Annotated in this window: 49 protein-coding genes (1 of these 49 running past the window's edge); 26 read left to right on the top strand and 23 right to left on the bottom strand. The window is 72.4% G+C overall.

Annotated features, from left to right (window positions below):
- The 3 genes in view from treS to glgB are tightly spaced (at most 46 nt apart) and all read left to right on the top strand, a layout consistent with a single transcriptional unit that may run on beyond the window.
- A protein-coding gene (gene treS / locus HHX31_RS09825) for a maltose alpha-D-glucosyltransferase (protein WP_169947424.1) crosses the window boundary here: on the top strand, positions 1–829 show its 3' end. 908 nt of this gene lie to the left of the window's left edge; only the last 829 of its 1,737 coding nucleotides appear in the window; its start codon lies off the left edge, out of view; it ends in the stop codon at positions 827–829.
- A complete protein-coding gene (locus HHX31_RS09820) occupies positions 826–2,175 on the top strand; it encodes a maltokinase N-terminal cap-like domain-containing protein (protein WP_169947422.1) in 1,350 nt (449 codons plus the stop codon). The genes treS and HHX31_RS09820 overlap by 4 nt, the downstream gene beginning before the upstream one ends.
- A gap of 46 nt (positions 2,176–2,221) precedes the next feature.
- Positions 2,222–4,468 carry a 1,4-alpha-glucan branching protein GlgB gene (gene glgB / locus HHX31_RS09815; protein ID WP_169947420.1) on the top strand — a complete coding sequence of 749 codons (2,247 nt, stop codon included), beginning with the start codon at positions 2,222–2,224 and terminating at the stop codon, positions 4,466–4,468.
- 45 nt (positions 4,469–4,513) lie between these two features.
- On the opposite strand, the gene HHX31_RS09810 is transcribed toward glgB, so the two are convergent.
- Positions 4,514–5,497 (bottom strand): NAD(P)-dependent alcohol dehydrogenase, encoded by a 984-nt coding sequence (locus HHX31_RS09810; RefSeq protein WP_169947418.1) that lies wholly within the window; start codon positions 5,495–5,497, stop codon positions 4,514–4,516.
- 162 nt (positions 5,498–5,659) lie between these two features.
- Between HHX31_RS09810 and HHX31_RS09805 the strand changes: the two genes are divergently transcribed.
- Positions 5,660–6,331, top strand: coding sequence for a DUF2306 domain-containing protein (locus HHX31_RS09805; RefSeq protein WP_211589543.1), 672 nt, complete (start codon positions 5,660–5,662; stop codon positions 6,329–6,331).
- Positions 6,332–6,348: 17 nt separating this feature from the next.
- On the opposite strand, the gene HHX31_RS09800 is transcribed toward HHX31_RS09805, so the two are convergent.
- On the bottom strand, positions 6,349–7,617 hold the full coding sequence (locus HHX31_RS09800; RefSeq protein ID WP_169947416.1) for an MFS transporter: 1,269 nt from the start codon (positions 7,615–7,617) through the stop codon (positions 6,349–6,351).
- Between the two features lie 134 nt (positions 7,618–7,751).
- Between HHX31_RS09800 and HHX31_RS09795 the strand changes: the two genes are divergently transcribed.
- The gene (locus HHX31_RS09795) at positions 7,752–8,687 is read left to right on the top strand and encodes a LysR family transcriptional regulator (RefSeq protein WP_169947414.1); all 936 of its coding nucleotides are present in this window, start codon (positions 7,752–7,754) and stop codon (positions 8,685–8,687) included.
- 20 nt (positions 8,688–8,707) lie between these two features.
- On the opposite strand, the gene HHX31_RS09790 is transcribed toward HHX31_RS09795, so the two are convergent.
- Both HHX31_RS09790 and HHX31_RS09785 read right to left on the bottom strand, forming a co-directional pair.
- Positions 8,708–9,364 carry a response regulator transcription factor gene (locus tag HHX31_RS09790; protein ID WP_169947412.1) on the bottom strand — a complete coding sequence of 219 codons (657 nt, stop codon included), beginning with the start codon at positions 9,362–9,364 and terminating at the stop codon, positions 8,708–8,710.
- Positions 9,365–9,428: 64 nt separating this feature from the next.
- Entirely contained in the window at positions 9,429–10,571 is a 1,143-nt protein-coding gene (locus tag HHX31_RS09785) for a sensor histidine kinase (RefSeq protein ID WP_169947410.1), read from the bottom strand.
- Positions 10,572–10,785: 214 nt separating this feature from the next.
- Here HHX31_RS09785 and HHX31_RS09780 point away from each other — a divergent pair, with 214 nt between their 5' ends.
- Complete coding sequence (locus HHX31_RS09780) at positions 10,786–12,309, top strand: glycosyl hydrolase family 18 protein (protein WP_169947408.1); 1,524 nt, start codon at positions 10,786–10,788, stop codon at positions 12,307–12,309.
- A gap of 112 nt (positions 12,310–12,421) precedes the next feature.
- The gene (gene sppA, locus HHX31_RS09775; protein WP_169947406.1) at positions 12,422–14,113 is read left to right on the top strand and encodes a signal peptide peptidase SppA; all 1,692 of its coding nucleotides are present in this window, start codon (positions 12,422–12,424) and stop codon (positions 14,111–14,113) included.
- Here sppA and HHX31_RS09770 read toward each other — a convergent pair.
- The 5 genes from HHX31_RS09770 to HHX31_RS09750 form a co-directional block, all read right to left on the bottom strand.
- The gene (locus tag HHX31_RS09770; RefSeq protein WP_169948278.1) at positions 14,095–14,553 is read right to left on the bottom strand and encodes a flavin reductase family protein; all 459 of its coding nucleotides are present in this window, start codon (positions 14,551–14,553) and stop codon (positions 14,095–14,097) included. The genes sppA and HHX31_RS09770 overlap by 19 nt on opposite strands.
- A 262-nt stretch (positions 14,554–14,815) precedes the next feature.
- On the bottom strand, positions 14,816–15,736 hold the full coding sequence (locus HHX31_RS09765) for an ABC transporter substrate-binding protein (protein WP_169947404.1): 921 nt from the start codon (positions 15,734–15,736) through the stop codon (positions 14,816–14,818).
- 38 nt (positions 15,737–15,774) lie between these two features.
- A complete protein-coding gene (locus tag HHX31_RS09760; RefSeq protein ID WP_169947402.1) occupies positions 15,775–16,437 on the bottom strand; it encodes an ABC transporter permease in 663 nt (220 codons plus the stop codon).
- Positions 16,434–17,108, bottom strand: coding sequence for an ABC transporter permease (locus tag HHX31_RS09755; protein WP_311931713.1), 675 nt, complete (start codon positions 17,106–17,108; stop codon positions 16,434–16,436). Before HHX31_RS09755 ends, HHX31_RS09760 begins: the two co-directional genes overlap by 4 nt.
- Positions 17,105–18,184 carry an ABC transporter ATP-binding protein gene (locus HHX31_RS09750; RefSeq protein ID WP_169947400.1) on the bottom strand — a complete coding sequence of 360 codons (1,080 nt, stop codon included), beginning with the start codon at positions 18,182–18,184 and terminating at the stop codon, positions 17,105–17,107. Before HHX31_RS09750 ends, HHX31_RS09755 begins: the two co-directional genes overlap by 4 nt.
- A gap of 283 nt (positions 18,185–18,467) precedes the next feature.
- Between HHX31_RS09750 and HHX31_RS35045 the strand changes: the two genes are divergently transcribed.
- The 4 genes from HHX31_RS35045 (at position 18,468) to HHX31_RS09730 (ending at position 22,869) form a co-directional block, all read left to right on the top strand.
- Complete coding sequence (locus HHX31_RS35045; protein WP_169947398.1) at positions 18,468–20,405, top strand: hypothetical protein; 1,938 nt, start codon at positions 18,468–18,470, stop codon at positions 20,403–20,405.
- Positions 20,406–20,890: 485 nt separating this feature from the next.
- The gene (locus tag HHX31_RS09740; protein ID WP_169947397.1) at positions 20,891–21,547 is read left to right on the top strand and encodes a TetR family transcriptional regulator; all 657 of its coding nucleotides are present in this window, start codon (positions 20,891–20,893) and stop codon (positions 21,545–21,547) included.
- A gap of 178 nt (positions 21,548–21,725) precedes the next feature.
- The gene (locus HHX31_RS09735; RefSeq protein WP_169947395.1) at positions 21,726–22,574 is read left to right on the top strand and encodes a hypothetical protein; all 849 of its coding nucleotides are present in this window, start codon (positions 21,726–21,728) and stop codon (positions 22,572–22,574) included.
- Positions 22,575–22,698: 124 nt separating this feature from the next.
- Positions 22,699–22,869 carry a hypothetical protein gene (locus HHX31_RS09730; protein WP_169947393.1) on the top strand — a complete coding sequence of 57 codons (171 nt, stop codon included), beginning with the start codon at positions 22,699–22,701 and terminating at the stop codon, positions 22,867–22,869.
- Here HHX31_RS09730 and HHX31_RS09725 read toward each other — a convergent pair.
- The 4 genes from HHX31_RS09725 to HHX31_RS09710 are packed head-to-tail and all read right to left on the bottom strand — an operon-like array spanning position 22,829 to position 26,484.
- Positions 22,829–23,572 carry a VOC family protein gene (locus HHX31_RS09725; RefSeq protein ID WP_169947391.1) on the bottom strand — a complete coding sequence of 248 codons (744 nt, stop codon included), beginning with the start codon at positions 23,570–23,572 and terminating at the stop codon, positions 22,829–22,831. The two genes, HHX31_RS09730 and HHX31_RS09725, sit on opposite strands and share 41 nt — an antisense overlap.
- Positions 23,559–24,344 carry an alpha/beta fold hydrolase gene (locus tag HHX31_RS09720; RefSeq protein WP_169947389.1) on the bottom strand — a complete coding sequence of 262 codons (786 nt, stop codon included), beginning with the start codon at positions 24,342–24,344 and terminating at the stop codon, positions 23,559–23,561. The genes HHX31_RS09725 and HHX31_RS09720 overlap by 14 nt, the downstream gene beginning before the upstream one ends.
- Positions 24,344–25,294 carry a Rieske 2Fe-2S domain-containing protein gene (locus HHX31_RS09715; protein WP_169947388.1) on the bottom strand — a complete coding sequence of 317 codons (951 nt, stop codon included), beginning with the start codon at positions 25,292–25,294 and terminating at the stop codon, positions 24,344–24,346. The genes HHX31_RS09720 and HHX31_RS09715 overlap by 1 nt, the downstream gene beginning before the upstream one ends.
- A complete protein-coding gene (locus HHX31_RS09710; protein ID WP_169947386.1) occupies positions 25,291–26,484 on the bottom strand; it encodes an FAD-dependent oxidoreductase in 1,194 nt (397 codons plus the stop codon). The genes HHX31_RS09715 and HHX31_RS09710 overlap by 4 nt, the downstream gene beginning before the upstream one ends.
- A 117-nt stretch (positions 26,485–26,601) precedes the next feature.
- On the opposite strand from HHX31_RS09710, the gene HHX31_RS09705 reads away from it, so the two are divergent.
- Positions 26,602–27,774: a cytochrome P450 gene (locus HHX31_RS09705; RefSeq protein ID WP_169947384.1), complete on the top strand. Its 1,173-nt coding sequence runs from the start codon at positions 26,602–26,604 to the stop codon at positions 27,772–27,774.
- Between the two features lie 12 nt (positions 27,775–27,786).
- Here HHX31_RS09705 and HHX31_RS09700 read toward each other — a convergent pair whose 3' ends face one another.
- Genes HHX31_RS09700 through HHX31_RS09690 form a run of 3 tightly spaced genes read right to left on the bottom strand, consistent with a single transcriptional unit; the run spans position 27,787 to position 30,011 of the window.
- Positions 27,787–28,644 (bottom strand): ABC transporter permease, encoded by an 858-nt coding sequence (locus HHX31_RS09700; protein ID WP_169947382.1) that lies wholly within the window; start codon positions 28,642–28,644, stop codon positions 27,787–27,789.
- Entirely contained in the window at positions 28,644–29,588 is a 945-nt protein-coding gene (locus tag HHX31_RS09695; protein WP_169947380.1) for an ABC transporter ATP-binding protein, read from the bottom strand. Before HHX31_RS09695 ends, HHX31_RS09700 begins: the two co-directional genes overlap by 1 nt.
- Before the next feature lie 30 nt (positions 29,589–29,618).
- On the bottom strand, positions 29,619–30,011 hold the full coding sequence (locus HHX31_RS09690) for a hypothetical protein (RefSeq protein WP_211589541.1): 393 nt from the start codon (positions 30,009–30,011) through the stop codon (positions 29,619–29,621).
- 299 nt (positions 30,012–30,310) lie between these two features.
- On the opposite strand from HHX31_RS09690, the gene HHX31_RS09685 reads away from it, so the two are divergent.
- Genes HHX31_RS09685 through HHX31_RS09675 form a run of 3 tightly spaced genes read left to right on the top strand, consistent with a single transcriptional unit; the run spans position 30,311 to position 32,594 of the window.
- The gene (locus tag HHX31_RS09685) at positions 30,311–31,579 is read left to right on the top strand and encodes a cytochrome P450 (protein ID WP_169947378.1); all 1,269 of its coding nucleotides are present in this window, start codon (positions 30,311–30,313) and stop codon (positions 31,577–31,579) included.
- Complete coding sequence (locus HHX31_RS09680; protein WP_169947376.1) at positions 31,576–32,412, top strand: methyltransferase domain-containing protein; 837 nt, start codon at positions 31,576–31,578, stop codon at positions 32,410–32,412. Before HHX31_RS09685 ends, HHX31_RS09680 begins: the two co-directional genes overlap by 4 nt.
- Complete coding sequence (locus HHX31_RS09675; RefSeq protein WP_169947374.1) at positions 32,409–32,594, top strand: hypothetical protein; 186 nt, start codon at positions 32,409–32,411, stop codon at positions 32,592–32,594. The genes HHX31_RS09680 and HHX31_RS09675 overlap by 4 nt, the downstream gene beginning before the upstream one ends.
- Before the next feature lie 48 nt (positions 32,595–32,642).
- Here the strand turns inward: HHX31_RS09675 and HHX31_RS09670 are convergent, their stop codons facing one another.
- The 5 genes from HHX31_RS09670 to HHX31_RS09650 are packed head-to-tail and all read right to left on the bottom strand — an operon-like array spanning position 32,643 to position 42,432.
- Entirely contained in the window at positions 32,643–35,618 is a 2,976-nt protein-coding gene (locus HHX31_RS09670; protein WP_169947372.1) for an NHLP bacteriocin export ABC transporter permease/ATPase subunit, read from the bottom strand.
- A complete protein-coding gene (locus HHX31_RS09665) occupies positions 35,615–37,867 on the bottom strand; it encodes an NHLP family bacteriocin export ABC transporter peptidase/permease/ATPase subunit (RefSeq protein ID WP_169947370.1) in 2,253 nt (750 codons plus the stop codon). Before HHX31_RS09665 ends, HHX31_RS09670 begins: the two co-directional genes overlap by 4 nt.
- Before the next feature lie 11 nt (positions 37,868–37,878).
- Positions 37,879–38,691, bottom strand: a complete 813-nt coding sequence (locus tag HHX31_RS09660; protein ID WP_169947368.1) for an HlyD family efflux transporter periplasmic adaptor subunit — start codon at positions 38,689–38,691, stop codon at positions 37,879–37,881.
- Positions 38,688–40,148 carry a SagB family peptide dehydrogenase gene (locus HHX31_RS09655; protein ID WP_169947366.1) on the bottom strand — a complete coding sequence of 487 codons (1,461 nt, stop codon included), beginning with the start codon at positions 40,146–40,148 and terminating at the stop codon, positions 38,688–38,690. Before HHX31_RS09655 ends, HHX31_RS09660 begins: the two co-directional genes overlap by 4 nt.
- A gap of 16 nt (positions 40,149–40,164) precedes the next feature.
- Positions 40,165–42,432 (bottom strand): TOMM precursor leader peptide-binding protein, encoded by a 2,268-nt coding sequence (locus HHX31_RS09650; RefSeq protein WP_169947364.1) that lies wholly within the window; start codon positions 42,430–42,432, stop codon positions 40,165–40,167.
- Positions 42,433–42,869: 437 nt separating this feature from the next.
- On the opposite strand from HHX31_RS09650, the gene HHX31_RS09645 reads away from it, so the two are divergent.
- From HHX31_RS09645 to HHX31_RS09635, 3 genes are all read left to right on the top strand, one after another.
- Entirely contained in the window at positions 42,870–45,707 is a 2,838-nt protein-coding gene (locus HHX31_RS09645) for an AAA family ATPase (protein ID WP_283244446.1), read from the top strand.
- 147 nt (positions 45,708–45,854) lie between these two features.
- Positions 45,855–47,063: a cytochrome P450 gene (locus tag HHX31_RS09640; protein WP_169947360.1), complete on the top strand. Its 1,209-nt coding sequence runs from the start codon at positions 45,855–45,857 to the stop codon at positions 47,061–47,063.
- A gap of 285 nt (positions 47,064–47,348) precedes the next feature.
- The gene (locus HHX31_RS09635; protein WP_169947358.1) at positions 47,349–48,320 is read left to right on the top strand and encodes a type IV toxin-antitoxin system AbiEi family antitoxin; all 972 of its coding nucleotides are present in this window, start codon (positions 47,349–47,351) and stop codon (positions 48,318–48,320) included.
- A 186-nt stretch (positions 48,321–48,506) separates the two neighbouring features.
- Here the strand turns inward: HHX31_RS09635 and HHX31_RS09630 are convergent, their stop codons facing one another.
- Positions 48,507–49,526: a GDP-mannose 4,6-dehydratase gene (locus HHX31_RS09630; RefSeq protein ID WP_169947356.1), complete on the bottom strand. Its 1,020-nt coding sequence runs from the start codon at positions 49,524–49,526 to the stop codon at positions 48,507–48,509.
- Positions 49,527–49,793: 267 nt separating this feature from the next.
- Here HHX31_RS09630 and HHX31_RS09625 point away from each other — a divergent pair, with 267 nt between their 5' ends.
- Genes HHX31_RS09625 through HHX31_RS09615 form a run of 3 tightly spaced genes read left to right on the top strand, consistent with a single transcriptional unit; the run spans position 49,794 to position 52,855 of the window.
- Complete coding sequence (locus HHX31_RS09625) at positions 49,794–51,035, top strand: glycosyltransferase family 4 protein (RefSeq protein WP_249345852.1); 1,242 nt, start codon at positions 49,794–49,796, stop codon at positions 51,033–51,035.
- 48 nt (positions 51,036–51,083) lie between these two features.
- Positions 51,084–51,797 carry a class I SAM-dependent methyltransferase gene (locus HHX31_RS09620; RefSeq protein WP_169947352.1) on the top strand — a complete coding sequence of 238 codons (714 nt, stop codon included), beginning with the start codon at positions 51,084–51,086 and terminating at the stop codon, positions 51,795–51,797.
- On the top strand, positions 51,794–52,855 hold the full coding sequence (locus HHX31_RS09615; RefSeq protein WP_169947350.1) for a prenyltransferase: 1,062 nt from the start codon (positions 51,794–51,796) through the stop codon (positions 52,853–52,855). Before HHX31_RS09620 ends, HHX31_RS09615 begins: the two co-directional genes overlap by 4 nt.
- 46 nt (positions 52,856–52,901) lie before the next feature.
- Here the strand turns inward: HHX31_RS09615 and HHX31_RS09610 are convergent, their stop codons facing one another.
- The gene (locus HHX31_RS09610; RefSeq protein ID WP_249345851.1) at positions 52,902–53,531 is read right to left on the bottom strand and encodes a class I SAM-dependent methyltransferase; all 630 of its coding nucleotides are present in this window, start codon (positions 53,529–53,531) and stop codon (positions 52,902–52,904) included.
- 105 nt (positions 53,532–53,636) lie between these two features.
- Here HHX31_RS09610 and HHX31_RS09605 point away from each other — a divergent pair, with 105 nt between their 5' ends.
- From HHX31_RS09605 to HHX31_RS09585, 5 genes are all read left to right on the top strand, one after another.
- Positions 53,637–54,077 (top strand): pyridoxamine 5'-phosphate oxidase family protein, encoded by a 441-nt coding sequence (locus tag HHX31_RS09605; protein ID WP_211589540.1) that lies wholly within the window; start codon positions 53,637–53,639, stop codon positions 54,075–54,077.
- Between the two features lie 38 nt (positions 54,078–54,115).
- Positions 54,116–54,307: a ferredoxin gene (locus HHX31_RS09600; RefSeq protein WP_169947346.1), complete on the top strand. Its 192-nt coding sequence runs from the start codon at positions 54,116–54,118 to the stop codon at positions 54,305–54,307.
- Positions 54,308–54,348: 41 nt separating this feature from the next.
- Complete coding sequence (locus HHX31_RS09595) at positions 54,349–55,434, top strand: Zn-dependent alcohol dehydrogenase (protein WP_169947344.1); 1,086 nt, start codon at positions 54,349–54,351, stop codon at positions 55,432–55,434.
- A 71-nt stretch (positions 55,435–55,505) separates the two neighbouring features.
- On the top strand, positions 55,506–56,000 hold the full coding sequence (locus HHX31_RS09590) for an MSMEG_6728 family protein (RefSeq protein WP_169947342.1): 495 nt from the start codon (positions 55,506–55,508) through the stop codon (positions 55,998–56,000).
- Between the two features lie 98 nt (positions 56,001–56,098).
- Positions 56,099–57,181: an ATP-binding protein gene (locus tag HHX31_RS09585; RefSeq protein ID WP_211589539.1), complete on the top strand. Its 1,083-nt coding sequence runs from the start codon at positions 56,099–56,101 to the stop codon at positions 57,179–57,181.
- Positions 57,182–57,389 lie beyond the last annotated feature (208 nt).

The following is a 57,389-nucleotide window of genomic DNA, read 5'->3' as shown; positions in this document are numbered from 1 at the left end:
TCGGCGGGAGTCGCGTTACCCGATCTCGGAGATCATGGCCCAGACGCCGAAGATCCCCGAGAACTGCCAGTGGGGCATCTTCCTCCGCAACCACGACGAGCTCACGCTCGAGATGGTCACCGACGAAGAGCGCGACTACATGTACTCCGAGTACGCCAAGGACCCCCGGATGCGGGCCAACGTCGGCATCCGCCGCCGGCTGGCGCCGCTGCTGGACAACGACCGCAACCAGATCGAGCTGTTCACCGCGCTGCTGCTCAGCCTGCCGGGCTCGCCCGTGCTCTACTACGGCGACGAGATCGGCATGGGCGACAACATCTGGCTCGGCGACCGGGACGGCGTCCGCACGCCGATGCAGTGGACGCCCGACCGCAACGCGGGCTTCTCCAGCTGCGATCCCGGCAGGCTCTACCTTCCGGTGATCATGGACCCGATCTACGGGTTCCAGGCGATCAACGTCGAGGCGCAGCAGAAGAGCGCCAGCTCACTGCTCCACTTCACGAAGCGGATGATCGAGATCCGCAAGCGTCACCCCGTGTTCGGCCTCGGCGAGTTCACCGAGCTGAACTCGTCCAACCCGAGCGTGCTCGCGTTCGTGCGGGAACTGGGCGACGACCGTGTGCTCTGCGTCAACAACCTGTCGCGCTTCCCCCAGCCGGTGGAGCTCGACCTGCGCAGGTTCGAGGGATCCACGCCGGTCGAGTGCATGGGCGGAGTTCCTTTCCCCCCGATCGGTGAGCTTCCGTATCTTTTGACGCTCCCTGGGCATGGGTTCTATTGGTTCACACTGCCCGTCACGCACAGGACGGCCGGCACGAAGGAGGAGTGACGACTTCACTTCAGGGACTCCTGGCCGGCTGGATCACCGGGCAACGGTGGTTCGCCGGCAAGGGGCGCGCCATCGACGACCTGTCCATCGAATCCGAGATCGAGATCGTCGCCGGTGATCCGGCGCTGCTGCATCTCATCGTGTGCGTGCGGCAGGAGGAGCGCCGCACGCGCTACCAGATCCCGGTCGGGCTGCGGGAGCACCTGCCCGACCGGCTGGAGCACGTGCGGATTGGCTCCTGCCGCCGCGACGGCCGCGAGGTCGGCGTCTACGACGCGCTGCACGACTCCGCCCTGACGGGACACCTCCTGGAGGGGATGTCGGGCGACCGTCGTTTCGACGGCCTCGGCTTCCACCGCGTCCACGGGGCGGTGATCGACACTTCGCTCCGCAGTCTCGTGCTGACCGCGGAGCAGTCGAACACCTCACTGGTGTACGGCGACAAGTACATATTCAAGCTGTTCCGCCAGATCAACCCGGGGATCAACCCCGAGCTGGAGATCATCACGGCGCTCTCCGACGCGGGCTCGGCCCACGTCGCGAAGCCGTACGGCTGGATCGAGACCGAACTCCAGGGCGAGCCGACCACCCTGGCGATCGCGCAGGAGTACCTGCAGAACGCCAACGAGGGCTGGTCGATGGCGCTGACCAGCGTGCGCGACCTCTACGCGTGCCCGGAGGACATGCCGGCGGAGGACGCGGGAGGCGACTTCGCCGGCGAGGCCAGGCGGCTCGGGCTGGCCACCGCGCAGGTGCACCGCGAACTCGCGCGGGCCTTCCCCACGGGGACGATCGAGCCGCCCGAGATCAAGCGGATGACCGAGCGGTTCCGGCGCCGCCTCGACAGGGCGGTCGCCGAGGTGCCGCCGCTCGGCGAGCACGCCGCGGTCGCCGCCGAGGCGTTCGACCGGCTGTCCGACCTCGGCGACGAGATCCCGGTGCAGCGCGTGCACGGCGACTACCACCTCGGCCAGGTCATGCGCACCATGACCGACTGGGTGGTGCTCGACTTCGAAGGCGAGCCAGGCCAGCCGCTGGCCGAGCGGCGCGCGCTCGACTCCGCGCTGCGGGACGTCGCGGGCATGCTGCGCTCGTTCGACTACGCCGCACGGCACCTGCTGGCCGGGCATCCGAACGCCGACGGGCTGGAGAGACGGGCCAGGGAGTGGTCGGAGCGCAACCGCGCCGCGTTCCTGGCCGGCTACTCGGAGGGCGGCGGCCGCATCCGCGGCAACGACGCGGTGCTGCTGCGGGCGCTGGAGCTGAGCAAGGCGGTGTACGAGGTCGTCTACGAGGCGCGCAACCGGCCCTCCTGGCTGCCCATCCCGCTCGCGGCGTTCCGCTGACAAGATCGGGGTGTTCGGAGGGAACCATCTAGGGCAGGTTGGCGACATGGATTTGGACCGGCTGGCAGGGGGGTCGCACCACGACCCCCACTCGATATTGGGGGCCCATCCCGGGCCCGAGGGCGTCACGATCAGGGCGCTGCGCCCGTTCGCGGAGAAGGTCGAGGTGCTGGCCGACGGGTCGGCACACGCGATGGACCACACCGCCTTCGGGGTCTTCGAGGTGACGCTGCCCGGCATCGACAAGATCCCCGACTACCGTCTGCGCATCACCTACCCCGACGCCCCGCCGTACGAGACGGACGATCCGTACCGGCACTGGCCGACGCTGGGCGAGCTCGACCTGCACCTGATCGGTGAGGGACGGCACGAACGGCTGTGGGAGGTGCTCGGCGCGCGGGTGATCCGCCACGAGGACGTGGACGGGACGGCGTTCTCGGTGTGGGCGCCGAACGCGCAGGGCGTGCGCGTGATCGGCGACTTCAACCACTGGAACGGCGCGGCCCACCCCATGCGCTCACTCGGCCGCACCGGGGTGTGGGAGCTGTTCATCCCCGAGATCGGCGAGGGCGCGCGGTACAAGTTCCAGATCCTCGGGCTCGACGGCGTCTGGCGGGAGAAGGCCGACCCGATGGCCCGCCGCACCGAGATCCCCCCGGCGACCGCCAGCATCGTCGACAGGTCCGCGTACGAGTGGCAGGACCGGGAGTGGATGGCCGCCCGCGCGACGCGCGACGCGCTCGCCGAGCCGATGAGCACCTACGAGGTGCACCTGGGGTCGTGGCGGCCCGGCCTGTCCTACCGCGACCTGGCCAGGGAACTGGTCGAGTACGTCAAGGACATGGGGTTCACGCATGTGGAGTTCATGCCCGTCGCCGAGCACCCCTTCGGCGGCTCGTGGGGCTACCAGGTGACGTCCTATTACGCCCCGACGTCGCGGTTCGGCTCCCCCGACGACTTCCGCCACCTGGTGGACGAGCTCCACCGGGCCGGCATCGGGGTGATCGTGGACTGGGTCCCCGCGCACTTCCCCATGGACGAGTGGGCGCTGGCCCGCTTCGACGGCACGCCGCTCTACGAGCACGCCGACCCCGGCCGCGGCACCCACCCCGACTGGGGCACGTACGTCTTCGACTTCGGCCGCAACGAGGTGCGCAACTTCCTGGTCGCCAACGCGCTCTACTGGCTCAAGGAGTTCCACGTCGACGGCCTGCGGGTGGACGCGGTGGCCTCGATGCTCTACCTCGACTACTCCCGCCGCGAGGGCGAGTGGACGCCCAACGTCTACGGCGGCAGGGAGAACCTCGACGCGATCGAGTTCCTCAAGGAGATGAACGCCGTCGTCTACCGCGAGGAGCCGGGGATCATGACGATCGCGGAGGAGTCGACGGCCTGGCCCGGGGTGTCCAGGCCCGTGCACCTCGGCGGGCTCGGCTTCGGCTTCAAGTGGAACATGGGCTGGATGCACGACACGCTCAGCTACATGGCCCGCGAGCCTGTCTACCGGCAGTATCACCACCACCAGATGACGTTCTCCCTGATGTACGCCTTCTCGGAGAACTTCGTGCTGCCGCTCTCGCACGACGAGGTCGTCCACCTCAAGGGGTCGCTGCTGGGCAAGATGCCCGGCGACGAGTGGCAGCGCTTCGCCAACCTGCGGGCGTTGTACGGCTTCATGTGGGCCCACCCCGGCAAGCAACTGCTGTTCATGGGCGGCGAGTTCGGCCAGGGAGCGGAGTGGTCGGAGGCCGGCGGCCTCGACTGGTGGGTGCTCGACTTCGACTTCCACCAGGGCGTGCGCCGCCTGGTGCGGGACCTCAACCACCTCTACCGCGAGTCGCCCGCGTTGTACTCCCGCGACACCACCCACGAGGGCTTCCGCTGGATCGACGCCGACGACGCCCAGGGCAACGTGCTGTCGTTCCTCCGGTACGGCGCGGACGGCTCGGTGCTCGCCTGCGTCGCCAACTTCTCCGGCGCCCCGCACGACGACTACCACCTCGGCCTGCCCACCCCGGGCCGGTGGGAGGAGGTCCTCAACACCGACGCGTACGAGTACGCCGGCAGCGGCGTCGGCAACATGGGCTCGGTCGAGTCGGTCGAGACGCCACGGCACGGGCTGCCCTGTTCCGCCCGGCTGCGCGTGCCGCCGCTCGGCGTCGTGTGGCTGCGGCCGGTGGAGATCCCCACCGCAGTGAGCGCGGAGATGGACGAGCGTGCCCGCCCGGAGTCGGCGGAGGCGACGGCGGAGACGGAGGCGGAGCCCGACGGCCCCCTCGTCGCCGAGTTGTGACCGCTCCGCACCGGGACGGAAGGGACGGGCCCCGGAGAGGCAGGGTCAGAGCGTGACGACCACCTTTCCCGGGGCGTGTCCCTGTTCCACGTACGCGACGGCCGCCGGGATCTCGTCGAACGGGTAGCCGCGGTCGATCACGGGGGTCACCTTGCCGGTCTCGATGAGTTCGGTCAGCCGCGCCAGGTCGCCCGGGATGTTCTGGGCGCCGATCACCTGCGTCATGACCACGCGCTGGGACACGAACGGCGACACCGCGAGCGTCGCGATCGTGTGTCCGACGGGTTGCAGCCACCGCCCGGCCGGCCCGCCGACGAGGACGTGGGTCCCCCGGGGCTTCAGTGCCCGCAGGCAGGCCCTCAGCGCGCGGGTGCCCGCGATGTCGACCAGCAGGTCGTGGCGGGCCCCGCGCCGGGTGAAGTCCTCCTTCGTGTAGTCGACGACCTCGTCCGCGCCGATCGACCGCACCAGATCCGCGTTCCGGCCGCTGCACACCCCGGTGACCTCGGCGCCGAACGCCTTGGCGAGTTGCACGGCGAAGGTGCCCACGCCCCCCGACGCCCCGTTCACGAGAACGGCCTGGCCCGGCTGGACTCCTCCCCGGTCGAGCGCCATCAGCGCGGTGACGGCCGCCAGCGGCACCGCCGCCGCCTGCTCGAACGACAGGTTCTCCGGCTTCCTGGCCAGCGCGCTCTCCGGCACGCACACGTACTCGGCGAAGCCGCCCTGTGTGAGCAGCGCGAACACCTCGTCGCCGGGGCGGAACGCGGTGACGCCCGCGCCGGCCGCCTCGACCTGTCCGGCCACGTCGGCGCCCAGGATGGAGATCCGCGGCCGGCGCGGGCCGAGCGTGCCGCCCATCAGGCGGGCGGCATACGGCTCGCCTCTCATGTGGTGCCAGTCGTACGGCTGGACGGAGGTGGCGCGCACCCGGACCAGCACCTCGCCGGGGCCGGGCACGGGCGTGGCGACGTCGGTGGGCTCCAGGACGTCGGGCGGGCCGTACGAGCGTAAGACGAACGCCTTCATGGGGGTCTCCTCGTCGCTGCGGCGGTGGGAGATTCAGCGTAGGAAGCGCCGCGCGCACGGCGTATCAGCCGAAAGTACGCCCGATCGGCAGCCGATCGGGCGGTGCGAATCCGGCCGTTGTGCCGATGAGCCGCGCCGGTCTCGAGGATCACCATCGGGGTCATGACCGAATCGATGCAACGGCCCGCACTCACACCCGGCGTCCCGCGGCGCGGGAACCGCAGGGCCGGATGGCGCGTGCCCGCCGCCCTGATCGCGCTCAGCACCGTCCCCGTGATCGCCGGCGCCGCCCGGCTGGGGCAGCTGACCGGCGGCGGGCCGATCACGCACGACAGCGCCCGGTATTTCGCGACGCCCGCGCCCGTCGTCGCGCACATCGTCGCCGTCACCCTCTTCAGCCTCATGGGGGCCCTCCAGTTCGCCCCCGGGTTGCGCCGCCGCAGGCCCGCCTGGCACCGCGCCGCCGGAAGGCTCCTGGTCCCTGCCGGGCTCGTCAGCGCGTTCTCCGGCCTGTGGATGACGCTGTTCTATCCCCCGCTGCAGAACGACAGCGCCCTCCTCATCGGCCTGCGACTGGCGTTCGGCGCCTTGATGATCGTGTCCCTCGTCCTCGGCTTCGCGGCGATCCGGCGGCGGAACGTCGCCCGTCATCGCGCCTGGATGACCCGGGGCTACGCGATCGGCATGGGCGCGGGCACCCAGTTGCTGACGGTCGGGCCGTGGATGGCGCTGGCCGGCGAGCCCGGCCCGCTCCCCCGGGCGCTGCTGATGGGCGCCGGTTGGGTGATCAACCTCGCCGTCGCGGAATGGGCCATCCACAGAGGGGCGAGGTGAGCGGCCACGGCGGCCCGTCAGGCGCGGCTCTGTGCGGGTTCCGGCTCGGCTGAGGGCTCGGCTGAGGGCTCGGCTGGGGGCTCGGTGGCGCGCCGGGGAAGCAGCAGCGGGGTCGCCAGCAGGAGCACGCCGGCCAGGCCGACGGCCGTACGCGGGCCGAGCAGGCCGCCCAGCACGCCCCACACGGCGGTCAGGAGCGCCGTCGTGGCCCTGGTCGTCACCGTCCAGGCCGACAGGGTGCGGGCGACCCGGCCGGTCGGGGTGCGTTCGAGGCGGTAGGTGGCGCAGACGGGGTTGAAGATTCCGCAGCAGAGGACGAGCCCGAGTTCGACGCCCATCACCAGCAGCAGCCCTCCGGCGCCCGGCCCCACGAAGGCCAGGCCGGCGAGCCAGGGCGCGCGCAGCGCCCCGGACACGACCAGGACCCGATGCTGCCCGAACCGGGTGACGAGCGGCCTGGCCAGCCGCGAGCCGAGCAGCCCGCCGATGGAGGGCACGGCGAAGGCGAGGCCGTACTGCCACGGCTCGCACCCGAGCTCGCCGAGCATCAGGACGGCCAGCAGCGCGTCGGCGGCCATCACCAGGCCGTTGAACACGGCGGTGTTGAGTAACAGCGGACGCAGCGTCGCGTCGGCGAGGATGTGCCGCCAGCCGTCGAGCAGATCCCCGGCCCGCGTGCGCGCGGCCTCCCGGCGCTCGGGGCGCGGCTCCCCGCCGCCCGTGGCGCGGATGCCCAGGGCGGAGAGCAGATAGCTGACCGCGTCGGCCGCGACCGTCGCCACCGGGCCGAGCAGCCCGATCGCGGCGCCGCCCAGCGGCGGCCCGACGATCGTGGTCGTCCACGACGTGGACTCGAACCTGGCGTTGGCGACGAGCAGGTGCTCGCCCGGCACCAGCGTCTTGAGGTACGCGCCTGAGGCGGCGCGGAAGGTGATGTCGGCCGCCGCGACGACCACGGAGACCAGCAGGAGCTGGACGAAGGACAGCACGCCGAGCGCGAACGCGGCGGGGATCGTCAGCAGCGCCGCGCACCGCACCAGGTCCGCCCCGATCAGCACCCGCCGCTTGCGGCGGAACTCCACCCACGGGCCGAGCGGCACCGCCACGGCCGCGCCCACCGCCGCGCCCACCGAGGACAACGCCGCGACCTGCGCCGGCCCGGCGTGCAGCACCTGGATCGCGATCAGCGGGAACGCGCCGAAGGCGAGCCAGGTGCCGAGCGCGCTGGTCCCGTACGCCGCCCAGAGCCACCCGAACGGCCGCCCCAGCCGGTGCCCGCTCCGCATGTCCGACGCCCCTCGCCACTCACCCGCACAACCGATCCGCGATCGGAAGCATCAAAGCGAGCACCATGAGCGGAGATCAAACAACCGCGAGGCCACCCGGCCACAACCGGTGGTTGTATCCCTAGGGTGTCCGCGTGGACCTCGACACCATCCGCACCTTCGTCGCCGCCGCCGACGCCGGGCGGTTCCAGGAGGCCGCCGCCGAGCTGGCGGTCACGCAGCAGGCCGTCTCCAAGCGCATCGCCGTGCTGGAACGCGACCTCGGCGTGCGGCTGTTCGCCCGCACGCCACGCGGCGCCGAGCTGACCATCGACGGGCAGGCGTTCCTGCCTCACGCACGGGAGCTGCTGCGCGCCGCCGACCGGGCCCTCGCGTCCGTGCGCGCGGGCCGCCGTCCGCTGCGCGTCGACGTGATCAACTCGCGTGGCGCGGCCTCGGGCCTGATGCGCGGCTTCCACCACGCGCACCCCGAGATCGAACTCGACGTGGTGATGCTGCTCGACATCGAGCGGGCCGTCTCCGCCATCCGATCCGGCGCGATCGACGCGTCCTTCCGCGCCGTCGCCATGCCAGGCCGGCCCCTGCCCGGCGACATCGAGTCGGTCCGGGCGCTCGACGAGCCGCTCCAGCTCCTCACCGGCCCCGCCCACGCGCTTGCGGGCGCCCGGTCGGTGCCGCTCGCCGGGCTCGCCGGGCACCGGATCTGGATGCCCGGCATCGTCCCCGGCACCGAGTGGGCCGCCTACTACGACGACCTCGTCGCCGAGTTCGGCCTCACCATCGAGGCGACCGGCCCCAACTTCGGCTCCGACGCGCTCCTCGACACCGTCGCCGACACCCCGGCCCTGGCCACCTTCATGGGCGGGCGCACCCGCCTCGTCTGGCCCGCCGGCCACGGCCTGCGCCGCATCCCGGTGACCGATCCCACGCCCGTCTACCCGCACTCGCTCCTGTGGCACCGCGACAACCCCCACCCCGCGCTGGCCGCCCTCCGCGCCCACCTCGCAGGCACGGCGGCCGGCCTCGACGCCGCGGGGACCTGGGCGCCCGGCTGGGCGATCCGGCGCTGAGCGACCCCGGAAACCCCCGGTCAGCTCCTGACGCGGCCGGTCTGGTGGGCCCAGATGGCGATCTCCACGCGGTTACGGGCGCCGAGCTTGGCCATCAGGCTGGCGACGTGCGTCTTGACCGTGCTGAGCGAGATGTGCAGCTCGGCGGAGATCTCGCTGTTTGTACGGCCGCGCGCCACGGCGGCGAGGATCTCCTCCTCGCGGTGGGTGAGCGCCTCGACGGGCTGCGGGAGCGACGAGGCGGGACCGGTGCGGGCGAAGGTCCCGAGCAGCCGGGCCGTGACGCTCGGGGCGATGAGCGCGTCCCCCTCGGCGGCGGCGTGGACGGCCTGGGAGAGCATCTCGGCGCCTGCGTTCTTCAGCAGGAAGCCCCGGGCCCCTGCCTTCAGGGCGGCGTAGACGTACTCGTCCAGGTCGAACGTGGTGATGACGACGACGGCGAGAGGGTCGGCGACGTCCGGTCCCGCGAGGGACCTGGTCGCCTCGATCCCGTCGACGCCGGGCATGCGGATGTCGAGCAGGCACACGTCGGGCCGCAGGCGCCGGGCGAGCTCGACGGCCCGCCGCCCGTCGGCCGCCGTGGCGACGACCTCGATGTCCGGCTGGGCGTCGAGGATCATCGCGAGCCCGGTCCGCACGATCTCCTGGTCGTCGGCGACCAGCACCCGGACGCTCACCGCACCTCCTCGTCCGGCACCCCGCGAAACGCACGGTGCCCACCGCCTCGCTCGCTCCGCTCGCTCATGTCGCGGCCCCGGCCCGGGGAAGCACCGCGGTCACGGTCCATCCCCGATCGCGGTCCGGCCCCGCCGCGCACGTGCCGCCGAGCAGGTTCGCGCGCTCGACCATGCCGATGATCCCGTATCCCGGCGGCTCGGCCGTACGGGCGGAACCCCCGTCGCCGTCGTCGCGTACGCACAGGCGGACCGCCGCGTCGTCGGCGGCGACGCGCACCTCGACCCGGGTGGCGTGCCGCGCGTGCCGCAGGGCGTTGGTCACCGACTCCTGGGCGATGCGGTAGACGGCGGACTCCACGGAGGGAGGCAGGCCGTCCAGGTCGCCGGAGATCTCCACCTCGACCGCCGGACGATGGGAGCCGCCCCGGCCCGCGAGGAGTTCGATGTCGGCGATGCGCCGACCGGGTGTCAGTTCCGCAGGCTGGTCCCGGCGCAGGACGCGCACGATGGCGCGCATCTCGTCCAGGGCCCGGGCCGCCTCGGCCTCGATCACGCGGAGTGCCTCCGCCGCGGCGTCCGGGCGCGACGCCGCCGTGGCGAGGCCCGCCTGGGCGCGGATGGCCATCGCGGAGACGTGGTGCGCGACCGTGTCGTGCAGGTCGCGGGCGAGCTGCTCGCGCATCAGCAGCCTGACCTGGTCCAGCTCGCGCATCCGCGCCCCGGCGCGATACCGGAGCGCGCCGCCCAGGCTGGTGATCGCCAGCATGACGGCGAACGGCCCGACCGCGTCGGCGGGGGCGGCGTGGTCGGCGAGCACGGAGAGACAGGCGCCGGCGAGCATGATCGCCAGACCCGTCACGATCTCGCGGCCCGATCCCCACCGGACCAGCGCGTACGGAAGAATCAGGACATATGCCAGCGTGTACGCGTCGAGCGTCGCGCCGGCTACGAGGATCGGGACGAGGCTTGTGACGGCGAAGCAGATGACCAGCATGTCCAGCGGCCTGGTCCTGCGCCACAGCAGCGTGGGCAGCAGCCCGACGGCGACGGCCACCGCGAACGGCCGCATCGGAAGGTCGGGCCGCAGCACCCCTTCGAGCACCGCGAGAGGCGCGAGCACCCCGACGAGCGCCCAGTCCCGCCAGACGCGCGAGGGAGGATCGGGGGGACGGGGCTCGTACCACAGGGAACGGATGAGGCCGGGCATCGCCTCATCGTACGGAAGCGGGCCCGGCGGGGGACCCGTCCCCCACGAGACTCCTGTGTCGCCCTGAACGGCGCGCGGCGGGTGTGACCTTAGCGGAGGCTTAAGCGACCTTTAGGGGGCGAACAGGGCGTTGACCATCCGGCGCGAAATGCTTACGCTCACGAATTAATAGGAAACTTTCCTATCCTTTACCCCCCAGAGCAGGAGTTTCCCGTTGCGCAAGATCCTCCTTGGATCCGTGATCGCCGGCGTCGCGCTCCTCGCGCCGCTCGCGATCGGAACCGCCTCCACCGCGGCCCCCGCCGCCGTCCCCCAGAGCCAGTCGGCCGTCCTCGCGTACCCGGCATGGGCCCCCAACACCTGGTACGCCGTCGGCGCCCGGGTCACCTACAACGGCGTGGACTACGAGTGCATCCAGGCGCACACGACCCTGACCGGCTGGGAGCCGCCGATCGTCCCCGCCCTGTGGAGGCCGATCTCCGGTAGTTCCCCGTCGCCCTCGCCCTCCGCGTCGCCGACCAGGAGCCCGTCCCCCTCGCCCTCCGCGTCGCCGACCAGGAGCCCTTCGCCGTCGCCCTCCCCGTCGCCGACCAGGAGCCCGTCGCCCCCGCCGCCCGGCGGCAAGAAGGTGCTCGGCTACTTCACCGACTGGGGGGTCTACGCCCGCCAGTACTTCGTGAAGAACATCGTGACCAGCGGCTCGGCGGCCAAGCTCACCCACATCAACTTCGCGTTCGGCAACGTCACCAACGGCCAGTGCGCGATCGGCGACTCCCACGCCGACTACGACATGGCCTACACGGCGGCCAACAGCGTGGACGGCCAGGCCGACACCTGGGACAACCCCAACGCGCTGCGCGGCGCGTTCAACCAGTTGCGGAAGCTGAAGGCGCTCTATCCGCAGATCAAGGTGCTCTACTCCTTCGGCGGCTGGACCTGGTCCGGCGGCTTCGGCCAGGCCGCCGCCAACCCCACCGCCTTCGCCAACTCCTGCTACAACCTGCTGAAGGACCCGCGTTGGGCCGACGTGTTCGACGGCATCGACATCGACTGGGAGTACCCGAACGCCTGCGGCCTGAGCTGTGACTCCAGCGGCGCGGCGTCGTTCAAGAACCTGATGGCGGCCCTACGGGCCAAGTTCGGCTCCAACTACCTCGTCACCGCCGCGATCACCGCGGACGGCACCAACGGCGGCAAGATCGACGCCGCCGACTACGGTGGCGCGGCGCAGTACGTCGACTGGTACAACGTGATGACCTACGACTACTTCGGCGCGTGGGCGCCGCAGGGCCCGACGGCCCCGCACTCGGCGCTCACCTCCTACTCGGGCATCCCCACCGCCGGGTTCTACTCGGACGCGGCCATCCAGAAGCTCAAGAGCAAGGGCGTGCCGGCGAGCAAGCTCCTGCTGGGCATCGGCTTCTACGGCCGCGGCTGGACCGGCGTCACCCAGGCCGCTCCCGGCGGCTCCGCCACCGGCGCGGCGCCCGGCACGTACGAGGCGGGCATCGAGGACTACAAGGTCCTCAAGAACAGCTGCCCGGCCACCGGCACGGTCGCGGGCACGGCCTACGCCAAGTGCGGCTCGAACTGGTGGAGCTACGACACCCCCGCCACCATCAACGGAAAGATGACCTACGCCAAGAACCAGGGTCTCGGCGGAGCCTTCTTCTGGGAGTTCAGCGGTGACACCGCCAACGGTGAGCTGATCACCGCCATCGCGGGCGGCCTCAACTGACGCCGCTCTCCCGCCTCGGATAACCCGGCGCCGGCCCCCGCGCATCCCGCGCGGGGGCCGGCGCGAATCTCAGTCGGCCATCAGGGCGAAACCGTCGCTTAAGGTGGCATTTATGGACGCGACGAGGACGATCGTTGAGACGGTGGACAGACTGCGGCAACGCCGTGCCGCGCCGCTCGTGCTGGAACTGGACCTGACAGAAGGGCTGTCGGAAGGCCCGCCCTCCGACCCCGTCTCCGCACTGCTGTCCATGCGCAAGGCGCGCCTCACCGACGTGCTGGCGGGCCTGCGCCGCGCCCGCAAGGACCCCCGCGTCACCGCGCTGATCGTCAAGATCGGCGCCGCCCCCCTCGGCCTCGGCATGGTGCAGGAACTGCGCACCGCCGTGATCAAGCTGCGCGCCGCGGGCAAGCGGACCGTCGCCTTCGCCGAGACGTTCGGCGAGTTCGGCGCGGGCACCGTCCCCTACTACCTGGCCAGCGCGTTCGAGCGGGTCTACCTCCAGCCCTCCGGCGACGTCGGCCTGACGGGGGTGGCGCTGGAGCAGCGCTTCCTGCGCGACGCGCTCGCCAAGGTGGGGGTGGAGTATCAGATCGGCCAGCGGCACGAGTACAAGACCGCCGCCAACACGTTCACCCAGAACCACATGACCGACGCCCACCGCGAGTCGGCGGCGCGCATCGCCGAGTCGATCACCGAGCAGATCGTCGCCGGCGTCGCCGACGCCCGCGGCCTCGATCAGAAGCGCGTGCGCGAGCTGATCGACCAGGGCCCGTTCATCGGGGCCGAGGCCCTCGAGGCCGGGTTGGTGGACGCGCTGAAGTATCGCGACGAGGTCTACGCGGAGACCGTCCCCGAGGGCGCGCACCTGCTCTACGTGTCCAGATACGCCAAGACCACGCTGTCCGGCAAGATCCCGCACCCGGGGGCCGACACGGTCGCCCTGGTGCACGGCAACGGCATGATCCGCCTCGGCCGCAGCGGGCGCTCGCCGTTCGGCGGCGGGGGCGCCATGGGCTCCGACACCATCTGCGCCGCCCTGCGCGCGGCCAGGCGGGACGAGAAGGTCAAGGCCATCGTGTTCCGCGTGGACAGTCCGGGCGGCTCGTACGTCGCCTCCGACGCCATCTGGCGCGAGGTCGTGCTGGCGCGCCAGGCGGGCAAGCCCGTCATCGTGTCGATGGGCGACCTGGCGGCCTCGGGCGGCTACTTCGTGTCGATGGCCGCCGACGTGATCGTCGCCCAGCCGGGCACGCTGACCGGCTCGATCGGCGTGTTCGGCGGCAAGCCCGTCGTCGATGGGCTGCTGGACAAGCTCGGCGTGGTGACCGAGTCGGTCGCCGAGGGCGCCAACGCCGGGATGTTCTCGCCGTCCACCGCGTTCTCCGACACCCAGTGGGAGCGGGTCAACGCCTGGCTCGACCGCATCTACGACGACTTCGTGGGGAAGGTCGCGCAGGGCCGCGGCCTCAGCGCGGAGCGGGCGCACGAGCTGGCCAGGGGCCGCGTGTGGACCGGCGCGGACGCCAAGGCGGCCGGCCTCGCCGACGAGCTCGGCGGCCTCGAGGACGCCCTCGCCCTGGCCCGCCGCAGGGCCGGCCTGGCCGACGACGCCCCCGTACGGACCTATCCGCGCATGCATCCGCTTGAGCGGCTGCGCCCGCCGGAGTCGAGCGAGGACAGGTCGGCCGCGCTCGCCCGGGTGCGCCTGGAGGCCTGGGGACCGCTGGCGCGGATGGCCGGGCAGCTCGGCCTTCCCGCGTACGGCCCTCTGGTGCTGCCCGGCTACTGGACGATCCGGTAGCGGGAGCGGAGCCGCACGAGCGGGGCCTTCGAGGCGTCGACGTAGTCGACGCCGAGGACCTCCCCGACGAACAGCGTGTGGTCGCCGGCCGGGACGACCCGCGTCGTCTCGGCCTCGATCGCCGTCACCCCGTTCTCCACGACCAGCGCCTCGCTGTGCGCGCCGCGATGGTGGGCGACCCCGGCCAGCAGGAGCCGGGCGCCGGGCCGTCCTGCCGTGGCGAACCGGGAGGCGACCGCCTGCTGGCCGTCCGCCAGCACGCTCGCGGCCCAGCGGTCCCGGCGCAGCAGCACCTCCGCGAGGTATCCGGCCGAGGCGAGGCTGATCAGCACGAGCGGCGGGTCGAGCGACACCGACATCAGGGTCGCGACCGTCGTGCCGAGGTCGTCGCGGTCGTCCTTGACCGTCACCACCGCCACGCCGGCGGCCACCTGCCCCATCGCCTCGGTGAACGGCCCCTGCTCAGGTCCCACCCCGGCTCCTCCCCTGCCGTACGGTCATGCCCGGCCGGACGCGGCCGGGCTCCTGCCGGTGTCCCATTCCCTCACATCGCGGGACCCGCGTGTCACCGGGGTGGCGGAGCCGCCCCCGGCGGGTGAACGGACGACGGCCCCTGACCGTGGTGGCCGGGGCCGTCGCCTCTGTGCCTGGCTCGGTGCCTGGCTCGGGTCAGGCCCGGGTCAGGCCCGGGTCAGGCCCGGGTCACAGCAGGCCGTTCTGGGTGAGCCAGTCCTTGGCCACCACGGGCGGGTCGTCCTTGTCGACGGCGACCCGCTTCATGAGGCCGACCAGCGTCTCGGTGTCCAGCTTCGCGGAGACCGCGTTGAGCGTGGAGGTCACGGTCTCGTCCACTCCGGCCTTGTAGACGAGGGGCGTGATGTTCTCGGAGCCGAACGCGTTCTTGTTGTCCTCAAGCGGCACGAGGTCGTTCAGCACGATCTTGGGGTCGGTGGTGAACACGTTGCCCACCTGCACCGTGCCGCTCTTGATCGCGTCGGCGGTGGTGGCCCCGGTGGGCTTCCACTGCTTGAACTCAAGGCCGTAGACGGTCTTGAAGTTCTCCTCCTGCCGCTGCTTGAACTCCGGCGGCCCGCCGACCACGAAGTCCTTCGCCACCTTGGCCAGGTCCTCGATGGTCGTCAGCTTGTACTTGTCGGCCGTGGCCCTGGTGACCGTGAGGGAGTTGTTGTCCTCGGCCGCGGCCGGCTCCAGCAGCTCGAGCTCCGGCGGCAGCTTCGCCTTGAGACCGGCGACGATCTCGTCCTTGGTCTTGGCCGTGCTCGACTTGTCGACGAAGGCCAGCAGCGAGCCGACGTACTCGGGCAGCACGGTCAGGCCGCCGCTCTTGACCTGGTCGAAGACCACCTCGCGACTGCCGATGTTCGGCTTCTCCTCCACGGTGACCCCCTTGGCCTGGAGGGCCTGGGCATACATCGAGGCGAGCAGGACGCTCTCGGGGAAGTCGAAGGAGCCGACGACGACCTTCGTGGGGGCGGCGCCGCCCGAGCCGGAGGCCGACGGAGCCGCGGTCGCCGTGTTGGACAGCGGGTCGGAGCCCCCGCAGCCCGATAACGTGAGCGCCGCGGTCAGCGCGACCGCCGCGACACCGAAAATATGCCTCATGACTATATTCCCTTCATTGTCAGGGGATAATAGGGAGATTAGCGGACCTGGCGGACGCCGGGCGAGACGACCACCCGGTCGAGAAGGACGAAGGCGAACTGGACGGCCAGCGCGAGGCCGGCCACCAGGACCGCTCCCCCGATCACGCTCTCGTAGGTCTTGGTCGCCAGCCCGTCGATGATGAACCGGCCGAGCCCGCCCAGGCCGACGAAGGCGGCCACGGTGGCCGTCGAGACGACCTGGATGGCGGCGAGCCGCAGGCCCAGCAGGATCAGCGGCAGCGCGACCGGGGTCAGCGTCCTGAACAGCACCTGCCGCCCGCGCAGGCCCATGCCGTACGCGGCGTCGCGCAGGTCGGCGTCCACCCCCCGCACGCCCTCGTACGTGTTCACCAGGATGGGCGGGATCGCCAGCACGACCAGCGGGATCAGCACCGGCAGCACGGTGCCCACGCCCGCCAGCAGAACCACGAGCACGAGCAGGCCGAGCGTCGGCAACGCCCGCGCCGCGTTGGCCGCCACCACGACGAGCAGCGCGCCGCGGCCCGTGTGGCCGATGAGCATGCCGAGCGGCACGGCGACCAGCGCCGCGATGAGGAAGGCCGCGGCGGAGAACTCCAGGTGCTCCAGCAGCCGGACGGGGATGCCGTCCGGGCCCGACCAGCGCGACGCGTCGCCGAAGAAGCCGAACAGGAAGTTCACGCCGCCCTCCTCGCGCGGGACCAGGGGGTCAGCAGCCGCTGCGCGAGCACGAGCAGCCCGTCGGCGAGCACGGCGAGCAGGACGATGAGCGCGATCCCCACCACGATGGGCGTGTAGAACTGCCGCTGCCAGCCGTCGATGAACAGGTTGCCGAGCCCGCCCTGGCCGATCAGCGCGCCCACGCTGACCAGGCTGATGCTGGACACGGTGGCGACCCGCAGTCCGGCCAGGACCACCGGCACCGCCACCGGCAACTCGACCCGCAGCAGCCGGCGCACGGGCCGGAACCCCATCGCCACCGCCGACTGCCGTACGGGGTCGGGCACCGAGGCCAGCCCGTCCACGACGGCGGGCACCAGGACCGCGAGCGCGAAGAACGTCAGGGGGATGACGACGGTCGACCGGGTGAGCCCGGTGACCGACAGGAAGATCGAGAACAGCACGAGGGACGGCAGCGAGTAGGTGACGTTCATCACCGCGGCCGTCGGCTGGTAGAGCCAGCGCCACCGTACGCAGGCCAGCCCCAGCGGCAGGGCCACGACCAGCCCGAACAGCACGGGCAGGAAGGCCATGACGATGTGGTTCTCCAGCAGTGCGCTGATCGCGGTCGGGCCTCCGTTGGCCCAGTTGCGCGCGATCCAGTCCCAGCGGACCAGAGGCTCCTGGCTCACGCGGGCGCCTCCTCGGCCGGCCCGGAGCCCTGGGACGGCGGTGGGGAGGGTGCCGGGGAGGGCGCTGGAGGCGGCGCGTACTCGGCGAGCAGTTCGTCGATCGCGTCACGCCCCGCCACGCCGCGCACGCGGCCGTCCTCGTCCACGGCGACCGCGACGCCGTTCGCCGACAGCAGGGCCGCGTCGAGCGCCGCCCGCAGCGAGTCGCTCTCGGGGTCGAAGGTGCCGTACGCCGCGAGCTCGTCCCCGGTCCGCCAGCCGAGCGGGCGGCCGGCCTCGTCGGTCGCGAGATCGGACGGCGCCGGGCGGAGGCGCACCTCCTTGGCCGAGATGAACGACAGCCGCCGGATGCCGCGGTCGCGGCCGAGGAACTCGCGGACGAAGTCGTCGGCGGGCTCGGTGAGCAACGTGGCGGGGCCGGCCATCTGGGCCAGCCGCCCGCCCACGCGCAGGACGGCCACCGTGTCGCCGAGCTTGACCGCCTCGTCGATGTCGTGGGTGACGAACACGATCGTCTTGCGCAACTCCGACTGCAGCCGCAGCAACTCGTCCTGCAGGCTGGCCCGCACGATCGGGTCGACCGCGCTGAACGGCTCGTCCATCAGCAGCACCGGAGGATCGGCCGCGAGCGCCCGCGCCACGCCGACCCGCTGCTGCTGGCCGCCGGACAGCTGGAAGGGGTAGCGGCCGGCCAGTCCCGGGTCGAGCCCGACCAGTTCCAGCAGTTCCATCGCCCGGGTGCGCGCCTTCTTCTTGCTCCAGCCCAGCAGGTACGGCACGGTCGCCACGTTGTCCACGATCTTGCGGTGCGGGAAGAGACCGGCCTGCTGGATCACGTACCCGATGCCGCGCCTGAGCGTGGGCGGATCGATCTCGCGCACGTCCCTGCCGTGCAGGGTGATGCGGCCGGAGGTGGCGTCGATCATGCGGTTGATCATGCGGAGCGACGTGGTCTTGCCACAGCCGGACGGCCCCACGAACACGGTGATCGCCCCGGTCGGCACCTCGAGGTCGAGGTCGTCCACGGCCACCGTTCCGTCCGGGTAGCGCTTGGTGACGCCTTCAAACGTGATCACGCGATCTCGCCCTTCGAAAGAGTGTGCGATCAACTCAACGTCAGGAGGCCCGCTCGCTCTTCCCCCGTGAGCCTCCGGGAATAGGACGCCACCCGTTCCGTACAGGACACCCGGCGGCCAGCCTACGGCGGCGGCTTTGATCTCAGTGCCTAGATATCTATCAATAGGGCATCTCCTGATGCGTGGTGTGGCGAGGTGTTGGCATGATTACTCTCACGTCTCTCTCATCCCTCCGCCGTGTCCCTACCGACACGGACCAGCACGAAACTCAGAGGAGCCGGTCGTGACTCCACCGCTCACCGGTCAGCGCTCCAGAAGCGAGCTGATCGCCGAGCTCTACGAGCGTCACGCCACGGGCCTGTTCGCGTACTGCCACGACCAGCTCGGCCAGACCGCGCCGGCCGCCGACGCCGTGGTGGCGGTCTTCACCACCGCTCCGACCGCCGAACCGCCCTCGCGCGCCGCCCTGTACGCCCTGGCGCGCCGGGAGATCTACCGGCGGGACGTCAGTTACGCGCTGCCCGCGGTGGACTCGGTCACCGACCCCGCCACCGCCTTGATCGAGCGGGTGTTCCGGGACATCCGGCCGCACCAGCGCGAGGTCCTGCTGCTGTCGGAGGTGTGCGGCCTCACGCCGCCCGAGCTGTCGGTGGTCCTCGACGTGGCGGTCGACACCGCCGAGGAACTGGCCGAGGGAGCGGCGCGCCGCTTCGCCCAGACCCTGGAGACCGCGGTCACCGCCGCCAGGTCGGCGCCGTTCGTGCCCACCGCCGTCGCGGAGGTCTACGACGCCATCGGCGTCTCCCCCGTCGGCGACGTGCTGGCCCGGCTGCCCTGGCACCGCCCGGCCGCGTCCGTACGCGACCGGGTGCTGACGGCGCTGCCGTACGAGGAGCCGGGAAGCGTCACGGGTCCGGAACAGTCCTCCGGGCTGGTCACCAAGAGGCTGTGGCCGACCACGCCGACCTGGCCGCTGCCGCTGAGCGACCCCGACCAGGCCACCGACACGGTCGTGGTCAAGACCGACACCCTCGCGCCGTCGCAGGGCTCCCGGCGCAAGGCCAGGCACGAGGCGACGACCGAGCCCATGCCGAGGTTGCGCGGCGCGCTGGTCAACCCGCTCGCCGAGGGTCGTCTGCGCAGAAAGCGCTCCGGGCGGCCGGCCCGCTCCGGGGCGGCCGAGTCCCAGCCGGCGCTGGCCGCGCCGATCGAGCCGCAGGGGTCCTCTCGGGAACCCGCCCAGACCACGCCCGCCACACCATCGATCGCACCGGCCGTCGCGGAGACGGCCCCCGACGCGTTCGACGCGTTCGGCGGCTCCGAGGCCACGCACCGCCCCGACCCGTTCGAGTCGTTCGGCGTGACGGCACGCGCCTCGGACCCCTTCCCCGGCCCCGGCACGACGCCACCTCACCCCGAGCCGTTCGACGCCTTCGGCGTCATGCCCGGCCCGGCGAAGGACTCCGGCGGCTCAGCGGACACCCCTCGTGCCCCGGAGCCGTACGACGCCTTCCGAACCCCGCCGCGTCCCGCGGAGCCGTTCGACGCCTTCGGCGGGTCCGCCACACCACGCCAGGACGACCCCCTGGACGCGTTGTTCGAGACGCTCCGCTTCGCCCAGCCCTTCGACGCGTTCCGTACGGCCGAACCCGCCGGCACGCCGGGGCAGGCCGAGCCCGCCGAGGCCCCCACGCGGCCGGGGCCAGCCGGCCCGGCTCCCGCCGCCGAGGAGGCCGGCGTGTTCTCCCCGGCCTTCCCACCGGCCTTCCCCCCGGTTTCGGAGCCGTCCGCGGACTTCCCGCCGGCGCCGCCCGCCGAACCGTCACTTCCTCCCGCTCCTTCCATGGACGTGTTCGCCCCCGCGCCGCATGAGACCGGGCCGCAGGAGACCGGGCCGCACGCCGGGTGGTCGACCGCCGAGCCGCCCGCCCTGGCCGAGGTCCCGGACGAGCGGCCGTCGGCCGGGGAAGTCGAGCGCCTCACCCAGACGTTCCGGCCGGAGCCGGACGTCCAGCTCCACCCGGTCGCCGCGGCGGTCTCCCGTCCGCTGCCCGCCGCCTCCCGCACTCCGGCCCGCAGGCACCGGGGCAAGCCCTCGGGGAACGGCGCGAGCAAGCGCCGGCGCGCGAAGGGCGACCGGCACTACGACTGGCTGTGGGAAGTCGTCGGCATCCTGATCTGCCTGGTCATCGCATTGATCGTTTTCTACTTCGTGCAGTGATCGCCACCGCCCAGACGATCGCCACCGCCCATGCGGTCGGCACCGCCTGAGTGCCCGGCACTGCGCGAGTGCCCGGCACCGCCGCGCACGGGTGTCCGAAAGAGAGCACGCGCCCGCCGGCCGGTCTCCCGATGCGGCCCGGACACGGCCGGCGCGCGGCACCGAGGGGCCCGTCGGGAGCGCGCCGGCCCCTCGCGCTCCCCTGTGTCTCCCACGTGTTCCCCGTGTTCCCCGTGTCTCCCGTGTCTCCCGTGTCTACCGTGTCTCCCGTGTCTCCGTGTCTCCCGATGTTCCACCGGCCTGCCCGCAGGGACGAGACACCACTCCAAAACCAGGAACTAGAACAGATTCCAATTCCTCGCAGGAGAACGCTCGGCGAACCGGTGACGGCACGCCACCGAAACGCGACATTCATATAACCGCCAGCGCTTTTGTGACTGGTGAGTAACCATCCAGAAGGAGCGGAAATCAGATAACGTGTTCCTATGCGCACTACGCATGCACTCGCCGACGCTGCGCCGTCACCCCCCGAAGGGCCTTCCACAGGGGGCGACCGACCGGCTCCCGCGACCCCGGGAGCCCGCACCCGGAGCCAGCACCAGCGGCGGCGGCGCATCGTCCAGGCGGCGGCCGCCCTCGCTTCCCGCGGCGGTGTCGAGGCGATGCAGATGCGTACGGTCGCCGAGCGCGCGGGCGTCGCCCTGGGCACGCTCTACCGCTACTTCCCCTCCAAGATGGACCTGGTCGTCGCCGTGGTCGGCGAAGAGATCGACCTGCTGGAATCCAGCATGGAAAGGCGCCCGCCGACCGCCGCGCACCCGGCCGGCCGGGCGGTCGACGTGCTGATGCGGGCCACGCGAGGGCTGATGCGCGAGCCAGAGCTCGCCGACGCGCTCATCCGCTCCCTGATCATGGCCGAGGTGGAGGCGCCGTTCAGCGACCGGATGGCGAGCCTGCTGCTCCGCGTCGCCACCGACGGCCGCGAGGTGGACATCCCCGCGGAGGACCAGCTCGCGCTCACCGGGTCACTCGCGGGCGTCTGGGTGCAGGAGTTGCTGGAGATGCTGCGCGGGCGGCGCACCTACGAACAGAGCCAGCACCGCATCGAGATCACCGCCGAACGGCTACTCGCCGGTTTCTAGTTTCACCTCACGCCGGGGTGACTTTGCCGCCAACCGGTGACACCAGGTGGATAACCACTGGTCAGGCCACCGAGTCAGACAGGTAGGCCACTAGAACAGGTTTCGGCCTTATTGGAATGAAATTCCGATCGCCGGAAAGCGCCTGGACCGAGTGCCGGGGTTCTGCTTCCATGTCAGGGTGACGCGCACCCCCGAGACCCCGGCGGCCCGGCGGGATGCCGCCGCACCGCGCACCACCTCCCCCCGCACCGCCTGGGGACCGCTCGCCCTGTCGTACGCCACGGCGCAGTTGGTCGAGGTGTTCGTCCACGAAGGGTCGCACGCCCTGGCCGCCCGCGCGCTGGGGTTCCATCCTGCCATCGGCCAGTTCGTCGAGGCGCACGTGGCCTCGGCGGATCGGGCGCAGGAGGCGCTGGTGGCCGCCGCGGGCCCGGTCGGCAGCCTCGTCACCGGCCTCGTCTGCTGGGCGCTGTACCGCCGCCGCGGGCCCTCCTACCCCCGCCTGCTGCTGATGTGGCTGGCGATGACGGGGATCGCCGCCTTCCTGGGCTACCTGGTGGTCACGCCACTGCTCGCGCCGGGCGACACCGGCGCCATCGCCCGCCTCTATCACGTGCCCGTCGCGGTCCAGTTCCTCGTGGCCGCCGCCGGGATGGCGCTGCTCTATCTGGTCACCCGGCCGCTCAGCCGGATGTACCTCGACTCGCTGCCCGCGAGCGTGCCACTGGACACCCCCCGCGCCCGCAAGGCCGCGGTGACCCGCCTGTGGGTCCCCTACTTCCTGGGCCTGGCGCTGCTGGTGCCCGCCGCTCTCGGCGGCGACCCCGAGGTCGTCTTCTACGGCATCCTCGGCTGCTGGGGGCCGGGAATGGCGCTGGTCGGATTCATGACGCCGAACGCGGGCCGGCCGTACGAACCGCGTGAGAGGGCGGAGACGGACTGGCGGCTTCCCGCGTGGGCGTTTCTCGCCTATGCGGCGGTGGTCGCGTTCTATCTGCTCGTGCTGCGGCCCGGCCTGCATATCTGAGGACGGAAATACGCATACGTACGGCCCGGCGGTCCGGATACGTAATTAACGGAATCACGCTGGACGGCCCGCCGGAAAAGCCCGATGATGCGTTGGCCGAATTCTTTTTCATCGGGGAGAGGTCATGGGACTGCGAAACATCCGCCTCATCGTTCCGCTGGTTTACGCGATCGCGGTCGTCGTGTCACTGATGATCGACAGGACCGTGGGCACTGTCGTCGTGGTCGTGGGGGCGATCCTCGTGGCCGCCTTCTTCATCTGGTTCCGCCCGCGGAGCGGCGCCGGCCGTCCCTGACGCCGAACAGCGCGCCCCAGGGGTCGCGCAGCACCGCCTCCCCGCCCTCGTGGTCCTGACCGGCCACGCCGCCGCCCGCCCGTTCCGCGGCCAGGGCCGCCGCGGGCACGTCGTCCACGAGGAAGTAGGACAGCCACTGCGGTGACGCCGCATGCGGCGTCCCGCGCACGTCCCATCCGGGCGGCGTCTCCTCCCCGAAGAGCCCGGACCCGAAGAGCCCGGGCCCGAAAAGCCCGGAGTAGAAGACGCGGGCGGCGGCGGGGTCCGCCGCCCACAACTCGTGGCCGCAGGTCGCGCCGGGCTCGTCGACCAGCACGATGCCCTCCGCCCAGTGCCCCTGCCAGAAGCCGACCGTCGCGCCCGCCGGGTCCACCGCGAACAGGAACCGGCCGTTCGCCCCAGCGCCGAGCGGCCCGAACACCACGGTGCCGCCCAGGGCCGCCACCCGCCCGGCCACCGCCTCGGCGTCCTTCGCCGCCAGATAGGTGTTCCAGGCGGCCGGCATCCCCCGGCCCTCGGGCACCCGGCCGAACCCGCCGACGACCTCCCCGCCCCGCCGCGCCAGGCGGTAGCCGTACTCCTCGGGCGCGTCGAAGGTCCAGCCGAACAGTCCCGCGTAGAAGTCTCGCGCGCCCTCCGGGTCGGCCGCCATGTAGTCCACCCAGCAGGGCCCGCCCTGCGCGTACGTCTCACGCCTCGGCACCGTCGGCGCTCCTTCCGAGGTGGGGCCGGATGAGCCGCGCGGCGGCCTCCGGACGCTCGATCATGCACAGGTGGCCCGCGTCGGCCATCCGCGCCACACGGCACCGGGGGACGACCGCGCCCAGCCGCTCTGCGTTGGCCTCGAACGTCGGCATCTCGGCGTCGCCGACGAGGACCAGCGTGTCGGCCCTGATCGCGCCGAGCGCCTCGTCGGTGTGCGTGTGCCGGTGGAAGGCCGCCATCGCGCCCGTGCGCAGTTCGTCCCAGCCGTGCCTGGCGATGACCGACCGCAGGCTCGCCCGCAGCCGGGGATGCGCCTGGGTGCCGAGGAAGATGTCGGGCGGCGAGGACATCCACACGTCCGCGAGGGTGGCGCCGTCCGCGCCGGCCCGCCGCAGAGCCATCAGCGCGCGGTAACGCGGCGCCGTCCCCGCCTCGCCTGGCGCGCCCGCGATGGTGGGCGCTCCGACGACGAGCCGTCGTACGACGTCGGGCGCATCGATGGCGAGCTGGATCCCGGCCAGCGACCCGAAGGACAGGGCGACGACGTCGTGCGCGCCCTCCGCCCGCGCGACGGCCGCGAGCTCGGCGGCGAGGCCCGGCAGCGTCGTGCCCGGCGGCATCGGGCCCGACCCGCCGTGGCCGGGCAGGTCGACCCCGATGTGCCGTCTGCCGGGCAGCAGCGCCCACAGGTCGCGCCAGGTGGAGGAGTCCATCGTGTAGCCGTGGATCCACAGGACCGCGGGTCCTTCCCCGCTCGCGTGCACCCGCATCACGCCGATCCCTCCGTACCCGTCGCGGCGGCGAGTCCGGTAGGCGCGGCGGGGGCTCCGGGAGGCGCGGCGGCGCCGAAGGTGGCGCAGAACCGGCGGAACGCCAGCACCGGCCGGTCTCCCGCGTCGTACCGCTGCGGCGCGCCGGGATCGAGATGGTCCCAGACGACGCGGTCCTGCTCGAAGGCGTACCGCGCGCCGTGGACCAGCGCGTCGAGCGCCTCCGCCCGCTCAGGCGGCAGGGCGATGGCGACCCGCCCGACGCAGCCCTCCGGGGTCGGCACGGCGCCCGTGATGATGGTGTACGGCGCGTCCGCGGTGCCCAGTTCCGTCACCACGAGGCTGGGGCTGAAGGCCCGCGCGTAGAACCTGGACGCGAAGTCGAGACGGCGCTCCCGCTCCCACGGCGGGGCCTTGGTGCGGAACTCCCCCTCGATCGTCAGTTCGCCGTCCGGGCCGGGTGCGACGCGCATGCCGATCACCCGCGGCACGAGGTGGACCTGGTGGAAGTGCTCTGCGTCGAAGGCGTTCTCGACCACGTACTCCGAGGGGACCGCCACCGGCTGGACCACCGCGCCGACGACCAGGTTGCCGTCCGCCACCTCCTTGATGGTCCGCTGGAAGCCCCGGTCGTCGTCGGGGGACAGCCGTACGAACACCGCCGCGCCCGCCCGCTCGACGTCGTACTCGGCGACCGACCAGCGCCGGGCCGTGTCCCCGAGCGCCACCCGCTTGCCGTGGAAGGGGCAGATGACGCAGTCGCCGTCGAGCGTGCCGCCGTGGCCGAGCGCCGCCCCCCGGTGCGGGCACAGCCCGTCGAACACGCGGACGCGCGACCCGTCGCGTACGGCGAGCAGCCTGCGCTCCCCGAGCCGCAGGGGTGTCAGTCCCTCGGCCAGTTCCTCCTCGAAGGCCAGCAGGTACCAGCCCGTGTGCACCGCGACGCTCATCGTCCTACCGCCTCCAGGACCTCTTGGGCCGCGCGCCTTCCGCTGGCGATCGCCGCCTGAACCATCGGGACGCCGGCCGCCGTGGCCTCGCCCGCGAAGAACACCGTGCCGCTCACCGGTTCGGCCCACGCCGCCCGCGCCCACAGGGCGCCGACACGGGGATAGGTGAACGCTCCCGTCGCCCAGGCGTCCGCGCCCCAGTCGGCCGCCTCGACGTGCTCGGGCCGGGCGTCCCCCGCCCAGGGCAGCACCCGGCCCAGCGGGGGCGGCCCCTCGCGGGCCGCCGCGCGCGCCAGCGCGGCGGCGCCCGCCTTGGCCACCACCAGGACCCGCGTGCTGCCCGCGGTGGAGGTCACGAAGCCCAGGCCGCCCTCGGCGTCGAACACGACGGCCGACTCCGGCGCGGGCCGGGAGAGCGTGACCACCGCGCACCACGCGTCGCCGAGGCGCAGCGACTCGGCCGCCGCCCGTTTGCGGGCCGGCAGGCCGCCGATCGTGAGAGCCCCGCCCGCGACCACGGGCGGGGGCACGGTCACCACCGCCGCGGACGCCGTCACCGCGCCAGCGTCGAGGCGGGCCTCCACCCGGCCGCGCGACCAGGCGATGCTCCTGACCGGGCTCCCGCAGTGCACGTCGAGCCCATGGGCCAGGGCGCCGGGCAGCCGGTCGAGCCCGCCGCGTACGGCGAAGCGGCCCTCGCCGACGTCGTCCGCGCGGCGTCCCGCCGCCATGCCCGCCGTGCTGAGCGACTCGGGGTCGGCCGCCCAGTTCTGCCGCAGCCACTCGGCCTGGTCGCCCCGGGTGAGCCGCCCGGCCGCGGGCACGTCCTCCTGCCCTTCCGGCGGGCCCTCCAGCAGGCTCCGTTCCACGGCCCACGGCGGCGCGCCCAGCCGGGCGAGCGCGCCGAGCGGCAGCACGCGGCCCGCCGTCGCGACGAGGGCGCGACCCGGTGCGACCGGCTCGGCCGCGCCGGGTTCCAGCACGTCCCAGACCGGATTGCGGTCGCCGTGGACCACCTGCGCCCCGAGTTCGATGGCCGGCTCGCCGTCGCCGGGACGGTGCGTGCGCACCCGGCCGCCGACGCGGTCCCTGGCCTCGACCACCGCGACGGCCAGACCGGCGTCGCGCAGGCGCCGCGCCGCGGTCAGCCCGCTCACGCCCGCGCCGACGACCACTACATCGACCCGCATCGCTGCCTCCCATAGGCCCGTTCGGTCGGCGTTTGCCCGCATTCATCCCGACAGCGGCCGCCCTGTAGTAGCGTGACGATGCCGTGATCTTGAGTCCTCAGCCCCGAGGGACCGCCGATGACAGCTCTCCGCCGGCTTCCCGCCGGTCTGGCCCACCCGTTCTCCCCGGCCGGGCGGTCCGATCCGTACCCCGCGTACGACTGGCTGCGGGCCAACGACCCGGTCCACTTCGACGTCACGTCGCGGATGTGGCTGCTGACGGCGCACGAGCACTGCGCGAGCGCGCTCAAGGACCCCCGGTTCTCGGCTGCGCTCGGCCAGCGCGAGCGGGTGCGGGACGACGACCTGCCCGCCTCGATGCTGACCACCGATCCCCCCGACCACAACCGGCTGCGCGCGCCCGGCATGGCCCTGCTGGGGCCCGCCGCGGTGCGCGAGCTCGCCTGCGACCTCGCCGCCGTCGTCGACGGCCTGCTCGACGGGCTCGGCGGGCTCACCGGCACGGCCGAGGTCACCCGGCAGCTCGGCGAGCCGTTCGCGACCGGTGTGCTCGCCAGGACGCTGCTGCTGCCGCGCGAGGACGAGGCGGCCTTCGCCGACCTGGCGCGGCGCGCCTCGGTCAACCTCGATCCGCTGGCGGGACCCCAGGCCGCGCGGGAGGGCCGGGCGGCCATGGGCGAGCTGACCCGCTTCCTCGCCGCGCACGTGGCGCGCGGGCCGGGCGGGCCGATCGCGCGGCTGGCCGCGGACGACCGGCTGACCCGGCCGGAGATGCTGGGCATCCTCTCGCTGGCCGTCGTCGGCGGCTGGCGCCCGCTGGCCGAGATGGTGGGCAACGCGCTGTTCTGGCTGCTGCCCCGTCCTGAGGCGCTGGCCGCGCTGCGCGACGGCGGCGACGACCTCGCCCGTACGGCGGTCGACGAGCTGCTGCGGCTGGAGGCCCCGATCCCCTTCACGGCCAGGGTGACGACCGCCGAGGTGTCCTTCGGGGACGCGGTGATCCCCGCCGGGGCGCGGGTGCTCGCGGTGGTCGCGGCGGCCAACCGGGACCCTGACGTCTTCGACCAGCCCGGCGAGCTGGTGCTGACCCGGTCTCCCAATCCCCACCTCGCCTTCGGCGCCGGCACCCATTTCTGCCTGGGCGCGCCTCTCGTCCGGCAGGCCGGAGCGCTGCTGCTGCGCGGCCTGGCCGGGCGCTTTCCCGCGATCCGCGCGGACGGGGACCCGCCCGCCTGGGCGCCCGTGCTCGTGCCGCGCCGGCTGGGCGAGTTCCGGATCCGGCTCTCCTGATCAGGGCGGCGGTCAGCGGACGTTCGGCCCACGCCAGCGGAAGGTCAGGAAGCTCAGCGCGGCCCCGGCCAGGCACCACGCGGCCAGCACCAGCGCGACGCGGTCGAGCTCCCACACGCCCGCGGGCTCGACGTGGGCGAAGTCGTTCGGCAGGAACACCGCGCGCAGCCCCTGCGTCATCCACTTGAGCGGGAACAGCGCCGCCACCGTCTGCATCCAGGCAGGCAGCTGGTTGTAGGGGAAGAACACCCCCGAGATGAACTGCAGCACCAGGAACGGCAGCGTGACGATGGCCGACGCCGACCTGGCGTTGGGGATGACCGAGCTGAAGGCCACGGCGAGCAGCGTGCAGGCGACCGCGCCGAGCAGCAGCACCCACACGAGCGTCTCCCACCGGGCGGCGGTCGAGGGCAGCGGCAGCCCGAACGCCAGCACGGCGACGGCGAGCAGCAGGAGCGTCTCCAGGGTGCCGGTCACGGCCACCCTGACCACCTTGCCGATGAAATAGGCGGACTTCGGCATCGGGCTCGACGCCAGCCTGCGGATCATCCCGGTGTCGCGCTCGATGGCGATGCTGATGGCGAGCCCGTTGAAGCTGACGCTCATCACGCCGCAGGCGATGATGCCCGCGATGAACATCTGCTTGAAGTCGGTGTGGGTGCCCGGCACCGTCCCCGAGAAGATGGAGCCGAGGACGACCAGCAGCACGACGGGCAGCAGCAGCGTGAAGACCAACGACTGCCGGTTGCGGAAGAACGACTTGAGCTCGACCGACGACCGCGAGACGGCCGCCCGCCACAGGGCGGAGCGAGCGGGGTCGAGCACCACCGCGCCGCCCTCCCGGCTGAGGGCCGCGTTGGGAGCGCCCATCACACGACACCGCCTTCCTGGTTGCTCCGGATGAGGTCCAGGTAGATCTCCTCCAGCGACGGCCGGTGGATGCGCAGGTCCGGCAGTTCGCGGACGCCGGAGGCCGCCGCCCAGGGCAGCAGCGCGGCCATGGCCTCGGTCGGCCGGTGCGTACGCACCACGACCAGGCCCTCCGCCTCCTCCACCACCGCGTCGCCCGGCAGCGCGGGCAGGCTCGCGCCGAGCCCGTCCGGCCTGGCGAAGCTCAGCGCGGCCGGCGTCGCGCGCCGGCCGCCCAGCTCGTTCACCGGGCCGGACTCGACGACCCGCCCGTTGACGATGACGGCCGCGCGCTGCGCCAGCGCCTCGACCTCGTCCAGGTAGTGGGTGGTGAGCACGGTGGTCTTGCCCCGGCGGGCGAAGAAGCGCACGAGGTCCCACGCCTCCCGGCGGGCGACGGGGTCGAGCCCCGTCGTCGGCTCGTCCAGGAAGATCAGATCAGGGTCTCCGACGATGCCCACCGCGACGTCGAGCCGCCGCGCCTGCCCGCCGGAGAGCGTCTGCGCCTGCTTGCGCGCCTGCTTGCCGAGGCCGACCATGTCGATCACCTCGGCCACCGGCAGGGGCGCGGGATAGAAGGACGCGAAGTGCTCGACCACCTCGCGCACGGTCAGGTCGGTGTACGCCCCCGTCGTCTGGGGGACGACGCCGATCCTGGCGCGCCACTCGGGCGCGTCCTCGGCCGGGTCGTGGCCGAGGACGCGCACCTCGCCGGAGGTCCGCCGGCGTACGCCCACCAGGATCTCCACCGTGGTGGTCTTGCCGGCGCCGTTCGGCCCGAGGAGGGCGAACACCTCGCCGCTCCGCACGTCGAGGTCCACCTCCTCGACCGCGCACACCGGACCGTACCGCTTGCGCAGGGAGCGCACGTGGACGGGATTCGCCTGGTCGGCGACCGTGGACATGGCCTGGTCCTCCGAGTGGGATCGTGATTGTCAGGTGCAGCAGCAGCAGGGGCAGCAGCAGCAGTTGATGTCGATCGCCTCGACCGCGGACGCGCCGGCCGCGATGGAGTCGAGGTCGCCCTCGCTCAGCTCGGCCATGTCGACCTGCGGCGTCTCGGGGATGTGCAGTTCGAAGCGGCCCGTCTCGAGGCCCCTCTCCCACAGCGCGACCTGAACCTCGATGTTGCTGTCGTGGTGGCCTTCCGGGATGTTGCGGACGAGCGTGACCTCGGCGCCCGCGGGCAGCTCCAGGCCGGACTCGGCCAGGGCCGAGCGGGGGTCGGAGTCCAGCCGCGCCGAGTATTCCTCGCTCGACCATGCCGTGATGAGAACGCGGGTGTACGCGTTCACGAATTCCGCGCGCTGCCTCGGGTCCAAAGACATAACCAGCCTCCCGGCTTTTTCGCGGCGATGTGTCCCGCCGCTTTCAAAATGGAGTCTTACACGGCCGGGAAGTCCCGCACAGACTTAATTTTCAGGCCGGGGCATAAGTATTGAGACCAGCAACGACCGAGACTATGCTCCGATCAGGAAATATCACCCGGTACGTATTCACCGTGAATCGCATGCGCAATTTCCAGAGAATACGTATTACCGAGAACTTGGGGGTGGGCATGGCCGGTACGCACAATCGATACGTATCCCTGCCGCCGGGGCCGCGGGACGCCCAGAGCCTGAGCGCGATGCGGGAGGCCCCGCTGCGCTTCGTCACGGAGATGGCCGCCTACGGCGACGTGACCAGGCACGAGACGGAGACCGGGCCGGTCTACATGCTGCACAGGCCCGACCTGGCCAGGCACGTGCTGAAGGACAACGGCGCCAACTACACCAAGGACCGCACGCCCGACGACGACATGCTGCGCCCTCTGCTCGGCAACGGCCTGCTGACCAGCGGCGGTGAGGACTGGGCCAGGCAACGCAAGATGATCGCCCCGGCCTTCCGCCCGACCGAGGTCGAGCGGTTCGACGAGATCATGACCGACGCCGCGGCCGGCCTGGCCGAGCGGTGGCGGCGGGCGGGCGAGGAGGGCGCGGCGGTCCGGGTCGACCACGAACTGACCTCTCTCACGCTCACCGTCATCGCGCGGGCCATGCTCGGCACCGACATCGCGGGCGTCGGCGACGGCTTCGGGCGGGCGGTGGACGAGGTCAACCGCTTCATCGGCCACTTCGACCCCGCCTCGGAGAAGGGCGGCAGAGAGGGGTTCCGCCGGGCCAAGGCGTTCCTCGACGGCGTCACCCGGGCGATCGTGGCCGCCCGGCGGGCCACCGGGCAGGAGGGCGACGACCTGCTCGGCGCGATGCTGGCCTCCGGGCACGCGATGACCGCGACCGAACTGCGCGACCAGGTCCTGACGATCGTCATGGCCGGGCACGAGACCACGGCCAAGGCGCTGACCTGGACGCTCTATCTCCTCGACCGCCATCCCGACGCCGCTCGGGCGGTGCGGGCGGAGGTGGACGAGGTGCTGGGCGATGACCGGGCCGCCACCGCCGCCGACATGCCCAGGCTGACGGCCTGCCAGCGGGCGATCAAGGAGGCCATGCGGCTCTATCCGCCCGTGTGGCTCATCTCCCGGCGCTCCGTCGAGGCCGACATCGTCGGCGGCTACCCGATACCGCCGGGCACGCTCGTATGCGTCAGCCCGTACGTACTCCACCGGGATCCGCGCTACTGGCACGACCCCGAGACGTACGCACCCGACCGGTTCCTCGCCGAGCACACCCACGCGGGGCATCAGTACCTCCCGTTCGGCGGCGGCCCGCGGGTGTGCGTCGGCCGCCACTTCGCGATGGTGGAGGCCACCCTCGTGCTGGCCGTGCTGCTGCGCGCCGTGCGCCCGGAACTCGTCCCCGGCTTCCCCGTGGAGCCCGAGGCCCTCGTCACGCTACGTCCCAGGCACGGCATGCTGATGGTGCCGAGGCCCAGGCAAGCGGGGAGCCGGCCGTGAGCGCGGCGACGGGCGCGGGCTCCTACGACCCGGCCACGACGACCGCGGGCGGCCTGTCCGGCGAGCTGGCGCGCCTCGAGGCGCAGGCGGCGCTCTCCTTCGACGAGGAGCTGCGGGTGCTGCTCGACGTCGGCGTCCCCGCGCCTCTGCTGGAGCTCGGCGCGGGCTCCGGCGCCGTCACTCGGCGGCTGCGGGCCGCGCTGCCGGACCTGCCCGTCGTGGCCGCCGACATCGACACCGCGCTGCTGGCGCACGCGGCCGACGCCCGGGTCCCGCTGATCGGCTGCGACGCCGTACGGCTGCCGCTGGCGGACGGCGCGGTGGGCACGGTCCTGCTGCGGTACGTACTGCAGCACGTGGCCGACCCCGCGGCGGTGGTGGCCGAGGCCCTGCGGGTGCTGCGGCCGGGCGGGCGGCTGGTCGTGGTCGAGGTGGACAGCATGCTGTGGGGCCTGGCCGACCCGATGTACCCGGAGCTGGCCGGCGTCCACGGCCGGATGGCCGGGGCGCAGCGCGAGGCCGGAGGCGACCGGCTGATCGGCCGCAAGCTCACCCGGATCCTGCGCCGCGCGGGCTTCCACGAGGTGGTGCTGCGGCCGTTCGCCACCACCAACGACGACCGCCCCACCGAGGCGTTCGCCCCCCACATGGGGCCGGAGCGGCTGGCGCCGCTGGTCGCCTCCGGGGCCCTGTCCCTGCCCGAGCTCGCCCTGGCGGCCGACCGGTGGCGGCGTTTCCGCGCCGACCCCGACGCCTGGGTCATGCTGCTCGGCCTCGTCGTCGCCGGGACCGCACCGGGCGGTCCCGCGCAGTCCGAACGGAGTACGCCATGACCCCCTTCTGGAAGATCTTCATCGCGATCTTCTGCTACATCAGCGCCCTCGTGGGCCTCGGGCTGGCCGTCGCCAACGCCAGCGTGAAGCCGCCCGCCACCACCCACGCCTTCGTGTACGGCGCGCTCGGCGTGGTGTTCCTCGTCGTCGCCATCGCGATGAGCCGCAAGCCCCGCTACTGAGCACGCGGACGCCGCCGGCGGAGGCCCGCCGGCGGCGCCTCGCCGGGGTCAGATCTGGCGGCGGGCCAGCCTGGCGAACAACCCGTCGGCGTCCTCCAGCAGTTCCTGGTACCTGCCCTGCTGGACGATGCGCCCGCGGTCGAGCACCACGATCCTGTCGGCGTCCCTGATCGTCGAGAGCCGGTGGGCGATCACGATCCGGGTGGCGTTGAGCTGGCGGGTGCTCTCCGTGACGACCTTCTGGGTGGGGTTGTCCAGCGCGCTCGTCGCCTCGTCGAACAGCACGATGCGGGGGTGCGATACGAGGGCGCGGGCGATCATGATGCGCTGCCGCTGCCCGCCCGACAGCGTGTTGGTGCCCTCCGACAGCACCGTGTGCATGCCCATCGGCATGTTCGCGATGTCGTCGGCGATGCCCGCCATGGCGGCGGCGTCCCAGGCGTCGTCGATCGTGTGATCGGTGCTGCCGATGATGTTGGTCTTGATGTCGCCCGCGAGCAGCGAGCTGTTCTGCAGGACCACCCCGCACTGGCGGCGCACCGCGCCGATGTCCAGCTCGTCCAGGTCCTGGCCGTCGTACAGGACCGTGCCGGAGCTCGGCGACTCGAAGCCGAGCAGCAGCCGCAGGATCGTCGACTTGCCGCTGCCGGTGGGGCCGACGATCGCGACGAACTCCCCCGGCTCGATCGACACGTCCACCTCGTCCAGGACGAGCGGCCCGTCCTCGCCGTACCGGAACGACGTCCGCGACAGCTCGATCCGGCCCGACAGCTCGCCGGGATCGGCCTTGCCCGCGTGCTCCTCGGGCTCGGCCGCCAGGATCGGCCGCAGCCGCTCCAGCATGGGCACCACGCTCATCGCGGTGATCGCCGCGCCGGTGAACTGCAGCACCGAGGCCAGCAGCAGGTTGAACGCGGCGAAGAACGCCAAGAACGCGGGAACGGTCACCTCCCCGAGCATCGGCCCGGCCACCACGGCGAAGACGACGACCGAGGCGACCAGCGTGAAGCCGGCGTTGAAGGTCGTGACGAAGTTCTGCACCCTGCGGGCGGACACGCCGACGCTGCGCGCCTTGAGGAACTCCGACGACCAGACCCCGAAGGCCCGGTCCTCGGCCGCCGCCACCCGCAGCTTCGGCACCGCCGTCAGGAGCTGGAAGACCCGCGACGACAGCCGCTGCTCGTGGGTGTAGAGCCTGCGCTGCAGGCGCACCTCGAAGAAGCCGGCCACCGCGCACACGAGCACGCCGATCAGCACGAGCGCCGACGCGATCAGCGCCAGCCGCACGTCGTAGAAGAAGACGAGCACGAGGTTGGCCAGGCCGGCGAACAGCCCGAGCGCCGCCGTCGTCATGACGCCCGACAGCGTCTCCTGCACCGCGCTCACGCCGAGGACCGTGGTGCCCAGCTCGGCGGTGGAGTAGTCGGTGAAGAACTTCGCGGGCAGCGACAGCAGCCGCATCCACGCGCCCGCCTGCAGGCGGGCCGACGACCTGCCCTCGATGCGCAGCGCGGCGAAGTTCTGCACCACCGACAGAGCCGCCGCCACGAGCGACCCCGCGATCACCAGCAGCGCGCCCTGCACGATCATCTCGCGCTCGGCCCTGGCCACGTACGTGCCGAGCACGAGGCCGGTCATGGCGGGCACCAGCAGGCCGATGAAGGCCACCAGCGTGCCCAGGCTGAGCAGGGTCCACAGGTCCTTGCGGTTCTTGGCCAGCCCGAACCGCAGCAGCCCGCCCACCCCGGTGACGGCGGGCGGCAGCGGCTCGTACAGCACGTCGGCGTGCCGGGTCAGCGTGCCGGCGACCTCCGCCGTGACCGGGGTGACGCGTTCCTCCCCCGGCGCGGCCACGACGTAGCGCGACCCGATGGGCAGCAGCGCCACCGGCACCCCGTCGGAGGCGCGGTAACCCACCATCGGCCCGATGTCCCGCCGCCACCAGCGGTCGTCCAGCCTGATCCTGCGGGTGCGCACGCCGGAGGCGAGCGCGATGGCCTGCAGCGGGTCGATCCTGCCGCCGTGCGCCCCGCCCTGCGGGGGCGCGGTCACCGGGAAACCGGCGTGCGACGCCACCAGGCGCGCGGCGGCCAGCGCGGGCGGATCCCCCGCCACGTCGGCGAGGCGCACCCGCGCCTCGGTGTCGCGCACCAGCGTGTCGAACCCGCGGGCGGTGCCGCGCAGCACGTCCGCGCCCCGCTCGGCCCGGCCCGTCAGCGCCTTCAGCTCGGCGGAGTTCCTGCGCTCGACCCGCCGGTCGATCATGTAGAGGAAGCGGGTGGTGTGCTCGACCCACCGGTGCCACAGCGCGCCTTCGCCGAGCAGGTCGAGGGTCGACCGGGCGCGCAGCCGCGCCGGGCCGAGCGCCGCCAGCCAGTCGCGCTCGGTCACGCAGACCTCGGCGCCCGCGCTGAGCTGACCTGAGACGCCCTCCGGCATCTCGACCACGCCGTCCTCGACCGTGATCCACTGGACGCCGTCGACGGAACGGACGGCCTCGCCCTCGCGTACGGTGACGGGCTCGTGCGGCACCAGCGGGACGAAGTCGCGCGGGGGCAGCGTGTCGCGCATCGACGCCGCGAGCGCCACCAGCCCGGCGTCCAGGCCGCGCACGAACTCGCGCACCGCCAGGCCGTACTCGCGGGTGGGCAGCGCGCGGACCGCCCTGCCCGACTCGGACGGGCCGTGGACGCGCCGGGCCGACAGGCCCTCCAGCCGGGCCAGCGGCAGGCGCGACACGCGGGTGCCGAGCACCGGCCGCCCGACGATGCTGTGCCTCGGCCCCCTGGGCGAGCCGAGCATCAGCGTGCCCTGCCGCACCCGGCACAGGTAGTTCCACCTGCCGACCGGCTTGCCGTCCCGCAGGCGCACGGCGAACAGGTCGACCGCGCCGCGCTCGACCAGCAGCACCTCGCGCAGGTCGGCGAGCACGAGCAGCCGGTCGGCCGAGTAGTCGACCGGCGTGGCCGCGTCCGTGAAGAACGACGAGAACGCCGGGGAGTCCGCCACGGTCGAGACGCTCATCGGTCCGCTCCCTCGCCGCCCGTCCGGGCGTTCTCGATCAGGCGTGCGTAGTGCCCGCCGAGGCCCACCAGGTCCTCGTGTATGCCGCGCTCCACCACCTCGCCCTGGTGCAGCACGAGGATCTCGTCGGCGTCCCGTACGGTGGACAGCCGGTGCGCGATGATCAGGCAGGCGCAGCCGCGGCGGCGCAGGTTGTCGGCGATCACCCGCTCGGTCTCCGGGTCGAGCGCGCTGGTCGCCTCGTCGAGGACGAGCAGGGTCGGCTGCGCCGCCAGCGCCCTGGCCAGCTCCATCCGCTGACGCTGGCCGCCGCTGAAGTTGCGCCCGCCCTCGCGGACCCGGCTGTTGAGCCCGCCCGGACGGGCGGAGATGACGTCGAAGACGGCCGCGTCGTGCAGCGCGGCGGTGACGACCTCGTCGGAGATGTCGTCGCTCCACAGCGTGAGGTTGTCGCGCACCGTGCCCTCGAACAGTGAGATGTCCTGGTCCACGTACGCGATCGAGGCCGCGAGCTCGGTGCGCGAGATCTCCTGGCGGTCGCGCCCGTCGAGCAGCACCCGGCCGGACGCCGGGCCGTACAGACCGGCCGCGAGCCTGCCGATCGTCGACTTGCCGCTTCCCGAGCTCCCCACGATCGCCACCCGGCGGCCGGGCACCACAGAGAACGACACGTTGCTGATCACCGGTTTGGCCAGCGGGTTGTACCCGAACGTCACCTCGTCGAAGGTGATCGACCCGTCGAGCCGGCTGCCCGAGGGCCTGTCCTCGCGGTCGAAGACGGGCGAGCGGGGATGCCGTTCCACGTCGTACAGGCGGGTGATGTCGGCCGAGATGTCCTGGAGGCGCCCGCCGAGGTTGGTGAGCTGGGTGACCGGCCGCGACAGCGCGCCGAGCAGGCTCTGGAAGGCCACCAGCAGGCCGACGCTGACCGCGCCGTCCACCACGCGCAGGCCGCCGACGAGCAGGATGAGCCCGCTGTTGACCCCGGCGAGCAGCGGCGGCACGACCGTGATGACCGCGCTCGGCACGCCCAGCCGCTGCCGGGCGGTGACCGCCTTGGCCAGGAAGCCCGCCCATCTCTGGAACGCCCCCGGCTCGGCGCCGGTGGCCTTGACGGTCTCCACGAGTTGCAGCGTGTTGAACGTGGCCGAGGTGAGGTTGCCGAGATCGGCCCGCAGGGCGGCCACCGCGTCGGTCCTCGCCCTCGACACCTGCCGCAGGACCACGATGTTGAGCAGCGCCATGCTCACGCCGATGAGGGCGAGCAGCAGGTCGTACCTGACCAGGACGACCGCGTAGAAGAGCACGAGGACGAGGTTGACGACGGTGATCGCCAGATCCCTGGACAGGATCTCGGCGACCATGTCGTTGGCAGAAACCCGCCGGGCGACCTCGGCGGGCCTGCGTTGCAGGAAGAACTCCACCGGCAGGCGCAGCAGATGCCGGAAGAAACGGGCGGAGCTGACCAGCCCCATCCGTATCTCCATCCGCAGCAGGTAGTGCCGCTGGACCGAGGTCAGCACGAACATCGCCAGGGCGGTCATCGACATCGCCAGCAGCAGCGGCAGGACGAAGCCGGGATCGCGGCCGGTGAGGATGTGGTCGATGAACACCCGGCTGAAGGCCGGGGCGACGATCCCCGGCACGACCAGCAGCAGGCTCGCCAGCAGCACCAGCGGCAGCGCCCGGCCCGTGGGCATGCGGCGCGACAGCAGCGCCTCCGCGACCCTGGTGGGGCGGCCGCCCGGCCGGAACCCCGGCCCTGGCTCGAAGGTCAGCACGATGCCGGTGAAGCCCGAGTCGAACTCGTCCCAGTCGAGCAGGCGCGGGCCGCTCGCGGGGTCGTTGACCGCCACGACCTGCCTGCCGAAGCGGGTGCGGATGCCCTCGACGACCATGAAGTGCTGGAACGCCCAGAAGATGATCGCCGGCTTGGCGACGTCGCGCAGGTCGTCCAGCTCCATCTGGAAGCCCTTGGCCTCCAGGCCGTACCTGCGGGCGGCGGCGATCACGCTGGACGCCTTCGCGCCGTCGCGGGACACCGCGCAGGCGGCCCGCAGCTCCTCGAGCGGCACGAACCTGCCGTAATGGCCGAGGACCATGGACAGGGCGGCCGCCCCGCACTCGACGGCTTCCATCTGGATGACGGTCGGCGTGCTCCCGCGCCGCCCGCCCCGTCTGCGGGCGTCGCGCCCACGCGGGGCGCGGGGCGGCTGGGCGTCCGCGCGGGGCGCCGTGACCTGGCTCATCCGTCTCCTTCTCAGCGTCCGAGCAGCAGGTTGAATGGGGTCTGGCTGCTGAGCGTGACCGTGCCCGTCACCGTGACCTGCGACCGCAGCCTCATCGGTGGACCGGTCTCGGTCGTCCAGGAGTAGCCGGAGAGGGTCGCCGCGTCGGGGACGAGGTCGACGACCACCAGGCGGGGCGGCTGCCCGCCGACGTAGCCGCGGGCCGCGAGGTCCCCGCCGACCAGGCCGGCGACGCCCTCCGCCATCAGCGGGTAGGGGCTGATCGAGGTCACCGTGCCGCGCAGCAGCCCGAACACGCCGGGCGGGGCGTCGGCCACCGCGAGGTCGACCGTACGGCCGGGGGCGATGCCGAGCGCCTGGTCGCCCGGCACGAACAGCATCGCGACCAGGCGGTCGTGGGGGCCGTCGGTCCGCTCCATCGCGAGCAGCCCCTCGCCCTCGCGGACCATCGCGCCCTCGCCCGCCGACATGGTGACGACCTCGCCGGTGAACGGGCTGCTCACGGTACGCACGGTGCCGTCGGCCCGCAGGACCTCCGCCACCGCCTGGCCGCGCACCACCCGCCCGCCCGGGCCCACCATCATCGTCCGCACGGTCCCTGTGTAGGGGCTCTGCAACTCGGCGGTGCCCGCCGGGCGGGTCAGCAACCCCTTGGCGGTGACGGTGACGGGCAACCGGCCGACGAACGACCACGCCCCCGCGGCGACGACCACGATCAGCACGACGAACGTGGCGATCCAGCCGCGCGGCGAGGCGAGCAGCGTCGGCGAGTCGAGCTCGTCGGGCTCCCGCATCCGCTGCAGGGCCTTCAACCGGAACTTCACATCGGCACCCCCGTCCGCCACTGCGGCGGCGTCCCCGCCGCGCCGCCCGGCCTGCTGCCGAGCACGAGCTCGCCCACGCTGCCCTCCGCGTGCGGGTCGAGGCCGCTGGCCGCGGCGAACTCCGCCGCGTCCCCGCCGCCGAGCCCGCAGACCGCCAGGCCCATGGCCGTGGCCACCAGGTAGAAGGTCTGGTACAGCACGCCGACGTGCTTGAGGATCAGCGAGTAGGCGATGGTCTCGTACTTCCACATCACCCGGCCGAAGCGGGCCGTCACGAGCAGCAGGACCTGGGGGTCGTCGGTCATCATCGCCGCCGACCTGGCCCGGTCGAGCAGCGTGCGGGTCGCGGGACCGGGATCGGCCACCCGTTCCAGCGCGTGCGCGCCGGCGGCGTAGTGCCACAGCCCCGCCTCCAGGCCCTCGCAGGAGACGACGAGGGGATAGACCTCCAGCTCGTGGACGGCGCCTCCGGACGGGTAGGGCCGGTCGGCCAGCTCCTGGCCGTCCTCACCGGTGAACGTGCCCCGCTGGCGCATCGTGCGGTAGAGCAGCTCGCCGAGGCGGTCCAGGGTGATCGGGGCGGCGGCGTCGTGCTCGCGGATCGAGCGGCGGGCCTCCAGGACGTCGGTTAGACCGGCCTCGGTCTTCGCGATCGCGTCCAGGTCGGGAGGCTCCAGGGTGATCCTGGGCCCGGGGAACGCGGGCGGCGTCACGGGCAGCGGATCCTGCACGCCCCGCATGGGGTAGCTGCCGCCGTAGCGTGCGCTCGCGCGTGGCTCCCTGGTGCGGGTGTGCAGCCACAGGTCGGCCGGCGACCACTGGGCGAGCGGCGCCGCGCCGCGCTCGGGGTCCTTCCCCTCCTGCGTCGGCCGCACCAGCAGCCCGGCGCCGGCGAACAGGCCGAGGACCGCCGCCGTGGTCGCGTCCGGCAGGCCAGGGCAGACGAGCGCGGCCGGCGTCGTCCAGTCCGCGAGCAGGCCGAGCAGCGGGGCGGCGGCCGGGGCGAGCTCCACCCCGAGTGGACTGCGGGGCGCGCGCACCACGAGCCTGCCGTCCTCCGGCGCCGCGACGGCGAACCTCGAAAGACGCACCCTGGCGTCCGCGGCGAGCGGCGCGGCCGCGCGCAGGGGACCGCCGCCGTAGGGGCGCAGCACGGCGACCGGGTCACCGCCTGACGACGTCACCGCCCGCTCCAGCAGCGCCCCCGCCGACAGCTTGCGCAGCAGCAGGTGCCAGCGCAGCAGCCCGCCCTCGCCGTCGTGCGAGGTGACGATCCCGGCCAGTTCCTCCTCGCTCACGCCGCCGCCCGCGAGCGCCCGCAGCGCGGCGACCGCGCCCGGCGGCAGACCGCGCAGCGCGGCCGGCCCGAACGGCGTGGCCAGGGTGAGCGCCCCCGGCGTCCCCTCCGGTTCTGACAGCCCCGCGTCGCGGCGCAGCCGCAGCTGAACGGTGTGCATCGCTCTCCCCTATCGGTCAGAAGAAGACGCTGGTGGGGTTGAGCTCCTCCTCCGTGGCCGGCCGCGTCCGCCAGCCGAGGGACACCGGGACGTCGTACAGACGGCCGGGGCCGAGCCTGCGCCAGAAGTGGCGCATGCCGGGAACCAGCACCCGGGCCACGCTGAGCTCAAGATCGGGCCTGGTCTGGTCGAGCACGATCATCTCCAGGCCGCAGGCGGCGGCCCTGGAGACGCAGGTCTCGACGTCGGCCGCGAGGTCGGTGTCCTGCGGCACCGCGTAGTCCGCGAGCGTGCGCGGACGCTGCGCGGGGTCGGGCAGCAGCCAGGGGTCGCTCTCGACGGTGGTCTCCTTCCACCAGCGGAGCGTGGCGATGTCGTCGTCGTGGTAGATCGTCTCGCCGTTCTCGTCCCTGCGGCGTACGGAGGGGAGGAACTGGTTGACCTCGGTCAGCGTGCGCAGCGCGGCGATCCGGGGATCGAGGTGTGAGCCGAACCCCACGATGACGTCCTGCACGGGGTGGTCCAGCCGGTGGGACACGCCGGCGAAGGCCGGCACGCCGAGGTCGGTGGTGAGGTCGAGCAGCCACAGGCTGCGGCCCATGTCGGCGTAGAACTCGCGCAGCGTGTCGATGTAGGGCTCGTTGAGCGAGTCGAGGTCGAAGGCGGGCCTGCGGACCCGGTTGTACCACCACAGCGCGACCGCGTCCCGCTCCACCACCTCGCAGAACCCCTGCAGGATGGCCTCCTCGAGCGTGTTGCCCGATGCGCTGCCGTTGGAGTCGCCGACACAGTAGAAGTGGCGTTCCAGGTCGGGGTGGCCGTACCAGGCGTACCCGGCGGGGACCAGCCGCTCCTCGTCCGCGGTCAGCGACCAGGCCCGCGACCAGTCCAGCGGCAGGTCGGTGCGGAACCGCTCAGGCACCAGGTGCAGCCGGTGCGAGGGGTCGCTGTTCCAGGCGGACCTGTCGCCGAACTGCCTTTCCGAGAACAGCAGCAGATCGTCCGGGTGGACCGCGCGGCCCTGCTCGATGTCGGCGTAGGCCGCCTTGAGCACCGGCTCCTCGCCGCGCCACACGCCCGAGTAGCGCTCGATCGCCTCGCACAGCGCGCTGACCTTGGCCTGGATCTCGGTGCGGCCCTTGCCGCCGCTCTGCCCGCGCAGGTTGCGGCGCAGCAGGTCCATGTTGTCGCCGAGCATCGCGAAGTTGTGACCAGCGGTGAAGCTGTAGGTCACGCCGTTGTCCTCGCCGTTCCACGGGCGCAGCCCGGTGACCGCGCCGAGATAAGGGCTGACGTGCCGCTCCAGCCGGGCGTACGTCGCCGAGGGCTGCTCGACCCGGTAGCCGCCGTCGGTCACGTGCCTGGCGGTCCGCGCGGCCAGCGCCACCTTGGGCTCCCGCTCACGGATCAGCGCGGGGTCGCCGCACGCCGGGCACTGCGGCAGCCGGATCAGCTGGTGCTCCGCGCTGGTGAGCGTGCGCAGGTCCACTGTGATCATGGTGCCCTGCAGCGTCGACGGCTTGCCGGTGGCGGCGGTCCGCACGAGCTCGGCCGCGAGCAGCCCGCCGACCGCGGCCACGCCGCCCGGCAGCGCCTCGCGCACCGGGTGGCTCGGCGCTTCCCCGCGGCCGCGCTTGCCCGCCAGGTAACGCTCGACCTGCCGGTTGCCCGCGAGCCGCTGGGACAGGCAGGCCCAGCAGCCCGTGTCCCCCGGCTGGAACAGCGGCCCGAGCCAGGCCACGGTTCCGGCCGGCCTGACCAGCACCCAGGGCCGCCCGGCCGCCAGGCACTCGGCGTTGAGCTCCTCGAGGCCCGGGTCCAGGTAGTCGTCGACCACCGCCACGACCATGTCGCCCATGCCGCCGTCGTGCGGATCCGTACGCAGCCCGTGCTCGCGCAGCAGCGCCTCGACCGGCGCCGGGTCGACGCCACTGCCCGCGAACACGCGGAAGGAGGTCCGCTCCAGGGCGGTGACGACGGCCGCCGGGTCGATGCCCTGCGCGTCCCAGAAGGCGAGCAGCGGGTCGGTCAGGGGCGGCCTGCCCTCGACCAGGTGACCCGCGGCCTCGTAGCGCCGTACGGCGAGCACCGCCTGGGCCGGTGACAGTTCGCCGGCCAGCGCCTGCACGATGTCCATCACGGTGTGCCGGCCGTCGAGATAGGGGATGACGCGGCCCGAGCCCGCGCCGCGGACGAGATAGTGCTGGCCCTCCGCCAGAAGGAAGACTTTCGCGTCGTCGAGGACTTCGGTGGTGAAGTGCGCCTTCAGCCGTGGCCGTTCCATGCCCCTCGCCATTCACTGGTCGATTAGCCGATGAGCGGAGAATTCCACCGAATTCATGAAGAAGTAAAGACGTATTTATTGCCCTACTGACATATACGTACGCATCTCCCGCACAGCTCGGAATCCGAATCGGTGCGTACGGCGATGCGTAGCGCGGGCCGCGCGGCCGAATACGTATGCCATGCGGGGCGGCGGGCACCCGGCCGGCGGGCCCGCGCGGCGATTCGGCCGCCCGAATCGCCTATGGCGTAGGGGTTCCGGGCTCGGGCGGGTGATACACCCGAGTCGTCGGACTTGGAATCATGACAGAATCCGACTGTTACTTGTCGGCGATAGTGGCGCTTTAACTCGACTGGAATTCACGTATTGACAGACTGCCGACCCTGTCCGGCATGATCCGTATGTCAAGAAAATAAGCATGTGGTCCGGGGGTAGGGATGGCCTCAGGGCGGCCGGTACTACTGCACCGTGACAAGGAGCTGGATGTCGTCGACGACATGCTGGCCGGCCTTTCCGATGGGCGGCCGGCCGTACTGGTGATCCAGGGCACCCGGGGAAGCGGAAAGACCCGGTTGCTGCACGCGGCGCTGGCACGCAGGCCGGGCGGGGTGGTCCTCAGCGCCCGGGGCCACGCCGACGAGCGCTCCTTCGCGTTCGGCGTCGTCCGCCAGTTGTTCGACCCGATGATGAGCGGCGCGGGCCGGGCGGAGGCCGGCGCCCCCGCCGCCGTGCTCGACGCGAACGCCCACGCGCCCGCCATGACGGCCGTGCCGTACGACGGGAGCGCGCCAGGCGTGCCCGCCACGCTGCTCGACGACCTCTACCGGGCCACCCGCTCGCTGACCGCCGGACAGCCGCTCATCATCGCCGTCGACGACCTCAACCATGCCGACCCCCAGTCGGCGCAGTGGTGCTCCTACATCGCCAGGCGGCTCGACGGCCTGCCCATCGCGATGATCCTGACCTGCGACGCGGAGGACCGCACCGCGGGCGAGACGGTCAGGGACATCCTGACACTGCCGTACGCGCGGTCACTGAGGCCCTCCCCGCTCTGCCGGAACTGCGCCGCCACGCTCATCGGGTCGGTGCTGGGCGCCTCCGTGGACGACGAGATCGTCGCCGCCTGTCACGACCTCACCAAGGGCAACCCCCTGCTCCTGCTGGAGACGGCGGCGCGGCTGGCCGCCGCCGACGTCCTGCCGGAACGCGCGGAGCTGCCCAGGGTGCTGCGGATCGGCGCCATCGCGCTCTCGGAGACCGTGCTCGAATGGGTCGCCGGCAGGTATCCGTCCCTCCTCACGCTCCTGCAGAGCCTCGCCATCATCGCGCCGTACGCAGGGCTGGAGACGGCGGCGATGCTGGCCGGGTACGGCGCGGTCGCGGCGGAGGAGGCGGGACAGGCGCTCGCGGGGGCCGGCCTGCTGGAGGGCAGCCCGCCGCAGCGGTTCACCCACGACCTCGTCCAGTCGACGATCCTCGCGCGGATGGATCCCCGCGCACGCGACGAGATGCACCGGCGGGCGGCCTCGCTGCTGCACCGCCTCGGCTCGCCGCCCAAGCGGCCGGCCCGGCACCTGCTGTCGGCCAGCCCCACCGGCGACCCGTGGGCCGTGTCGGTGCTCCGCGAGGCCGCCCGGGAGGCGGTCTCGGAGAACGCCTGGGAGGACGCGACCCGCTACCTCCACCGGGCGCTCGCCACGGCCAAGGGCCCGGCCATCCTCCAGGTGACCGCGGAGCTGGGCGCCGTCGAGATGCACCTCGACATCCCCGCCTGCCTGCGGCACCTGCGCGCCGTGACCGTGCTCGCCGGCGACGTCGGCGAGCGGGCCGACTCCCTGTCGCCCTTCGCCACCACCCTGCTCACGCTCAACTCCCCGGAGGCCGCCTCGGCCTTCTGCGACATCGCCCGGGGTTTCGACGACGACCCGGCCGGCCGGCTCGCCGACCGCCGCGAGGCGCTGCTGCGGCTCAGCGCGCAGGCGCTGCTCACCGGTCAGTCGTACGGCTCGCGCGCGGCGATGCGGCTGCTCGGCGCCGAGTCGGGGGCAGGAGCCGGAGCGCAGGACTATCTCGCCACCGCCGCGCTGTCCTGCGCGGCCAGAGGCAGGCACCGCGAGCGCACACTGGCCCTCGCCCGGCGCTGCCTCGACGGGGGCGGGCCGATCCCGCCGACACTGGTCGTCGCGCTGCTGTGGGCGGGCCGCGTGGACGAGGCGGCGTACTGGTCGGAGCAGGTGGCCGCAGACGCGCGGGCGAACGCCTCGACGACCGGGCAGGCACTCGCCGTCACGCTGCTGTCGGACATCGCCTACCGCAGGGGGGAGCTGCGCGCGTCGCTCGCGCACGCGCGCGAGGCCATCCTGTTCGCGCGGGGATCGCACGCCCTCGGGCTGCACGCCGCCGCCGTGTCCTGCGCGGCCCGCGTGCTCCTGGAGCGCGACGAGCTCGACGTCGCGCACGCGCTGTTCGACGAGGTCGCCGCGCGCGAGCCGGTGCATCCATTCCTGCACGGAGCCCTGCTGGAGGCCCAGGGCCGGGTCGCGGTCGCCAGGGGCGACGTACGCGAGGGGCTGCGGGCCCTGCTGGAGGCCGGCCGGCAGTTGCTGTCCGCCGGAGTGGTCAACCCGGCCTGCGGGGGCTGGCGCGGCCAGGCCGCCCTCGCCTATCTGCGGCTCGGCCAGCGGGTGGCCGCCCGCCGCCTGGCCGAGGAGGAGCTGGAGCTGGCCAGGGCCTGGGGCGCGCCGTACGGCATCGGCCGCGCGCTGAGCACCATGAGCGCGACCGTCGAGGGCGGTCGCCGGGTCGACCTGCTCGTCGAGGCGCTGACCGTGCTGGACGGGACCGAGGGCGGAATCGAGCGCGTCCGGGCGATGGTGCGCCTGGGCGTCGCGCTGCGGGCCTCCGGGGACGCGCGCCGGGCCCACGACACGCTCAGCGAGGCGCACGCGCTCGCCGACGGCCGCGGCGCCGTGCGACTCGCCGCGCTCGCGGAGCGCAACCTCGCCGGCGTCGGCGGGCGGCCCCGCGGCGGGCCCGCCGGTGGCCCTTCGCCGCTGACCGCCGGGGAGATGCGGGTCACGGACCTGGTTCTGCGCGGCATGAGCAACCTCCAGGTCGCCACCGAGCTGTCCATCAGCAAGCGAACCGTGGACACCCATCTAGCCCGGATCTACCGCAAGCTCGGCATCCACACCCGTGCCGAGCTGGCCGAGACCATCAACCGGCTGCGCGAACGGCAGACCGAAACCCGCCGATGGCCCGGTCAGGAGGAGTAGCGGCGGACGCCCGGTCGCCTGACCGGCCACTTGACCGGACGTCGGAGTCGATTCGGGTGGATTACGCGTGGACCGCATCACCGCAGGGCACCGACAGGGCGACCGCCCCTCCCATCAGGGGCCGCCGAACGCGATTGGGTGGACACCATGGAAATCGACCTCGTCGACAAGGACCGTTACGCGCGCGGCGGGGTCCCGCACGAGCAGTTCCGCCTGCTCAGGGAGAGCACGCCCGTCTACTGGCACGAGGGGCAGGACGGCTGGCCCGACTTCTGGGCGATCACCAAGCACGCCGACGTCGTCCACGTTTCACGGCACTCCGACCTGTTCTCCTCCGCGAGGAAGCTGGCGCTGTTCGACGAGATGCCCGAGGAGCAGCGCGAGTTCCAGCGCCTCATGATGCTCAACCAGGACCCGCCCGACCACACCAGGCGCCGCTCGCTGGTCAACCGCGGTTTCACCCCGCGCCAGATCGGACGGCTTGAGGAGCACATCCGGGACATCTGCCACGCGCTGGTGGACGAGGTCCAGGGCGAGCCCGAGGTCGACTTCGTGCGGGACATCGCCGCTCCGCTCCCGCTGTACGTGATCTGCGAACTGCTCGGCGCGCCGGTCGAGGACCGGGAAAAGATCTTCGAGTGGTCCAACCGCATGATCGGCAACGACGACCCCGACTACGCCGAGGGCCCGGAGGAGGGGCGTGCCGCCGCCCTCGAGGTCTACTCGTACGCCCACGCCCTGGGCGAGGCGCGCAGGCGGGAACCCCGCGACGACATCGTCACGAGGCTGCTGCGGCCCGACGAGGACGGGCAGACCCTGACCCGGGACGAGTTCGACCTGTTCGTCCTGCTGCTCATCGTGGCGGGCAACGAGACCACAAGGAACGCGGCGTCCGGCGGCATGCTGACCCTCTTCGAGCACCCGGACCAGTGGAAGCGCCTGGTCGACGACCCCTCCCTCGCCGCGACGGCCGCCGACGAGATCGTCCGCTGGGTGTCGCCGGTCAACATGTTCCGGCGTACGGCCACCGCGGACACCGAGATACGCGGGCAGAAGATCGCCGCGGGCGACAAGGTCGTGGTCTTCTACTCGTCGGCCAACCGTGACGCGGAGGTGTTCGAGCGGCCCGACGAGTTCGACATCGGCCGCGATCCCAACCCCCAGATCGGGTTCGGCGGCGGCGGCGCGCACTTCTGCCTCGGCAACCACCTGGCCAAGCTGGAGCTGAGGGTGCTGTTCGAGGTGCTGGCCCAGCGCCTGCCCGGCCTCAGCCAGGCCGGCGAGGCCAGACGCCTGAGGTCGAACTTCATCAACGGCATCAAATCCCTCCCCGTCACCCCCACCCCCCTCCCGTGATCATGTAATTAGTCGCAGAGATGGCCGGTGAGCAGCCCCTCACCGGCCGTGATCTTGCAGTTTGTCGCACGACACTCCCCCGACCTGCCACTTCACCGTTGGTGATCTTGCAGTTTGTCGCACGCGACCGTGCCCACCTGCGCCTCCCTCCTCCGTGATCTTGCACGTCCTTCCCGCCTACCCCCCACCACCTGCGCCGATCCCGTACGCGATCAAGCAGTGGGTTATCCACAGGACCGGCGCACCGGCGACGGAGACGCGGCGCGATGCCGCACGATCTGAGCCATGGAGGAGTACCTTTCGTCGCCGCTCGCCTCCGCGTACGGCCTGAGCCGCAGCGACACGTCGCGGCTCGTGTCCACCGGCAGGTTCTGGCGCGTCACCCGTGGCGGCCTTTACGCCGGCCCCGACCCGCGCGCCCTCGCCGTACGCGCGCACGCGCTCGGCATCACCTCCCGGGACGTCGTCGCCTGCCGCAGGACGGCCGCCTGGCTCTGGGGGCTCGACGTGCTGCCTCCCGGGAAACGGCACGACGAGTGGCCCGTCGAGGTCGTCGTGCCGAGCGGCGGCCGTACGCCGCCGCGACGGGCGTACGTCGTCGGACGGCAGAGCGACCGGCTGCCGCCCGGCGACGTGACCTCGATCGGCGGAGTCACGGTGACGACGCAGGAGCGTACGGCCCTCGACTGCGCCCGGTGGCTGCCGCGCCTGGAGGCGGTCGCGGCGCTCGACCAGTTCCTCGCGCGCGGAGTGCCGGAGGAGCGGCTGCGCGGGCGAGCGGCGGAGCTCGCCGGCCGGCGGAACGCGAAACGCCTGCGTGAGGTCGTCGCACTCGGCGACGCTGGTGCGCAGAGCCCGCCCGAGAGCTGGGTCAGGGTTCTCGTCGTCGATGCCGGGCTGCCCCGGCCGCGGTCGCAGGTCCGCGTCGAACTGCCGGGCGAAAGGGTGGCCTACCTGGACATGGGGATCGAGCGATATCGGGTCGGCATCGAGTACGACGGCCACGACCACCACAGCAGCGCCCAGGACAGGGCGCATGACGAGTGGAGACGAGCGGAGATCCGCCGGCTTGGGTGGCGGCTGGTGATCATCAGGAAGGACGAGCTGTTCGGCAGCCCCGCGACCTTCCTCGAACGCGTCGCCGAGCGGTTATGGGAGGCCGGCTGGCGGCCCACGCCGGAAGAGTCGGTACGCCTGCAGCGCCAGCTTCGCCTGCTCGGCAGCCCGGAGGCGCGCCATCGGCGGTACGCGGCATAGGGCGCGTTGATCCCCATATGACCTGAGAGTCGGACCCGCGTACGGCCGAGCCGTACGCGGGACCAGCCATGCCCATATGCAGTGCAAGATCACGGACACGAAAGGCGCAGGTCGGCGGCGTGGTGCACGAAAAGTGCATGATCACGAAGGGTGGACGCCCAGGTCGGACCCCACCCGTGCGACAAACTACAAGATCACGCCATCTGGGTCGCCGCCGTCGGCGAGGAGGCGCAGGTCGGCCTCGACCATCATCGCCACGAGTTCCTCGAACGACACCGTCGGCTCCCAGCCGAGCTGTGTGCGGGCCTTCTTGGGATCCGCGCACAGCAGGTCGACCTCCGCGGGACGGTGCAGGGCCGCGTCACAGACGACGTACCGCTCCCAGTCCAGGTCGGCCGCGGCGAACGCCGCCTCGACCAGTTCCCGCACCGAGTGGGTGCGCCCGGTGCCGATGACGTAGTCCTCGGGCTCGGCGGCCGACAGCATCATGTGCATGGCGCGGACGAAGTCGCCGGCGAACCCCCAGTCGCGCCGCGCCCCGAGGTTGCCAAGGCGCAGTTCGGCGGCCATGCCGAGCTTGATCCGCGCGACGCCGAGCGAGACCTTGCGGGTGACGAACTCGGCCCCCCGCCGTGGCGACTCGTGGTTGAACAGGATCCCCGACACCGCGAACATCCCGTACGACTCGCGGTAGTTCTGCGTGAGGAAGTGCCCGTACGCCTTGGCCACGCCGTACGGCGACCTGGGGTGGAAGGGGGTGCGCTCGGTCTGCGGCGTCTCCCTGACCTGGCCGAACATCTCGGAGGACGACGCCTGGTAGAAGCGGATCTGCCCGGTCGCCGACCCGCGCGAGGCGGTGATGCCCGAGCAGACGCGGATGGCCTCGAGCACGCGGAGCACGCCCATGCCGGTCACCTCGCCGGTGAGCTCGGCCTGCTCCCACGACATGGGCACGAACGAGATGGCCCCGAGGTTGTAGACCTCGTCCGGCTGCGCCTTCTCCACGGCCGAGATCAGCGATCCCTGGTCGAGCAGGTCGCCGCGGACCAGCCGCACGTCCTGGAGGAGCCGGCGCACGCGGGGGACGCGCGGGTTGGCCTGCCCCCTGACCAGGCCCCAGACCTCGTATCCCTCGCTCAGCAGGTGTTCCGCGAGATAGGAGCCGTCCTGACCGGTGATGCCGGTGATCAGCGCACGCCTGGCCAACGGATCCTCCTCGTAGCGCCCAACATGGCCTATGAGAGGCGAATGTACCGCCCTGCCCTGCCCGGCCCACGCATCCGCCAGTCAGAACAAAGCTAGAACACGTTACACCGAACGTCGTTCGGGTAACCTAACGCCCCAGGTCGGGAGGGGTGAAGGTCGATCGAGGACCCTTTCCACCTCACCTACCCCATCTAAGGTCAAATGGTAGTGTTCCTGGCAGCAGCCCCACGGGGGCACGGCGGGAAACCGGCTGGAAAGGGGTGCCTCTTGGCGGAGAGGCTGCGAGTCGCGCTGCTGTCCTACCGCAGCAAGCCCACCTGCGGCGGCCAGGGGGTGTACCTACGCCACATCAGCCGCGAGCTCGTCGCTCTTGGCCACCACGTCGAGGTCTTCTCCGGCCAGCCGTACCCGGAGCTGGACGAGGGTGTGATCCTCAACAAGGTGCCGAGCCTGGACCTCTACCGCGACGAGGACCCGTTCCGCACACCGAAGCGCGACGAATACCGCGACTGGATCGACGCGCTCGAGGTCGCCACGATGTGGACGGCCGGCTTCCCCGAGCCGCTGACGTTCAGCCTGCGGGCCTACCGTGAGCTGAAGGCGCGGCGCGGCGACTTCGACGTCGTCCAGGACAACCAGACGCTGGGCTACGGCCTGCTCGGCATCAAGAGGCTGTTCCCGGTGGTCGGCACGATCCACCACCCCATCAGCGTGGACCGGCGGATCGAGCTGAAGGCCGCCAAGGGCTGGAAGCGGCTGTCGATGCGCCGCTGGTACGGCTTCGTGCGCATGCAGAGCGTCGTGGCGCCCCGGCTCAGCCCGATCCTGACGGTCAGCGAGTCGTCGCTGGCCGACATCCACCGCGACTTCAACGTGCCGCAGTCCAGCATGCGGCTGATCCCGCTCGGCGTCGACACGCGGTTCTTCCACCCCCGGCCGGAACTGCCGAAGCGGGACAACTCGATCGTGGCCGTGGCGAGCGCCGACTCGCCCATGAAGGGCGTGGCGACCCTGCTGCGCGCGGTCGCCAAGCTCGCCACCGAGCGCGAGGTCAACCTGACGGTCGTGAGCAGGCCCACCCCCGGAGGGCCCACCGAGCAGCTCGTCAGCGAGCTGTCGCTGCACGACCGCGTACGGTTCGTGCACGGCATCCCCGACGAGGAGCTGGCCGAGCTGATCGCCACCTCCGAGGTCGCGGTGGTCCCCTCGCTGTACGAGGGGTTCTCGCTGCCGGCCGTCGAGCACATGGCGTGCGGCACGCCGCTGGTCGCCTCGCGTACGGGCGCGCTGCCCGAGGTGGTCGGCGACGCGGCCGTGCAGGTGACGCCGGGCGACGCCGAGGAGCTTGCCGGTGTGCTGCGCCGCCTGCTCGACTCCCCCGCCGAGCGCGCCGAGTTCGGCCGCCGCGGCTACGAGCGCGTCATGGAGCGCTACGCGTGGCCGGTGGTCGCGCGGCGCACGGTCGAGGCCTACCACGAGGCCATCGCCGCCCACACCCGCTCGCGGTGACCGCCCGGAAACGGTGACTCCCCAGAACCCACGAAAGGCAGGCAGCGAGTGCTGACCGTCGACTTCAACCGGCTGCCCGTCGGACCGGGCGACCGTGTCCTCGACCTCGGGGCCGGTGGTGGCCGGCACGCCTTCGAGGTGCTGCGCCGTGGCGCCGACGTGGTCGCCTTCGACATGGACGCCGCCGAGATGGAGAGCGTGGCGGCCATGTTCGCGGCCATGGACAAGGAGGGCGAGGTGCCGGCGGGCGCGACCGGCGAGACCGTGGTCGGCGACGCCCTCGGCATGCCGTTCCCCGACGCGTTGTTCGACCGCGTCATCGCCGCGGAGGTGCTGGAGCACATCCCCGACGACATGGCCGCGATGCGCGAGATCGTACGCGTGCTGAAGCCGGGCGGCCGGGCCGCGATCACGGTGCCGAGCTTCCTGCCCGAGCGGATCTGCTGGGCCCTGTCGGAGGACTACCACACGGCCCCCGGCGGACATATCCGGATTTATACGTTGGCGGAACTCCAGGCGAAGCTGAAGTCCTCCGGGCTCGAGGTCGGCGGCCACCACTACGCCCACGGCCTGCACTCGCCCTACTGGTGGATCAAGTGCGCAGTCGGGGTGAACGACGACGGTCACCCTCTGGCCAAGGCGTACCACGAACTGCTCGTCTGGGACATCATGAAGCGCCCCCTCGCCACGCGGCTGGCCGAGGCCGTGCTCAACCCCCTGATCGGCAAGAGCGTCGTGGTCTACGTCCGGAAGCCGGCATGAGGCGGTTACCCGACGTCCCAGGGATCATCACCGCCGAGCAGGTCGTCCGTACGGCCGAGAGCATCGCCGCGATCCAGGACGACCAGGGCGGCGTGCCCTGGCCTGAGGGCCACATCGACGCGTGGAACCACATCGAGTGCCTGATGGCGCTGACCGTGGCCGGGCTGCGCGCCGAAGCCCGCAAGGGCTACGACTGGCTCGTACGGCACCAGCGCCCGGACGGCTCCTGGCCCATGAAGGTCCGCGACGGCGAGCCCGCCGAGGCGGCCGGCGAGTCCAACCACGCGGCGTACATCGCGGTGGGCGTCTGGCACGACCTGCTGGTGACCGGCGACGACGACTTCGCCCGGTCGATGTGGCCTGCGGTGACCCGGGCGCTCGACTTCGTCGTCGGCCTGCAGACCGCGCGCGGCGAGGTGCTGTGGCAGCGCGACGCGGAGGGCCGGCCGGCGGAGTACGCCCTGCTCACCGGGTCGTCGTCGATCTACCAGGGCCTGCGGTGCGGTGCGCTGCTCGCCGAACGGCTGAACGACCCGCAGCCCGACTGGGAACTCGCCGCCGACCGGCTCGGCCACGTGATCGCCGACCACCCGGAGGCGTTCGCCGACAAGAGCCGGTTCTCGATGGACTGGTACTACCCCGTGCTCGGCGGCGCCGTACGCGGCGCGGCGGCGGCCGCCCGCTTCGACCTCGAGTGGGACACCTTCGTGGTGCCGGGCCTCGGCGCGCGCTGCGTCTCCGACCAGCCCTGGGTGACCGGCGCGGAGTCGTGCGAGCTGGTGCTCGCTCTCGACGCCGCCGGGCTGCGGGAGCGCGCGCTGACGGTGTTCGCCGACATGCAGCACCTGCGGCACGAGGACGGTTCCTACTGGACCGGCTGGCAGTTCGTGAACGAGCGGCACTTCCCCAACGAGCGCTCGGGATACACGGCCGCCGCGGTGGTGCTCGCCGCGGACGCCCTCGCCCGCGCGACCCCCGGCTCCGGGATCTTCCGCGACGCCGGCGGCCGGGAGGCCCGCATCACCGGCGAGTGCGGCTGCGAGCGCGCCCGCGCCTGACCGGACGGCGCGTACGGCCGAGCCGTGCTCCCTGCCGGGCACGCCGTCAGACGCGCTCCAGCACCCGCAGCGACCCGGTCACGCGCACCTCGCGGAAGGCGCCGGACTCCAGCGCGCGCAGGTAGACCCGGTAGGGCGCCTGCCCGCCGTCGGCCGGGTCGGGATAGATGTCGTGGAACACCAGCACGCCGCCCTGCATCACGTGCGGCGCCCACCCCTCGTAGTCGGCCGTCACCGGCTCCTCCGAGTGGGCGCCGTCGATGAACAGCACGGCCAGCGGGGACGACCAGTGCCGGGCGACCGTGGCCGATGCGCCCACGATCGCGATCACCTCGTCCTCCAGGCCGGCGGCGGCGATCGTGTCGCGGAAGAACGGCAGCGAGTCCATCCGGCCGGTCCTCGCGTCCACCAGTTCCGGGTCGTGGTGCGGCCAGCCCGGCTGGATCTCCTCGGACCCCCTGTGGTGGTCCACCGTGAAGACGACCGTGCCCGCCTGGCGCGCCCCGGCGCCCAGGTAGATCGCCGACTTGCCGCAGTAGGTGCCGATCTCGCAGATCGGGCCGCGGGAGCCGTACGCGCAGGCGATCTCGTACAACGCCTCGCCCTCGGCGGGCGGCATGAACCCACGCGCCTCCTCGGCGGCGCGGCGCAGGTCGTCGGGCATCGGTGTCAGCATGAGGCGCACCCTACCCAACGAACCGAACAAGGTTCGGCCAGCCCCTTGTCCACCCTGCAGGAACGTGTTCTACTTCACCTCGTGAACCAGCGCGACCGTATCGCGATGAGCGAGGAAGAGATCGCCGGGCTCCTGCGGGACGCCCGAAAGCTCCAGCTCGGCACGGTCAACCCGGACGGCACACCCCACCTGGTCACGATGTTCTACGGACTCGACGACGGCCGCGTCACCTTCTGGACGTACGGCAAGTCGCAGAAGGCTCGCAACATCGAGCGCGACCCCCGGGTGAGCTGCCTGATCGAGACCGGGGAGGAGTACGCCCAGTTGCGCGGCGTGCTCGTCTACGGAAAGGCGCAGACCGTCGAGGATCCCGCGGCCGTCCTGGAGATCGGCCTGCAGGTCGGCCACCGGATGACCGGCGCGCCCGTCGAAGGCCCCGAGGCGCGGGCGTCCGTCGAGCACACCGCGCGCAAGCGCGTGGGCTACGTGGTCGAGCCGCTTCGCGTCGTCTCCTGGGATCACCGCAAACTCGGCGATAGCGTGTGAACTCCAGCGCGACGTGACGCACAGGAGGAGAACGCGCCATGAAGATCAAGGTCGACTACGACGTGTGCGAGGCCAACGCCGTCTGCATGGGCCTGGCGCCGGAGGTCTTCGAAGTCGACGACGAGGACAACCTCCACGTGCTGCTCCCCGAGCCGCCCGCCGAGATGCTCGACCGGGTCCGCCACGCGGTCCGGTCCTGCCCCAAGGCCGCCCTGTCACTCGACGAGTGACCGCGCGGCACTCCACCCCCCGCAAAGACCAGGAGGTCCCCATGCGCGGCGCGCTTCTGCACGCGGTCGGCGACGAAAAGCTCGACATCAGAGACGACTTCACGCTGACGCCGGTGGGCCCGGGCGACGTCCGGGTGCGGGTCAGGGCCACCGGTGTCTGCCACTCCGACCTGTCCGTCCTCACCGGTGTGCTTCCGCAGCCGCTCCCGATCATTCCCGGGCACGAGGGCGCGGGCGAGGTCGTCGAGGTCGGCGACGGCGTGACCACGGTGCGGCCGGGCGACCACGTCATCATCAACTGGACGCCCGCCTGCGGCGACTGCCCGAGTTGCGACGCCGGTCAGCCCAACCTGTGCATGACGTACATGATGAAGAGCTTCTCCGAGCCCCGCTTCCGGTTCGGCGGCGACACCCCGGCGTTCGGCATGGCCGGGTGCGGCACCTGGGCCGAGGAGATCGTCGTGCCGTGGCAGGGCGCGATCAAGGTCGATCCCGACGTGCCGTACGAGGCGGCGGCGCTGATCGGCTGCGGCATCACGACGGGCGTCGGCGCGGTGCTCAACACCGCGAAGGTGCGCCCCGGCGCGACCGTGGCGGTCGTCGGCTGCGGCGGCGTCGGCCTGTCGGTGATCCAGGGCGCCCGCATCTCCGGCGCGACCACGATCCTCGCGATCGACCCGCTGGAGTCCAAGCACGCGCTCGCGAAGAAGGTGGGCGCCACCGACGCCTGCACCCCCGATCAGCTCAGGGACGCCATCGGCACGCTGACCGGAGGCCAGGGCTTCGACCACGGCTTCGAGGCCGTGGGCAAGTCCGCCGCCATCATGACGGCCTGGCAGGCGACGCGGCGCGGGGGCGACGTCATCGTCGTCGGCGCGGGCGCCGTGAACGACCAGGTGCCGCTGAACGCCTTCTCCCTGCTGTTCGAGGGCAAGAACATCCTCAGCTCGCTGTACGGCGGCGCCGACGTCCGCAGGGACTTCCCGCGCTTCGTGAACCTCTACAAGGCGGGCAAGCTCGACCTGGAGAGCATGATCAGCTCCCGGATCAGGATCGGCGACCTGAACGAGGCCGTCGCCGCCCTGCGCGGCGGCGAGGTGCTCCGGCAGATCGTGCTGTTCGACTGACGGCTCCTCCGCCGGAGATCTCCCTGCGTACGTGGATATCCGCGGCGGCCGGGGGTAACCAGAGCGGCGTCATGCAGACGTTCCTGCCCTACCCGGACTTCTCGGCCACCGCCCGCGTCCTCGACCCGCGCCGCCTCGGCAAGCAGCGGGTCGAGGCGCTGCAGGTCCTGCGTACGCTCACCGTCCCCGGGTACGGCTGGCGACACCATCCGGTGGCCCACATGTGGGCCGGCTACGAGGAGGCGCTGGTCCGCTACGGCCTGGAGATCGTCGCGGCCTGGTGCGACCTCGGCCGCGCCGACACCTGCGCGGGGACGATGAGCAGGGAACTGCTGAAGTGCCGTGGCATCGGGACGCCCCGCGCCCAGGCGGCGCTAGCCGAGGCAGGCGAGCTGCCGCCGTGGCTCGGCGACCCCGCCCTCCACCTCAGCCACCGCTCGGCACTGCTGCGCAAGGACCCGGACTTCTACCGCCCGAGGTTCCCCGGCGACCCCGACGACCTGCCCTACGTCTGGCCGGACTCCGACCGGGTCAACGCCCTCCTCCCGCCCCGCCGCGCCCTGTGACGCCCTCGGTAAACCTGTAGATTGCGTCTACGTAGATGCCATCTACATAGGGAGCACAGTGAGCGGCGCCGACCCCTTCGGTCGTCGTCGTCGACGAGATGCCCTGGCTGGCGGAGCAGGACGACCTGTTCGACGGCGCGCTCCAGACGGCTTGGGACAGGCTCCTGTCCGCCAAGCCCGTTCTCCTGCTCCTGCTCGGCAGCGAACTGCACATGATGGAGCGGCTGACCGCTTATGACCGGCCGTTCTACGGACGCGCCGACACCATGGCGCTCGACCCGCTCGATCCCGCGGAGACCGCGGGGGCGCTTGGGCTGACCGGAGGTGACGCCGTCGACGCGTACCTCGCCAGCGGAGGGCTGCCCGGAATCCTGCGCGCCTGGCCGCACGGCACTCCCCCGATGGAGTTCATCCGGCAGGAGTGCGAGGACCCCGCGTCCGCACTCTTCGGCGTACCCGACTCCGTGCTTCTCGCGGAGTTCCCCTCCCCCGACCAGGCCCGCCGGGTGCTGGAAGCGGTCGGCAGCGGCGACAGGAGCCACGCCGCCATCGCGGCGACGGCGGGCGGGCGCGAGGGTCCGCTGCAGTCCGGGTCGCTCTCCCCCCTCCTGCGCAGGCTGACCGACGAGAAGCGCGTACTCGCGATGGACGAACCGCTGTCCGTCCAGCCAGGGAAGCCTGCGCTGTACCGCATCCGTGACCACAACCTGCGGATGTACCTGGGCGTCCTGCGGGCGGCGGCAGAACACACCCGCCGGGGGCGGCCCGACCTCGCCTTCCGGCTGGTACGGCGGCGCTGGGCGAGTCTGCGCGGCCGGGCCGTCGAACCGGTCGTCAGACAGGCCCTGGGCATGGCCGCGGCGGCGGGAGAGCTGCCCTGGCCCGAGGCGGAAGCGATCGGCGGGTGGTGGAACCGCCGGTTCTCCCCTGAGGTGGACCTGATCGGGGCGGACCGGGCGCCGGTGGCGCGGCGGGTGCTGTTCGCGGGCTCGATCAAGTGGCTCGGCACGCCGTTCGACGACCACGACCTGGCCGCGTTGCGCCGCGACGCCGTACAGGTGCCGGGCTTCGATCCGGATGCGGGCGGCCTCGCGGTGGTGTCGCTGTCGGGTGTACGTCCCGGCATGGAGGGCGTCGGCCTGGCATGGGACGCCGGCGACGTGCTGGCGGCGTGGAGGTGAGGCCGCACCGGAGGTGCGGGCACGCCGGAGGGCCGGGCCGCGCGGGTGCGCGGTCCGGCCCTTGGGCCTCTCGGGAGCCTGGGGGGGTCAGCTCTCGGAGGAGAATGCGGCGTCGAAGGCCGCCTCGGGCGGGGTGATGGCGTTGAGGGAGCGGATGTAGGCCAGGGCTTCGGGTGCGCCGTGCAGCCGGTCCATTCCCGCGTCCTCC

The sequence above is a fragment of the Microbispora sp. H11081 genome, assembly GCF_012999535.1.
GTDB lineage: Bacteria > Actinomycetota > Actinomycetes > Streptosporangiales > Streptosporangiaceae > Microbispora.
This window is presented reverse-complemented; position numbering and strand designations above follow the sequence as displayed.

Coding starts and splice junctions, on each gene's coding strand:
- glgB (WP_169947420.1), top strand. CDS start 2,222: ATGGATTTGGACCGGCTGGCAGGGGGGTCGCACCACGACCCCCACTCG.
- HHX31_RS09810 (WP_169947418.1), bottom strand. CDS start 5,497: ATGAAGGCGTTCGTCTTACGCTCGTACGGCCCGCCCGACGTCCTGGAG.
- HHX31_RS09805 (WP_211589543.1), top strand. CDS start 5,660: ATGACCGAATCGATGCAACGGCCCGCACTCACACCCGGCGTCCCGCGG.
- HHX31_RS09800 (WP_169947416.1), bottom strand. CDS start 7,617: ATGCGGAGCGGGCACCGGCTGGGGCGGCCGTTCGGGTGGCTCTGGGCG.
- HHX31_RS09785 (WP_169947410.1), bottom strand. CDS start 10,571: ATGCCCGGCCTCATCCGTTCCCTGTGGTACGAGCCCCGTCCCCCCGAT.
- sppA (WP_169947406.1), top strand. CDS start 12,422: ATGGACGCGACGAGGACGATCGTTGAGACGGTGGACAGACTGCGGCAA.
- HHX31_RS09770 (WP_169948278.1), bottom strand. CDS start 14,553: ATGGGGCAGGTGGCCGCCGGCGTGGCGGTGGTGACGGTCAAGGACGAC.
- HHX31_RS09765 (WP_169947404.1), bottom strand. CDS start 15,736: ATGAGGCATATTTTCGGTGTCGCGGCGGTCGCGCTGACCGCGGCGCTC.
- HHX31_RS09740 (WP_169947397.1), top strand. CDS start 20,891: ATGCGCACTACGCATGCACTCGCCGACGCTGCGCCGTCACCCCCCGAA.
- HHX31_RS09730 (WP_169947393.1), top strand. CDS start 22,699: ATGGGACTGCGAAACATCCGCCTCATCGTTCCGCTGGTTTACGCGATC.
- HHX31_RS09720 (WP_169947389.1), bottom strand. CDS start 24,344: ATGCGGGTGCACGCGAGCGGGGAAGGACCCGCGGTCCTGTGGATCCAC.
- HHX31_RS09715 (WP_169947388.1), bottom strand. CDS start 25,294: ATGAGCGTCGCGGTGCACACGGGCTGGTACCTGCTGGCCTTCGAGGAG.
- HHX31_RS09710 (WP_169947386.1), bottom strand. CDS start 26,484: ATGCGGGTCGATGTAGTGGTCGTCGGCGCGGGCGTGAGCGGGCTGACC.
- HHX31_RS09705 (WP_169947384.1), top strand. CDS start 26,602: ATGACAGCTCTCCGCCGGCTTCCCGCCGGTCTGGCCCACCCGTTCTCC.
- HHX31_RS09700 (WP_169947382.1), bottom strand. CDS start 28,644: ATGGGCGCTCCCAACGCGGCCCTCAGCCGGGAGGGCGGCGCGGTGGTG.
- HHX31_RS09695 (WP_169947380.1), bottom strand. CDS start 29,588: ATGTCCACGGTCGCCGACCAGGCGAATCCCGTCCACGTGCGCTCCCTG.
- HHX31_RS09690 (WP_211589541.1), bottom strand. CDS start 30,011: ATGTCTTTGGACCCGAGGCAGCGCGCGGAATTCGTGAACGCGTACACC.
- HHX31_RS09685 (WP_169947378.1), top strand. CDS start 30,311: ATGCGGGAGGCCCCGCTGCGCTTCGTCACGGAGATGGCCGCCTACGGC.
- HHX31_RS09675 (WP_169947374.1), top strand. CDS start 32,409: ATGACCCCCTTCTGGAAGATCTTCATCGCGATCTTCTGCTACATCAGC.
- HHX31_RS09670 (WP_169947372.1), bottom strand. CDS start 35,618: ATGAGCGTCTCGACCGTGGCGGACTCCCCGGCGTTCTCGTCGTTCTTC.
- HHX31_RS09665 (WP_169947370.1), bottom strand. CDS start 37,867: ATGAGCCAGGTCACGGCGCCCCGCGCGGACGCCCAGCCGCCCCGCGCC.
- HHX31_RS09655 (WP_169947366.1), bottom strand. CDS start 40,148: ATGCACACCGTTCAGCTGCGGCTGCGCCGCGACGCGGGGCTGTCAGAA.
- HHX31_RS09650 (WP_169947364.1), bottom strand. CDS start 42,432: ATGGAACGGCCACGGCTGAAGGCGCACTTCACCACCGAAGTCCTCGAC.
- HHX31_RS09645 (WP_283244446.1), top strand. CDS start 42,870: ATGGCCTCAGGGCGGCCGGTACTACTGCACCGTGACAAGGAGCTGGAT.
- HHX31_RS09640 (WP_169947360.1), top strand. CDS start 45,855: ATGGAAATCGACCTCGTCGACAAGGACCGTTACGCGCGCGGCGGGGTC.
- HHX31_RS09635 (WP_169947358.1), top strand. CDS start 47,349: ATGGAGGAGTACCTTTCGTCGCCGCTCGCCTCCGCGTACGGCCTGAGC.
- HHX31_RS09615 (WP_169947350.1), top strand. CDS start 51,794: ATGAGGCGGTTACCCGACGTCCCAGGGATCATCACCGCCGAGCAGGTC.
- HHX31_RS09610 (WP_249345851.1), bottom strand. CDS start 53,531: ATGCTGACACCGATGCCCGACGACCTGCGCCGCGCCGCCGAGGAGGCG.
- HHX31_RS09605 (WP_211589540.1), top strand. CDS start 53,637: ATGAGCGAGGAAGAGATCGCCGGGCTCCTGCGGGACGCCCGAAAGCTC.
- HHX31_RS09600 (WP_169947346.1), top strand. CDS start 54,116: ATGAAGATCAAGGTCGACTACGACGTGTGCGAGGCCAACGCCGTCTGC.
- HHX31_RS09595 (WP_169947344.1), top strand. CDS start 54,349: ATGCGCGGCGCGCTTCTGCACGCGGTCGGCGACGAAAAGCTCGACATC.
- HHX31_RS09590 (WP_169947342.1), top strand. CDS start 55,506: ATGCAGACGTTCCTGCCCTACCCGGACTTCTCGGCCACCGCCCGCGTC.
- HHX31_RS09585 (WP_211589539.1), top strand. CDS start 56,099: ATGCCCTGGCTGGCGGAGCAGGACGACCTGTTCGACGGCGCGCTCCAG.